Genomic DNA, 42,772 nt, shown 5'->3' on the forward strand with positions numbered 1-42,772 from the left:
AAGACAAAAACTTCACTTCTAATTTGTAAAATTTTATATAATTCTTGTATCTTTAATTCTTCAAATTTTTTCAATACCCAATTCATAAATTATCCTCCTCAATAATGCATAAACTGTTCCCCACGTTAAATATTAGCAAACATACATTTTTTATTCAATAGAACTAAATGTTCATTTTAAAATTTATCATATTTTCTGTCAAAAAGTAAATAATATGTATATGATATATTAACAAAAGAAGGTGATATTGTGAAAAATATAGGTTTAATACTACCAGGTGGAGGAATGAGAGGTGTTTATACATCAGGTGTTATAGATTTTTTTATAGAAAAAAGAATAAGATTTCCATATACTATAGGTGTTTCAGCTGGAGCTTGTAATGGCTCTGCTTATATTTCTAATCAACATGGATTTGGAAAAATATTTTACACTAAATATTTAAACGATAAAAGATATCTAAATTTTAAGAATTTATTTGTACAAAATAAATCAATTCTAGGTATGGATTTTATATTCGATGAAATTCCAAATAATCTAGAATTGTTCGATTTCGATTCTTTTAATAAGGCTCCCGAAAAATTAATTATAACTGCTACTAATTGTGTAAACGGTAAATCTGTATATATAGATAGGCACAATTGTGATGACTTATTAAAAGCTATAAGAGCTTCTTGTAGTTTGCCTTTTGTCAGTCCTATTGTAGAATATTCAAATATGCAGCTTTTAGATGGCGGACTTTCAGATCCAATACCTATAAAAAAATCTCAAAATGATGGAAATACTAAAAATATAGTAATTCTTACTAGTGAAGATGATTCAAGTAGAAAACCTAAATATATAAAAAAACTCGCTAAAAAATTTTATTCAGACAACAATGCTCTAATACAAGCTATAGATAATTGCTACGATATATATAACGATTCATTAAAATATGTTAATGAGCAAGAAAAAGATGGTAAAGCATTTGTTATATCTCCAAGCCAATCTATAAAATTGAATACAATAGATAAAAATCATAAAAATATAAATAATTTATATAATCTAGGATATAAAGATGCTTCAAGCTCATATAGCAAGATGATTAACTACATTAAAAACTAAAATTCGCTTAATGCTAAAGGGGGACTACAAATGTAGTCCCTATTTAATTACTTCTATAAGCTTTTCCTTTATGAAATCCTTTATATCCATATCTTCTATAGTCACTTTAGTTTCATCAAATAAATCAGGCTTTACTCTAAAAAAATTAACTATAAGCTTTTCACCTTCTATTTTATATACATCATGGTTCCAAGGTACGAATACTACTTCAAGCTCCTCGTAGTCAGAATTATTATTTTCATTCAATTCATCTATTATAGAATTTAGATTCAGTATCTTAACAGGCGCTACCATCATATTAGTATAATCTAAATCCTCCATCATCCACATATTATTATTCCAAAATTTTCTAGATTTTTTGCTTTTAGTATTTAATAACTCTACATTTGATATTGCACTTAAAACAGACCTAACTGCTTCATCATTAAATTCCTCATCATATATAAGCTTCATATCATCGTACTGCGATATATCATTTATATAATTTTCGCCAACCTTCTCTTTTTCACTTGTAGCCTGCCAAAAATAGAGCATACTCTCTATAACATCTAATTTAACCTTTATCCTTTTAATCACAATAAATCCCCCTTGACTCAAATTTTCTATATATTCATTATATTATATATACTAATTTTACACTATAGATTAATGGTAAAAACATGTAATTATATAGTATAATTGACCTATATAACTCTATTCTTTCAAAAGGGGGAAGACTTTTATGAAAAAAGTTGATGAAAGAGACACGATATTTGCAAGGGCAAATTATAAAAAGGGGTCATTCGCTTATGAGGATTATTATACTAAAAACCCAGATAAAAAATCTATAGATGATAGCATACGAAGTAGGCCCAATCTATGTGAAGAAGGAGGTATGACCTACAACCAACTCAATAGTGCTATACCTAAAGCTTCATTTCAATTCCTAGGAGATATAATTCACTTGTGTGAAGGCCATATAAATTCAGAAAAAGTTATATTTAGTAAAAAAGTAATAACAAAAAGAATAAAAGGACTTGCTAAAAAATACGGTGCGGATTTGATTGGAATAACTAAACTTCAAGATTATCATTTCTATACGCATAGAGGAAGACACGAAGAAGACTATGGAGAAAAAATAAATTGTAACCATAAATACGCAATAGTATTTGCATGTGAAATGGACAAGGATATGATAAATAGAGGTCCTATGATATCCGAAGTTATAGAAACATCTAAATGTTATGTTGACACAGCTATAGTAGGCATGATACTTAGTTACTATATAAGAAATTTAGGATATGACGCTCGTAATCATATGGATTCAAACTATTTATTAATGCCTGCTTTAGTTGCACAAGATGCGGGACTTGGCGAAATAGGAAGAAACACAATACTAACAACAAAACAATATGGTTCTAGAGTAAGACTTGGGGTTGTAAGCACAGACTTAGAGTTTGAAATAGATAAACCCATATCATTTGGACTTGAAGATTTTTGCTCTTTATGCAAAAACTGTTCCTTTACATGTCCATCTCAGTCACTATCTAATGAAACTCAAAAATTCAATGAGGATAAATTAAACTGGGTTATAAATCAAGAAACATGCTACATAAAGTGGAGATATATAGGAACTGATTGTGGTATGTGTATAGCAAGCTGCCCTTTCAGTCAAGAAATGGAATCAATTAAAAACATAGACACATTTAAAAATAATGAACAATTGATAGGAGAAGTACTAGGTGAATTCAGAAAAAAATACGGCAAAAGACCATTCGTCCCCGGAAACCCAGATTGGCTACGATAAAGCCAAACTTAATCCACATGAAGCCTTAGTACTTTCCTTATAAAAAAATGGAGCTTATTAAATTTAATAAGCCTCATTTTTTCATTAACAATATAATACCTACCGTTTTAAAATTACTTTTTATTCATAAGAATTAACCCTAATACACTTATACATATTCCTAATACATTAATCATCGATAATCTAGTTTTAAAAAAACATATACCTATAACTATCAATATAATAGACGTTATAATATTTACAAATAAAGGAACTACATTTATACTCCATCCATTTCTATAAGCTAGTAAAAAACCTATCTCTATACCAAATATTGCAATCCCCAGTATATAACTAGCCCAATTTAATTTCTTAAACTCCAATATAATATCTTTGTTTTTAAAAATAAATATAGATAATATAGATAATATAAGTGCAATAGAATAAGTTCCTACCATAGATACTGCAGGATTTATACTTTCATTTATGTATTTACAGCATATATGATACATAACACTTGTCAATATAACTAACATAATTGAAAAATAATACATTACTTATTTTCCTTTCCTCAAGTCCACATTATGGGCTACTAATCTATAATCATCTACAATAGATCTGTGAACGACATCACTTGTGTCAAACTTAAATAATTCAAATATCCACTGTATAGCATACCCTATTCCAAATACATAAATTACAGTACCTATGCCCACAGGCGCTCCAAGAATAATACCTATAATTAAAGCACACATCTCTATAAAATTTCTTATAAAGCTAACAGATTTTCCTGTTTTTTTAACCATAACCACCATAAGTCCATCTCTTGGCCCTGTTCCCAGCTGAACCTTCATATACAAATAAGTTCCAAATGCCATAAATATAATGCCTATAACCATCATAATAATGCCTTTAAACATATTGTCACTAACAGGTATTATATTAGAATCATTTATTACATCTGTAAATACGCCTATAAGGATCATATTAAGTATAGTTCCCCATCCTGGTATTTGTCCCTTAAACGTAGTAAATAATACTATTACAACACCTGTAAATATTTGTATACTTCCCAAACTCATTGGTATATGCTTTATGACTCCTATATGAAAAGCATCCCACGGCCCAAGCCCTATATTTGCATTAACTTCAAGTATGATTCCTATTGAACACACTATAAATCCAAATAATAAAGTACTAATTGTATTTATAAATTTTTTCATAGCTTATCTCTCCCGTGTCATTATGTTCAATAATTATATCATACCTTATATTTAATTTGTTAATTTAAGTACTATTTGGCTATATTTTTCTTCAAAATCAACTTCAAATCCTTCAAATATATCTTTAACCAAATTTAACATATAATCTTTTGACTTAGTTCTATATTTAAAACCAATTTTCTCTCCTATTTTTTCTTGTTTTTTATTTTTTACTGAAAAAGGTAATACAATATCAACTTTTCCTTTGAACTCTTTTGTGATTTTGTATATGCATTTGTAAAGTCTTGTTAAATTACTATCATCAAAAAATTCTGCAAATCCGTTGCACAGAACTATTAAATTATCAAAACCTTCAAAATCATTTTTGTATATGTACTCATCAAAATAATCAAATATAGACACATTGTATCTACTTATTTTAGATTCTTTACCAAACATTTTTGAAGCTAAATTTTCATTGTTTTTAAGCCATTCTCTATCTATATCTACATTAACTATTTTGTAATGTAAGTCACTATCTATACCTTTCATTATCCTTTCAATCTCAAGACTATCAAATCCTCCTCCACAACCTATATCTATAACTGCAAAATCTTCTTTAATATTAAATACATAATCATGTAAAACTTTATTTACAAACTCAATAACAATATCTCGTCTCCAATTAATAGGAGGTGCTATTTTTTCAAGCATTTTTTTATCTACTATTTTATTTAATCCACTTCCATGTGACTTGTTTAAATGACAATAAAAAGTAACCTCTTCTGTTCCAGGTCTTTTGCTCATTATGTTTGCACACGAACTAAGTTTTGTAATCATATTTCCTAAAGCTGTAAGTTTATATTGAGATTCTGGAAGATCTTTATCTTTAAAGCTACTTAAAAATATTTTTTCTCTTTCAAATTGATAGTAAAATTTATTATCGTCAATCGCAATGTTATCCCATACTTTTTTTTGATTATTTACCTCGTCCCATCTTTTTGTAAAATTATTCATATTCATTTATCCCCTTTTATTGTAATTTATACTAACATGTAGCATATTCTTATATTACTATATTTTTACTTAGCAAAGCAAAAAACCAATGGATTAATCCATTGGTTTTAATAATTTATATAATTATTTTATTTTTATGTAAGCATTTTAGGTTATTATATATAATACCTTGTTATTTACATATTATTTAAATATTTTAGCATTTAAAGTATTATTTACTAATAAAGCCACAGCTCCTCTATCAGCTTTTTCTGTTGCACTTGTAAACTTAACATCGGAAGTTATCTTTACATCAGTAGCTTTTGATATGTAGTTTTCTGGCCAACTTCCCTTTAATAACTCATCCTTATATCCCAATGCTCTAACTAACATTGTTATAGCTTCTGCATAAGATACCTCTGCTGCTGGTTTAAAAGTTCCATCTGGATATCCTTTGATTAATCCTCGCTCTACAGCTACATTTATGTATCCTGAAGACCATCTTGATGATTCAACATCATTGAAATTAGTAACTCCATTAGCTTTAGCTACTGAATTCCCAATGCCTAAAGTTTCAACTAATATTTTAGCAAATTGCTCTCTTGTAACTTTCATTTCTTCATGATACTTCCCATCATCCATACCATTTACTACTCCTAAAGCTGATAATCTTTCTACAGCCTGTACTACTTTTTCATCTGTATTTTGACCCATTTCTGGCATTGCTGCGTATGATGTTCCAATTAATCCAAGTGTAACTACTCCAGCTAATACTAAAGATTTAAATCTTTTAGTGTTTTTCATTATGTAACCCTCCTATAAACTAAATTTCAGTTATTTATATGGTAATTAAGATATTTTCTCAGAATATTATATTTTTTTATGCTTTTTTATAATATCCAAACTACTTCTATAGCATCAATTATACACATTTTTTGGCACAATTTAAATTGAAAATACTTTAATTGTATATTACAAATTGATTACAATAAAAAATGACAACAAATATTGTACATTATCAATCGAATATCCAATATACTTTTATATTAATATATTTTTATTATTTGTATTTTATAGCACTGTGTATTCCTCTGCTTAAGTTATATAGGTTATTAAATCCTGACTTGCTAAGTATGTTAGATGCTCTTTTACTTCTAACTCCTGATGCACAGTATACTAAAACAGGTTTATCTTGATATTTTTTTATAGAATTAATTTTTAGATTCAATTCATTAACAGGTATATTTTTTGCTTTTGGTATATGACCCGATTTATATTCATCCAATGTTCTAACATCTAATATGAGCATATCTTTATTTTCTTTTATTAATGCTTGTACTTCTTCTCCATTTATATTTTGAAAATTAGATTTTCTACCAAATAACCTTTGCATAAAATTCATAATTTCAACTCCCTGTTTTTATATTTTTAATAAAATAACTCATAATATCTTTTTATACTATAATCAATTTTTTCTAAGTTAATATATCTAGCTTCTCTTATTGATTCCTTTCCTTTAATGAATACAAGAATAGCTGGTATGGTGAAGATATTAAACTGAGCTGATGCTTCTAAATTTTTATCTACATTTATTTCTACTAATTTTATCTTAGGATATAACTTTAACAGTTCACTTACTTTAGGTTTAATTATATTGCATACACCACACCCTTCATTCCCAAAATAAGCTATAACTATATCATTTTCTTTTATTAAATTATTAATACTATCTTTTGTATATAATTTATCCATTAATTAATAACCTCTTTTATTTATATTTTATAATCCATCTATAAATTACAATATTACAATATTATAATTTACAAGTCAAGCTTTTTTATAGCAACTATAAAAAATATTATTTTTATTTACTTATTAATATTATCCATAAAATAAAACCTAATTCATATAGAATTTTCACCAAATAAAAAAAAGATAGAGAATAACCACTATCTTTCTTATATTTAAATTACATATTTCCATGAAAAGTTCTGTTTATAACATCTAGTTGCTGTTCTCTTGTTAATTTTATAAAGTTAACTGCATATCCAGATACACGGATTGTAAGCTGAGGATAGTTTTCTGGATGATCCATAGCATCAAGTAGTGTTTCTTTGTCAAATACGTTAACATTTATATGATGTCCTGATTGAATAAAATATCCATCAAGTAAATATTTTAAGTTGTTTACTCTTTCTTCTCTAGTTTTTCCTATAGCTTTAGGCACAACAGTGAATGTGTAAGAAATTCCATCTTGAGAATGTTCATATGGAAGTTTAGCAACAGAAGATATAGAAGCTAAGCATCCTTTTGTATCTCTTTTATGCATCGGATTTGCACCTGGAGCAAATGGTTCTCCAGCTTTTCTTCCATCTGGAGTACTTCCAGTTTTCTTACCATAGACTACATTTGAAGTTATAGTAAGTATTGATTGAGTAGGTACAGAATTTCTATAAGTCTTGTTTTTTCTTATCTTATTCATAAATCTTTCTACTAAATCATTAGCTATTAAATCAACTGCATCATCATTGTTTCCAAACTTAGGGAAATCACCTTCTGTTTCAAAATCAACAGCCATACCATTTTCATCTCTTATAACCTTAACTTTAGCATACTTTATAGCTGATAACGAGTCAGCACATACAGAAAGTCCAGCTATACCACAAGCCATAGTTCTGAATACATCTCTATCATGTAACGCCATTTGAGCTTTCTCATACGAATACTTATCATGCATATAGTGAATTACATTTAATGTATTTACATATAAATTAGCAAGCCAGTCTAACACCATATCGAATTTTTCCATAACCTCATCGTACTCAAGATATACAGAAGTAATAGGGACTAATTTAGGACCTACTTGAATTCCTTTCTTTTCATCCTTACCTCCATTTATACTATATAAAAGTGCCTTAGCAAGATTACATCTAGCTCCAAAGAACTGCATTTGTTCACCTATTTTCATTGCAGAAACACAACAAGCTATTCCGTAATCGTCTCCCCAATAAGATCTCATTAAATCATCATTTTCATATTGGATAGAGCTTGTATCTATAGAAACCTTAGCACAGAATTTTTTGAAGTTTTCTGGAAGATTTTTAGACCAAAGTACAGTTAAGTTTGGCTCTGGAGCAGCGCCTAAAGTATATAAAGTATTTAACATTCTAAATGAGTTTTTAGTAACAAGCGTTCTTCCATCAACACCCATACCACCTATCACTTCAGTTATCCAAGTTGGATCTCCAGAGAATAAATCATTATATTCAGGAGTTCTTAAGAATCTAACCATTCTAAGCTTCATAACGAAATGATCAATTATTTCTTGTGCTTCTTCTTCTGTCAAAACTCCATTTTTTATATCTCTTTCAAAATATATATCAAGAAAAGTTGAAACTCTACCTAAACTCATAGCAGCTCCATTTTGATCTTTAACTGCTGCAAGGTAACCAAAGTACGTCCATTGAACAGCTTCTTTAGCATTTTCAGCAGGTCTGCTTATATCAAAACCATATTCTATAGCCATTAATTTAAATTCTTTTAAAGCTTTTATCTGGTCAGATATTTCTTCTCTTAATCTTATAGTATCTTCATCCATTGACATAACATTTAAAGATTGTTTTTGATTTTCTTTGTCTTCTATCAATCTATTTATACCATAAAGAGCTACTCTTCTGTAGTCTCCTATTATTCTCCCTCTACCATAAGCATCTGGAAGACCAGTTATTATACCAGCACTTCTAGCTGCTTTCATTTCTGGAGTATAAGCATCGAATACTCCGTCGTTATGAGTTTTTCTGTATTTAGTAAAAGCTTCTTTTATAGAAGAATCTAGTTCATATCCATAAGCTTTACATGAATTTTCAACCATTCTTATTCCACCAAAAGGCATTACAGCTCTTTTAAGTGGAGCATCCGTTTGAAGCCCCACGATTATTTCTAACTCTTTATCTATATATCCTGCTTTATGGGAATTTACAGTCGAAACAGTTTTAGTATCAACATCAAGAGTTCCACCTTTTTCAATCTCTTGTTTAATCAAACCTGAGACCTTATCCCATAATTTTTTAGTTCTACCTGTAGCTTCAATTAAAAATGTTTCATCGCCCTCATAAGGATTATAATTTTTTTGAATAAAATCTCTTACATTAATTCTTTTAGTCCAACTTCCTTTATTAAATTCTTTCCATTCTTTTCTTAACATAAAAAATACCTCCTTGACATTAGTTACTTGTCCAGAGGTATACAAAAAGACCATCTGGACATAGTAGTGCCCAGGCGGTCGGCTTATTTAATTCAAAACCACATTCCCTCGTAGTTAATTCCACGTAATCCGCCAGTCATGTGATTTCCTTAATTTTTTATATCTAGTATATTTTTATATTATCATTATGCTTGTTTAACGTCAATATACAAAAAAAGAAAATAAAACTACAATAACAGGTGCACATTTGCATCTTTTCTTTGGTTTTATGTATATTATTGTAAATTTTTAGTTTTATTTATATAGTATTAGTGTTATTATAAAAACATACTAGAAAATAATGTTTCTGTATTTTTATATCGCATATTTTGTTAATATTATAACATATAATCAATCAAAGTCATCATTAGGTGTAATTTACAGTTTTATAATGTTAAATATAATCAAAATTAACCGTGTAGAGAAAAATATTACTTAAAAACCAGGAGGAGGAAAACGTATGCCACAAGAACTTAGAATAGAAAAACATGAGGTTTCATCAAAATCAGCTTCAAACAAAGGTATACTTATATTTTTTTTAATTGCTATAATTTCTATTGCTCTTGCTTTTATTCCTGCATTAAATGACAATGTTGCAACTGATATAGCTAATGTTAATGCTAACAGTAGTCATACATATAATTCTTCAACCGAATATGGAACAATCCTTAACATATTGAACTATGGACAATCTATACATATTCTTGCAATGTTATTAGTTGGTTTTGGATTTTTAATGGTTTTTATAAGAAAACATGGTTTCAGTTCTATTACAGCTACATTTTTAGCTGTTAGTATTGCAATCCCCTTATACATGTTAATTAAAAGTTTTGGCGGAGAGCATTTTGTAATGTCAACTATTGATATCAAAACTTTTTTATTTGCAGAATTCGCTGCAGCCAGTCTTTTAATCGCCATTGGAGCTCCCCTAGGTAGACTTAAAATGGATCAATATCTATTAATGGGCTTATTATTTATACCAGCATATATATTTAATGAGTGGTTAATTCTTGAAAGTGGCTATTTTCACGGATTTCTTGATACAGGTGGTTCAGTAGTCATACATGCATTCGGTGCATATTTCGGACTAGGTGTAGTCAGCAACACAATCTATAGGTTTAAAGATGAGCCAACTTGCGAAAGTGATTCTAAAAGTGATTCTATAAGCAATCAATTCTGCCTTTTAGGAAGTATGATTCTTTGGATATTTTGGCCATCATTTACCAGTGCAATTGTTGCCCCTGAAAGAGTTGTTCTTACTGTGATTAACACAGTCTTTGCTCTTTGCGGTGCAACTTTGGCAACTTATATTTTTTCAAAAATTATTCGCGGTAAAATAGAGATTGAAGATATTGCAAATGCTGCTTTAGCTGGTGGTGTAGCCATTGGTTCATTATGCGATACTACTACACCAGGTTATTCAATGCTAATAGGAGTTGCCGCAGGAGCACTTAGTACAATTGGATATAGCATACTTGCTCCAAAAGTAGAAAAACTAATCAAAGGTACAGATAGTTGTGGAATCAATAACCTACATGGAATGCCAGGTATCTTAGGTGGTCTTAGTGCAGTCTTTGTTACTGGAAATACAGCTATTCAACTAGGAGGAATTATAACTACAATTATAATTGCTTTTGTTACTGGTAAAATTACCGGTTCAATTATTCCGTTAATTGGTAATAAAGAGGTTATTTATAGCGATGAAGATGAGTTTATAACAAATCACTAAAAATATATTGTATTTTAAAATGCGAGTAAGATTTTATTATCTTACTCGTGTTTTTTTGATGAATAGTTACTGTAATTACAACATACTACTAAGTTTTTTAATTGTAACTTATTGATATACTATTTTATATATTTTGTATTTTTTATTATTTTTACTTGACAATCTTTAGGAATTGCCCTGCTGGTTAAATCTATTTTCACTTACTTTCATCTCCTTTCACTTTTGCTGACTCCTTTAAAAAGTTAGCAAAGTATAAAAAAGCCTAGGAAAAATTTATCTCTCCTAGACTAGTTCTATTTAATAATATATATTTTAGATTTTAGTTAGTTCAAATTTTATAATACTGATTTATTATCTGTCAATGCAGTTTTTGTACAATCAACACTTTCTCCTCCTGCATTTACTGAATAAACTCCTAATTGAGTTGCTCCTGCTGGAAGGTCTGTATCTGCTGCTATTGTTACTTTTAATTCTGTTTTATCTTTTGCTACTGTTCCTATTGCATCTCCTACTTTTACATTTGATGCATCTAAGTAGTATACTTTGTAGCTTTCTACATCTGAATCATCTGCTGCTTTTGTGATTGTTACATCTCCTGATATTTTATTCTCTTTATTGTCTCCATCTGTAAATGTTAATCCTGTTGCTAAGTTCGTTGGTAATACTACAAATGATTTATCATCTGTCAATACAGTTTTTGTACAATCAGCACTTTCTCCTCCTGCATTTACTGAATAAACTCCTAATTGAGTTGCTCCTGCTGGAAGGTCTGTATCTGCTACTATTGTTACTTTTAATTCTGTTTTATCTTTTGCTACTGTTCCTATTGCATCTCCTACTTTTGCATTTGATGCATCTAAGTAGTATACTTTGTAGCTTTCTACATCTGAATCATCTGCTGCTTTTGTGATTGTTACATCTCCTGATATTTTATTCTCTTTATTGTCTCCATCTGTAAATGTTAATCCTGTTGCTAAATTCGTTGGTACACTTTCGGCAACACCACTTGCTTGTACTGCTACTGTAGCACTACTTTGTCTAGCAGTTCCTGTTGTAGTTCCTGATGATGCTTTTGGAGTTACTTCAAACTTAATTGTTCTTCCCTCTAATGTTTTATCTACTACGTATGTCTTACTAGTTGCACCCGCTATAGCTACAAATGAATCTCCTACTCCATTATTTACTAACCATCTAAATGTTGATGTTCCTTCTGCATTACCCTCGGAATCTGTGAATGTATAGTTTCCCGTTAATATTTCTCCTACTCTTGCTGTACCAGTAATTGATACTGAGCTAGCTACTGGTGCTGAATTATGGCTTGAACTAGAACTACTACTTGATGAAGATGTTCTACTTACAGAACTAGATTTTGACCCTTCTATCTTTCTTACATCTCCACTTCCGCTTACCTTAGCTCTTTCATCAGCATCTATTGTATTAATTTTGGTATTTCTAGCTACATATATATAGGCATCCTCTGCATCATCTTTTATAGATACTTTAGATATTTCTCCTTCTTCTAAATAAAGATCGGCGTCTTCTACTTCTATATACACATCATCGAATTCACCTTTTAATGTAACTTTATGATCGTCTTCAACAGATACGTCATCAAATCCTGATTTTGTTAATTTATCACTTCCTGATGAATCCTCTTCAAGTATTGCTCCTGATTTCAATGTAACTGTATCTATAGTTGTACTTCCTTGTGCAACCAATCTTACCTTATCATCTTTTTTATCAACAACTACTTTTCCTAAATCACAATCTTCAAGATATATACTTTTTTCTCCACCACCATATATATATGTAGTTCCTTTTACTGTAACATCTTCAAGATATACTTCTCCGTCTCCTACATCTGATGATATTGTAAGATCTCCATCTATTGTTTTATTTTTTAGTCTATCACCTTTATCATCTATTACTACATCTTCATCTTTATTTTTTGATTTTTTGTCATCTTTAGAACTATAACTACTACTTGAAGATGAGGATGAAAATCCTGATCCTTTGAATTTTTTATAAATTACAGTCACAGCTTCTGCCCTAGTTATATATTTTTCTGGTCCAAATGTTCCATCTGGATATCCACTCATATTTTTAGAATCTACTAATGAACCTATAGATTTTTTGCTCCAATCTGCAATTTTATCTGAATCTTTAAAGTTCTCGCATACATATCCCTTATTATCATATTGTTTATTAAGTACTTTAGCCATAATTACAGCTACTTCTTGTCTTGTAATTTTATTATTAGGTCTTATAGTATTATCTTCATATCCTGATATATAGCCTTTTGCTTTTGCTTTTCTCAGATCTTCATAAAACCAATCTTTAGATGATACATCTTTGTAATTAATATCATAAACTAACTTTAAATTGAAAGCTTTGTTTATTAATGATATAAATTCTGCTCTTGTAATATGATTATCTGGCTTAAATGTACCATCACTATAACCACTTACAACTCCTTTATTTACTAATGATTTAATTTGATTTGCTGCCCAATGATTATTAACATCTGAAAAACTAGCAGCAAAAGAAATTCCCATAGATCCAACTACCATAGATGCACTTAATATGATAGCTATAGTACTTTTACTATTTCTTTTTAATAGTCCCATACTTATCCCCCTCTTTTATACTTAGGTATTAATACCTTTCCAAACCTAATTATACAATATTTTCCATGAAATACATACATATATTTATATATTATTTCTTATATATTTTATAGTTTTTTATAATGTATTATTGAAAGCCTATAATATTTTTATTCTTTATCATAATATGAATATTAAAAAATTTTTCTATTGATTTACTGATTAAAAATAATCGCTATTTCAGTTTTTCCATTAATTTTATTTATAGTTTAAAATTTATATAACTTCTTCATATATAAAAATGTAAGATTCTTTATCTAATATATAAACAAGACCAGTATAAAATAATCTTATACTGGTCTTTACTGTAAGTGTAAATTTTACTAATTTTACAATTCAAATTTTGGGATTTTTAGTTTTTTCACCAATTCTCTTCCTAGTTTAGCCGCTTTAGATGCTTCTCGGGCATAACCATCTGCTCCAATTTTTTTAGCATAACTTTGAGATATAGCCCCTCCGCCAACCATAACAATTATATCTTCGCGTATACTTTCTTCTTTTAACAACTCAATAACTTCTTCCATATTTTTCATAGTAGTTGTAATAAGTGTAGAAAGTCCAATTAAGCTTGCTCCTACTTCTTTTGCTTTATTTACAAATTCAATAGAAGGTACATCCCTTCCTAAATCATAAACTTCAAATCCCGCAGTTTCTAACATAATTTTAAATAAATTTTTCCCTATATCATGAGTATCCCCTTCAACAACCCCTACAACTGCTTTAAATTTTTCTTCACTAGAATCAGATTTTATATTTGATTTTAAAATATCTATTCCAGCATACATAGCATCCGAACATATCAGCAATTCTGGTATATAGTATTCTTCCTCTTCATACAGTTGCCCAGCTTCTTCCATACCAACAGCTAATCCATCCTTTATTCCTTCATATCCATCAAAATTGTTTTTTACATACTCTCTAGCAACATCTGCTACCCTTTCGTCTTCCATATCTACAACACAAGCGCATAATTCTTTTAATAATTTTTCTTTCAATTCTTCCATAATTTATCCTCCTTATCTAAACTATTTCTTTATGCAATATTTTCTGCTTCACTGTTTTTACTTTTTTTCAGTTTAGGAAAACCTAGATATATCGATATTATTCCAAATATACCTGTTAGTACTGGATAATATAAGTATTTCATAATTTCGATTGGTGTAATAGATGCAACTCCAGCCGCTACTAATAATTGAGCTCCATACGGTATAATACCTTGACAAGAGCAAGCAAAAATATCTAGTAAACTAGCTGTTCTTCTTGGGTCAATATCGTATTTTTGTGATATGTCTTTCGCTAAAGGTCCTGCCATTAATATAGAAATAGTATTATTAGCTGTACTTAAATTCACTAAACTAACTAATGCTGCTATTCCTAATTCTGCACCTTTTTTAGTTTTCATTTTGCTAGTTATTAGATTTAATAGGTAGTCAATTCCTCCGTTATACTTTATAAGTTCAACAGTTCCACCAATGATTATAATTGTTACTGATAAATCTTGTAAATTTCTCATACCTGTAGCCATGGCTTGAAATAGTTCATATATTCCAAAGTCACCACAAATAATTCCTATAGATCCCGAAAAAATAATTCCTCCAGCTAACACTAACATTACATTCATTCCTGATAAAGCTGCTATAAGAACGCCTATATATGGTAATACCTTCACGATTTCATATGGGTGAGATCCACTTATCTGAGTTTGTCCACTTGGTGTTAAAATCCATAGTAAAACTATTGTAATTACAGCTGGTAACAGTACAATAAAAAAGTTCATTTTAAACTTATCTGCCATTTTACACCCTTGGGTTCTAACAGCAGCAATTGTTGAATCTGAAATCATAGATAAATTATCTCCAAACATTCCTCCACCAACGACTGCTCCTAATGCTAGTGCAACAGGAATTCCTGTATTCTCTGATATTCCTACAGCAATTGGAGCTAACGCAACTATAGTTCCCATAGAAGTTCCCATTGATAATGATATTAAACAAGCTATGAAAAACACTCCAACTATTAATAAATTCTGAGGTAAAAATGATAACCCTAAATTAACTGTTGATTCTACTCCGCCTATTTCCTTTGCAACTTGTCCAAAAGCTCCTGCTAAAATCAAAATAATAATCATAAGTATAACATTTGTTTCTCCTGCTCCTTTGCAGAAAATCTCAACTTTTTTTTCTATATTTTCTTGTCTATTCATTAACAAAGCAACTGCTGCTGATATAGTGAATGCAACTATAACAGGCATCTTGTAAAAATCTTTTGTAATAATCCCAGTTCCTATAAAAAGAAGTAGAAATACTCCTAGAGGTAGTAATGCTAAAGGATTTCCCTTTTTAAAATTATTATTTGTCATTAAAATTTCTCCTTTTTAATATAATATTTTTCACTTTATAATTGCTTAATATTAATAGGATACCTACCAAATATTCTGGCTGCATCCATAAGAGCCAATATTTTATCTGGATCTGTTCCTATAGGCACATCGCATCCAGTACTTAAAATAAATCCTTTAGGACTATCATACGCTTTACGTATACATTCTTTAGCTTCATTATATATATCTTCTCTTGTTCCTCTCATTATCGCTTCTATAGGATCTACATTCCCTATTAAACATACTTTATCTCCAAATTGTTCCTTAAGTTCACCTATATCTTCTATGTTATCTAAACTTAAGTTACTTATTCCTACATCAACCATATCTCCCCAAACTTTTTTTGTTTTTCCACAAATATGAAGAGTAGTTCCACTTCCTCTTCTTTCTATAATTCGATCCATACATTTTTTTAAATACGGCTTTGCAAATTCTCTAAATTTCTTAGAACTAATCATAGTACAAGATGCAATTGGTTCTGCAAGACTTGGACTTAATCCTAAGTCACACACTGCATCAATATAATTTATAATACTTTGTGTTGAAATTTCTAAAAGTTTATGTGCCATTTCAGGATTTTTAGTTAAGTCTTTTAAAAATACTTCTGTCCCTCTTAAGAAAGCTGCAGTTGTAAAAGGTCCTCCTACAGAACTTCCTACACCCACCTCATGACTAATCTTTTCATTAGTTATTTTAAGTGCTTCTAAAAAATATGATATTCTTCCATCCTTATAAGGCTCTATAGGTTTCAATTTATGAATATCGTTGTAATCACTTATAGCAGGTTTACTTATGTATGGTGTGCTATCCTTAGGAAAAACAACCCCACTACCCATAGCTTCTGGTACTCCTTGAAGTCCTGGCCCAAATCCAATACTATCAGGTCTAAACTTTTCGAAACTTCCAACAGCAACATTTACAAGTGCTTCTATTGAATGATTGTACTCTCTAATTGAATGTCCGAACATAGAAGAACAGCTTTCTCCTAAAAATGGACAACAAGGAATCCTGTCAACTTCTTTTCCTTCAGAAAACGCTTGCATCCTTTCTAAGGGAGTCATTTCATCAGGTTTTATAATATAACTCATTTAAAGTCCTCCTTATAATATATAATCTACTTTATCTACTACCGATTTAAATGTTTTTCAAAACTATCTCCAAGTAAAGATTCTACATTGTATGCCTTATTTTTACAAATCGATTATTCTTATACCATTTTATTCCTGTATAAAATTTTTTTATAATCTAATTTATATTTTACTTTTTAACCAAAATAAAACGGTACCCAAAGATTGGATACCGCAAAAGTTTTTACGTATTTCATATAAAAATCTCTATTTTAAAATTCTCAAATTAGCTATAAACCTTAAGAATAACCCTACAGAGAATATTCCTAAACTTATAATCCATGCTCTTAACCCAAAAGGGGAAATCAATAAATTAAACCCACATATACAGTAAATAACATAATGAAATAATATAACTAATGAGTTCTTTGAAATACCTTTTATTTTTATTATTCTCAAACATAAATAAGTCATTCTTAAATTAATAAAAACAAGAAGAACCCCAATAATATCCTGAATTATATAATAATAATGAAATTCCATATCTATTCATTATTTTCTAAGCAAGATGCGCTCATATTTTGAACTTCTAATTCATCATCAAATGTAGTCATTGTAATTCCTGTTGCTCCATAGAAAAATGAAATAATAGGTGTAATCCAGTTTAAAAAGCAATATGGGATAAACTCATATGGACTTACACCAAGTGTTTGACTTGCAAATATAGCATTTGAATTCCAAGGAATTAATGGTGCTCCAAGCGTGGCTGTATCCTCTATAATTCTCGATAAATTTTCTGGTTTAAGTTTAAATTCCTTATAAAGAGGCGTCATTAAAGTTCCTACAAGTACAGATGTAAACATCATTGAAGAACTAAAAGCATTCGTGAAATAACTTACAATAAATGTACAACCAACAAGTTTGACTCTTGAATTCCCTATTTTTGAAATCATTGGATGTAAAAGAGCTTCTAGAAATCCAACTTTTTGTAAAATTCCAGCTATTAAAAATACTATAAATACTAGTAATACAGTTTCAGCCATACTCATAATTCCACCACGATTTAATAATTTATTAGCATAAACCATACCTGTATCAATCGAATATCCTGATAAAAGATAATTTAAAATATCAGAGATAGTTTCCCCTTGTCTAAATACCGCAAGGACACAACCGACAACAGCCGAACTAAGAATAGAAACAATTGCTGGTTTTTGCATAAGTAACAGAACAAATAAAAATATAATAGGTATAAATTCAATAAATCCTATTTTAAAATTTGAATCTAAAATACTTAAAACTTGATTTATTTGATTATAATCAATAGTTTTGTCTGCATATTTAAATCCAATTACCGTATAAAGAACTGCTGAAATAACATATGCAGGTCCTGTCGTATATATCATGTGCTTAATATGGGTAATTAAATCTCCTCCACAAACTGCTGGAGCAAGATTCGTAGAATCAGACAATGGTGACATCTTATCTCCAAAGAAAGCTCCTGAAATAATTGCACCTGCTGTTAATCCTGCTGGTACTCCTAGGCTAGAACCAATACTAATCATAGCTAGACCAGCAGTTCCAAGCGTTCCCCAAGAAGTACCAGTTGCAAGCGAAGTAAGAGAGCATAAAAGCAAAGTTGTAAGTAAAAAATATTTAGGAGTAATAATCTTTAGTCCACCATAAACTATAGAAGGAATAGTCCCAGATGCAATCCAAGCACCAATCAATACTCCTACAGATAATATTATAATATTCGACTGAAATGCATCCTTTCCCACATCATATGCAAACTCTTCTAATTCGGAATTTTTATACCCCAACCTCATAGAAGCAGGAATAACAATTAACCAAGATAATAAAAACATAGTGATAATAGATGCCCCAAATCCAATCATACCTACCATTACTAACGTTATAATTGCAAGTATAAGAGTTAGCGAATATCCAAAGGTTGGTTTTTGCTTTACATTTTCTTTCATTTCAACGTCCTCCTTAGACTTTATTATTTTTAATCAAATTATTATTATAGTTTTTTTATACAGAAACACTTTTATTTAATGAATCAACAGCGCTTTTAATTCTTTCTAATGATTCTTTAACCATAGATCTTGGACATGCTAAATTAATTCTTTGATAACCTTTTCCTTCAGGTCCAAAAGCTAATCCTCCATTAAGTGCAACTTTTGCTTTTTCCTTAATTAAATTGGATAAATCATTATCATCTAATCCTAAATCACTAAAATCTAACCATACTAGATAAGTACCTTCTGGTTTTACTACCTTTATCTGAGGAATATTTGTTTTGATATAATCAATTAAAAAATCAATGTTTCCTTCAAGATATTCTAATAATTCTTCTAACCACTCTTCTCCATGATTATAAGCAGCTTCATTAGCCACAAGACTAAAACAATTGTTTCTTTTTATGTCTATTGTAGTAAAAGCTTTATCTAACATTTTATAGTCATCTTCATTTGGTAAAACTACTACTGAAGTTTGAAGTCCTGCTATATTAAATGTTTTAGTTGGTGCAATACAAGTTATACTATTTTTAGCAAACTCATCACTAATAGAAGCAAATGGTATATGTCTATAGCCTTTAAAAATAATATCACTGTGTATTTCATCAGAAATAACCTTTATGTTATTCTTCAAGCAGATTTCTCCTAATTTTATAAGTTCTTCTTTTTCCCATACTCTTCCAACAGGGTTGTGCGGATTACACAAAATAAATAATTTAACATTTTCATCTATTTTACTCTCTAAATCTTCATAATCCATGATATATCTTCCACTTTCATCTTGTTTCAATGGATTTACAACTAACTCTCTATTGTTATCCTTGACAACATTAGCAAAAGGACTATACACAGGCTGTTGAATTATTATTTTATCACCTTCATTTGTGAGCTGTTGTATCAAAAGACTTATTGAAGGTATAACTCCAGGGCTGTAGATAAGCCATTCACTTTTAATATCCCAATTATGTCTTTTTTTAACCCAGTTAACTATAGATTCGTTATAAGAATCAGGTCTAGTTGTGTAACCATAAATCCCCTGATCAAGCCTTTCCCTAATAGCATCTACTATGCAAGGAGCTGTTTTAAAATCCATATCCGCTACCCACATAGGAAGTAAATCGTTACTTCCATATTTTTTATCCATTTCAGACCACTTGGCTGAAAAGTTATTGCTTCTATCAACTATACAATCAAAATCATACTTCATATTAAAAACTCCTCCTAATTAAAAATAAATATTTTTCATATAAATATAATTAGCAAATATGATGCCAAAACTACAAAAACTTTTATATTTTATTGAACCTATTTGTTTTTCAATATTCATTAATAATAATTTTTTAAATTTTCTTAATCCCACACTAATTTAAATTATTTTAAATGACAAATGGGTTAAACAGCAAAACCCAATTCACCATTTAACCCATTTTATTATTTTCTAAAAATTTTAGACCACATTCATTTATTACACTTCCGCCTCTGCCTTTCAACACTTGAATTAATCCTAACTCATTCAATTCCAATAGAATAGCTCTTATTTCTTGTTCTGATAAAAATATATCCTTTTTCAAAGCAATATTATATATTTTTTTTCTTCCGATTCTTTCTTTTTTTTCATAAGATTTTTTAAGCTCATTTAAAACAAATAAATAATCTTTTTTATCTCGATTAAACTCATATTCTTTAACATCACTATGTTGAAAACAATCAATATCTTCTATCATATATTTAGGAAGGTGATGTAGTTGTATCCTCTTTTCATTTAGATTTGCTAAATATTCTATTACATTTCCAAGTTCCCTTACATTTCCCTCCCAATTATAATTTAAAACTAACTTTTCAACTTCATCACTCAACGAAAATATTGATTGTAATCCTTTTTTTATGTCCTCAATTATAGGAATAATATCTTCTTTTCTTTCTCTTAGAGGGGTAATGTTTAGTGGTAGCACATTTAATCTAAAATATAAATCCTTTCTAAACTTTTTTTCTTTTACTAGTTCTTTTAATTCCCTATTTGTAGCAGCAATAATCCTAACATCTATATCTAACAATCCATCAGAACCTAGTCTCCTCACTTGTTTTTCTTGTATTACCCTTAATAGCTTAGCTTGTAAATTCAAATCCATTTCTCCTATTTCATCTAAAAACAAAGTGCCGTTATGTGCAATTTCAAATAAACCTACTTTTCCTCCTTTCTTGGCTCCCGTAAACGCTCCTTCTTCATAGCCAAACAACTCACTTTGCAATAAACTCTCTTGAAAAGTCCCACAATTTATAGCCACAAAAGGACCTTTTTTTCTATAAGATTCGTTGTGTATAGCTTGAGCAAATAGTTCTTTTCCCGTTCCAGTTTCACCTATTATTAAAATAGAAGAATTAGATTTAGCCATTCTTTTCGCAATTTCCTTAGTCTTATTCATTTCTTCACTAACACTTATAATATTATCAAAAGTATATTTACTCACATGACCCTTTTTAAGAAGCTGAGCTCTTAATTTTGTCTGTTTTTTTTCTAAATAACTAAACGTTTTTAATTTAATTATAAATCCATCAAAATTATTGAATTTAACGTATTTCACTTCAAAAGAGACATCACATCCATTTACTGTAATAAGTTTTTCATTCAAAGACTGCTTTTTATCAATAATTTCATCAAAATTTATTCCAGTTATATATTCACCTATATATCTACCAATCATTTCATTTTCATCTATATTTATGATTTTTCTAGCTATATGACTATAAAAATACACTATACCTTTAGTATTAGTGCAAACAATTCCATCATCTAAAACTTTCATAAGTATGTCAAATTGATTTTCAAGTTTATTCGTTTCTCCTAATAATTTTTCTAATCCATAACTGTTAGTTATAGTATTTTTAAAATACCTTTGTATCTTTTCATCACCCATTAAATGATCTAAATTTAGTTTTACTGCAACATCGACTATAGTACTCAAATCAAGCACTCTATGCCCTATATCTATAACTTCTTCAACCTTATCTTTAATTAGCCCTGTTTCTCCTGGGGTTATAGCAATATTAACTTCAGGTAGTTTTTTCATTTCAGGGTAACATGGTATTAGATTTATATGGTCAATACCTAATTGATATATTAATGAAATAGTTTCTAACGACATATCTAAAGTTAAATTGAATAATAACACATCTTTTCCTTTTTCAATGTCCTTGACCTTATCAATACTCGATTTTGTAAGAGTAATTCGAGGTATTATTATTTGTGCATCCTTATGTGTATGTTTTTTTACTTCATCGTACTTTAAGTATGTTGATAATAAAACTAATTTTTCTTTTATAAATTCAATTTTCTCATTTTCAAATGCATATAATTTTATTTTTATATTATCACCTAAAAAATCTTTTATTTGTCTAGAATAAATTTTTGCAGCTTCATTTTTGAACGTTACAATAGCTAATTCTTTATTCTCCATATCCGACCTCTTTCTTTTGTTTTTTGACTTTTTAAATTTATATTTTTCCACTCATACAATACTGTATCGGAAGAATTTCCTTAGTGACCTTCAAAAAAGTCTGTAAGGCAGGCGACATCCATTTATCCTCATGGTAAATTACCTGTGTCAAAAACTCAAAAGAAGGACCAGACCAGTTTAATTCAACAAGCTTCCCTTTTGATAACTCTTCTTCAACTGTAATCTTTGGTAAAAGTATTATACCCAATCCACTCATCGCAAGCTGCTTCATAGCTTGAATATTTCCTATTTCCATAATTGCTTTAGGAGTCACTCCATAATCACTCAATATAGAAATCATAGTTCTGCGATAACTACAATCTTCCTCTGCTAAAATAAGAGGATACTTAACAATATTTTGCGGATATACATCTGAATATTTTACAAGAGAGTGACTCGGTTCTGCTAGTAATACTAACGGTTCAGGTACAGCTAATTCAACAATAAATTCAGAATTTGTCATCATATTATCTAGGCAAAAAGCTACATCAATCTGATTATCTATTAAAAGTTGTTTATGCTCATTAGATTTTATAGTTCTTAATATTATTTCAATATCAGGAAATTTATGGTGAAATACTTTTAGCAGGGTATGTAATCGTGTTGTACATATTGATTCCAATGCACCAATTTTTACAACCCCTTTTGTCATAGATCTATCTGTGACTATATTTTTTGCTTGTTCACAAAGATTAATAATCTCTCTTGCATAAATAAGGAATTTCTCCCCCTCATGAGTAAGAGAAATATTCTTTCTAATTCTTTCAAACAAGCAAACTCCAAGCTCAATCTCTAACAACTGTATTTGTGATGTAATAGTAGGTTGAGTATATCCTAATACATCCGCTGCTCTAGTAAACCCGTTGAGATCAGCTACCGTAATGAAGGTTTTTAGTTGACGAAATTCCATATACTTCTCCTTTCTACATCCATAAATTTTTTATATGATTATGATTTATTATATCAATTTTTCTTTTTTTATACTATGAGTTATTATTTAGTTAAACGCATACAAAATTATAAACTAGGAGGAATTTATTATGGCACTAAACGCAGTAGTAAAATGGATGGGGGAAGGAATTGTATTTGAAGGTACTACTCCAGAAGGGGCAAAATTAGTTATGGCTGGCCCATCAGAAATGAATGACGGAAAGGTATTAGGACCTAAACCAATCGAAGTACTTCTTCATGCCGTTGCAGCATGTACAAGTGTAGATACAATTGCAATGTTAAAGAGTAAAGGAGCTGAAATTTCCGAATACGAAGTAATCGTTACCGGAGAAAGAGGTTGTGTAGCTCCAAAGCCAATCAATAAAATGCATCTTATTTACAATATCAAAGGTAAAAAAATGAATTCAGATATGCTAAAAGAAATACTAGAAACTGCTTTTTCAGTAGAAAGTGGTGTAGCAAATACATATAAATCAAATATAACTTGGTCTTTTAATCTTATTGAAGAATAGTATTATATCTCTTTTATTTGTATAATAAATTTAATTTATCTCTTAATATAAAAGTAAAAGGTATTAAAATATAAATATTTTAATACCTTTTACTTTGCAAATATAGTTCATTCACTTTAATCAGATCAAAAGGTCTACTACTTCAAAATCAAAATATCGAATTAACACTTTCTATTTCCCTAATTATTTATTAGTTTTTTGTAAATTCAAAAAATTCTTCAACAAGATTCTGTGGGGAAAAAGATATAAAAACATAATCTAGCTCTGTATTATTTATAAAATTCAAAGTATCGCCTTTATAATATCTCGGATCCATTAAATACACATCAGAACATACTGAAGAAAAAAAGGATACCAAAGGAACAGCTAGGGAATCTTTCACAAATAATACCTTCAATCCATTTGGATTTTCTTTATTTTTAATATGAGCAAATGGCTGATTTCCATAAAGATAAGAAAAATATTTGTCTGATACAATACCATATGTATCATGCTTTCTAATGGGATTTATGGCTATCAGTGCTTCTTCAAATCTTCCAGTTAAAGTACCTCTTGTAAATTTATTTTCAAAATAAAAGTCATAATTCGTTTTGAATTTAGGATAAATCAAAGAAAAATCATCTACCTGTGCATAATATTTTCCTGTTTTTCTTCCCATAGAACCAATAAATGAATCCTTATATTTAATTATATTATAATTATTAATGTCAGTATACAAATTTATATTATCAATATTCGGACTGTATTTATCGTTAATATTCATCACTAACTGCTTAAATCCCCAAAAAGCGGTTTCGATTTTCCAATGATGGTCAGTATTAAAAAATAAATCATTACCTTTTATTCCACTTTCTAAAATACCCTTACGTAAATCTATACTATCAATGCCTACTAAGTTTAGATTACTTAAAAATTGATCTGCCGTTTCATTATTATAGTGATAAGGTATACCTTTTGGGAATTCAGTATGACCTTTAATATACTTATCTGGTGTCATCAGATAGACAAGCTTAGTTTGAGGGTTTTTTATATTATCATCAAATCTACTTAACTTTTCTGTAAGAGATTTAGTAGGATTTGGTTTATCTGTAAAATAAGTAAAATGTAGCTTACCTTCTGTATCTTTTACAACTTCAAAATTAGCTACCTCATTTTTATCCATAAGTTTTTGTATATATCCATAAGCTTCAATTAGTTTGTATTTCCCATAAATATTTTCATTAATTGTATTCTCAACACCAATAATGTATTCTTTTAAAGGTACACCTTCTTTTTTTTCGACTGCTGATTTAATAACATTGTAGTTTGTAAATATATTTATAAATGAAAAACCAAACAAAATCACTAAAAAAAATATAGTTGTTATAAGTTTTTTTATTAATAGCCTCTTCATATTCATTACCACTTTCCTTTTTAAAAATTAAAGTAAATGAATGGATTATAAGTCCCTTTTGTTAAATATGAAACACATATTAGAAACAGCGATATAATTACAAACGTGTATCCAAAATCAAGGATTTTGCTACCTGGTTCACCATCCACAATAAACTTATTCATTCTTTTTGCTATTGGAGTCGAAAATACTATTCCTGCTGTGAAAAAAACGATATATTCTTTTAAAAACATAGCTGTATAGTCACTCCAAAAACCATTTTTATAAAACTTAAACATACTTGAAACAAATCTACCTGCCTCCACTAAGTTGTCAGCTCTAAAAATTACCCAACCTAAATTAACAACAAATAAAACATACAAATTACGCGTTATTTTATTTGATACTCTTTTATCAATGGCAAAGAACTTTTCTACTGCTATAAAAGTAAAGTTCCAAAGCCCCCATAGTACAAAAGTCCATTCAGCCCCATGCCATATACCCGTAAGTAGCCAAACTATAAATAAATTACGTATGACTTTATCTTTATTTTTAATTCGAGAACCTCCTAATGGAAAATAAACATATTCCTTAAACCATGATCCTAATGACATATGCCATCTACGCCAAAATTCTGTGATAGATTTTGATATATATGGGTAATTAAAGTTTTCTTCAAATTTAAATCCAAACATCAAACCTATACCAATAGCCATATCGGAATACCCAGAAAAATCAAAAAATATTTGTAGCGTATACGCAACAGAACCAAGCCAAGCAAGACTTGAAGGTACCCCAGCAACTATATTCATTTCAAAAATACGATCTGCAACAACTGCCATATTGTTAGCAATCAATACTTTTTTCGAAAGACCTGTAATAAATCTGCAAGTTCCTATAGAAAATTTCTGCCAAGTTTCTTTTCTATTAATTATTTGATTAGCAATTGTACTATAGCGTACAATTGGCCCTGCTATTAGCTGTGGAAAAAATGAAATATATAAAGCAACATAAAATGGATTTTTTTGTACATTTCCATTTTTTCTATAAACATCTACTACATAAGACATTGCTTGAAATGTAAAAAATGAAATTCCTATCGGCAGCGCTATATTTGGTATATGTATTTTAAAATTAGTAATTTGAGTAATTGTTCTAACAGCAAATCCAAGATATTTAAAAAAGAAAAGCAAACCTAAATTAACAAAACACATCAAAACAAGAATAATTTTTGAAATCGATTTTTTATGTCGATATCGATCAACTAATAGTGCAAATACATAATTGCATATAATAGATACAATCATAATTAAAACAAACCACGGCTCACCCCAAGCATAGAAAAACAGACTTGCAAATAATAAAAATATATTTTTAAGTGTATTTGAAAATCTTAGAATATAATAAATCAATAATACCGCCGGAAAAAAATAAAATAAAAAAACTATACTCGAAAAAAGCATAAAATACCACCTCTCTCATTACCTACTGCTTATCTATAAGAGCATTTAAAAGAAATTCATTCCAGGAAGATGTTTTAGTATCATAAATACCAAATTCAGAACACAGCTCCCAATATCCCCAAGCAAAGCCCATTTCTTCAGCAGTTTTTCTTACCTGTTTGATCCATAGTTCACGATCTTTTTCAGGAGCGTTATTATTAGCTCCAAATTCTCCTAAAAAAACTCTTATTTTATTTTTATCTGCCCATGTCTTTACAGTAGAAAATCTTTCTTTAATATACTTAACTTCTGAATCAGTACCACTCCATGGGATGTTTTTTAAATCTTCAAACCCTTTATGGTATACATTTCCCTGAAATGTAAATTCATTTGGTTCATAAAAATGAAACGTTGCTATAAGATTTTTATCTTCAGGCAATTTTAAATATTTCAAACTATCTAAAGAGGAAAATTCAGTTGCTCCAACAATTATAAGTCTACTTTTATTACTCTTACGAACTATATTTATTGCTTCATTTAAATACTCATTCCATATATTAGATTTAAGATTTTTATTTGGCTCATTAAGTATTTCAAAAACAAGTTTATCTGGATAATTTTGATATCTTTGTGCAAGTTGTTCCCATATTCGTAAAAAACAATCTTTATACTTATCTGGTTCCTCCATTAACTCTAGAAAATGATGTAAATCTAAAATAACTACTAAGTCATTGCTTAAAGCATAATCAACATACTCATCAACTTCTTTCATAAAACTCTCTTCAATGATATAGTTTGGTTGATCCTTTGCATAATCCGAAAATCTTATAGGGATTCGTACACTATCAAATCCTGCATTTTTTATTAAGTCAAAGTACTCATTCTTAATTTGTACATCCCATTCAATGTTTTTAGGAGAATCTAAAGCATTTCCTATATTCATGCACTTATGAAAAGGTAATGTCCTTTTGTCTTGGTTTTGATATTTGATAAATATAAAGCAAAATATAATTATAACTATAAATACCACCATTATTCTCGTTGATTTATATTTTCTTTTTTCCATTTTATCCTCCATACAAAATAAGTAGTTAATATTATAATAGCTATTAAAGCAATAATTAACCTAAATAAAACAATAACATCTTCACGACTAAAAATATCCTGTGAACTTATTACTTTTCTCACTTCGTAATCTTTTGGGATTGTAAGACTAAATCCTTCCATGTCTTTCAAATTCAATATCAACGAGTCTGACAAAATAACTTCTAATATTAGATTGAATTTATTATTGATTACAGCTTTAATATTAATTTTGTCAACAACAGCATTTGGTAATACTGTTAATCTACCATTTTCTGTAATCGATACACCTTCAACTTCTTCCTCTAAGTAAAAAGTTACTTTATTTTCTTGTTTATGCTTAGTTACTAATTCATATTGTACAATGGATTCTCCCATTATAGGTTTTATTATATTTTTATCACCAACTATTTTTAAATTTAAAATTTCTTCTGGTAACGTTGAACTATTTGAAGAAATTAATTTCAAATTATCGATTTCCATTTTTTGAATAATATTTTCTTTAGTGGTAGTCTGGATACCGAAGAAAATAATATTTTCAAGCTTTTTTTTAGAAATCTCAAAATTTTCTAAGGGTATATGAACTATTCCTTCAAAATCATTGTTTACTTCAAAGCCATCTGTTTGAATATTTGTAACTTTTATATTATTGTTTTTTCCTTTTTGTAAAAATACAGATTTACCTTCTTCTAGCATAATGTATGTTCCATCGTTTAGAACAACAAATAAATTTATCTTAATCGGTGAGTCTGACAAGTTATTTATATGAAAAGCTAGCTCTTTGTAAGGTGACCAATCAACTTTAGAATTAATATAAAATTGAGATGTGTAATAACCTTTTTCTAACTTCATTGTATTTGTATTTATCTTTATCTTTTTATTTCCAGTTACTTGGCATTTATTGTTGCCTCCATTATCTTTTAAAGTCAAACTGTTAGGTTCAAGATCCAAGTTAGAATCCATGGCATATGATGGTAAAACGAAGCAAAATAATAACATAATAGATAAAGAATATAAAATTTTCATGTGTTTTTTTCTATATGGCATACTTACCTCCATCTTATATATAATGCATTTCATCAAATTCATCAGAATGGTTATTTTCAATTCCTGTATTTCCTTCCATCTTTTCTTTCGTTTTTTTACTAAAATTATTAATCCATTTTTTCAAGATAACTTCAAAGTTTTTATTCTGTGCAATATCTTCATAGTTTACAATTCGATAAAGCCTTTCATGTGATTTATTAATATTTTGAATAAATGTACAATTTAATGTAATTCCATGTTCTAATGGTATAATTAAATGTTCCGACTCTCTAAGTCCCATTCTAATTCTCATATATTCATAATTAAAATCTTTTAGTTTTACAATTCCATAGCCCACAGCTTCAATTGACTCATCTATAACAAAACGTGCCAATTTCCTATTTGACATTTTTTCTTTTTTTATTCTTTTAAATGTATTTATTTTTAAATCTTCAAATGTACTTCCGTCTGTATCTAAAACTTGAGGTAAAGATGGCTTCCTATCATAAATAATTTGTAAAAGTTGTTTTTTTTCTAATTCTTTAATTTCACAAATATAAAAAGAAAATTTCCACTGTTTTTTTATTCTATCTACGTGAACTATTTTAGCTTTAAAGTGACTTAAATACCTATCCGTTTTTAAAACTATTTCACATTCTTCTTTATAATCAATATATTTTGGAAAGTCTAATATAATTGAAAATCCACTTTCAGAAATATCTCTAGTTAAGCAATTAATTTTAAAATTGCTATTTTCGATTATACATTGCACTTTTGCCATAGTTCGTTCATATTTTCGATAAACATTTCTTCCTATCATAAAAAAAATAGACATTAGAATATTGTATAAATTTATTAACAACCAAAATAAAACCACTATCATTCCAATTGAACCAGTTGTAAAAGTCCATCTTATACAGTTTATAATTCCAACAGAAGATAAAATAGCAAAAAAAACATGAGGTAAAACTTGCATCAATTTGTATTTTTTATCATCTTCAACCTTCTCTTTTCTTGTTACTAAAAATTTTCTTTGTGATATACAAAGTGTTTCTAAAATAACAGGAATGAATAAAGATGGAAATAAAATATTTTCATATACATTTGTCCATTTGTTGCTACGAATATTACCTGATAATTTCCTAATACATGTATTCGTAAGTAAGTACATAGGTAACCAGAATATAAGAACCTCAAACAATGTGCACTTGACAACAATAACATTAAAGACAGTAAATAAAATCGGTGCCATTATGTATATTAGTCTTTTTAACGGAAAAAACCAATACAGTACAGATGCAATATAATTTAACCTTTGAGCTATACTAAGACCTTTTTTGAAAAGTATGTTATGCTTTCGCCCTGTTTGGATACAGCCTCTTGCCCATCGTTCTCTTTGCTTAATCAAACTTTTTAAGTCTGAAGGAGATAGACCTGATGCATGGACATCTTTTAATGCATAGCACTTATATTTTTTACTTTGAATTTCTATGCCAGTTGCAAAGTCTTCAGTTATCACTTCGGTGCAAAATCCTCCAATTTCATTTAAGGCCTCCCTAGAAATAATCGTATTAGAACCTCCATATATAACCGAATTAGATTTATTTCTCCCTACCTGGATATCTCGATAAAAATAATCCTGCTCATTTGGAATTCTAGATTCTGAATGCAAATTAAATTGAAATAAATCAGGATTATAAAAACTTTGAGGAGTCTGAACGAACCCAACCTTTTCACCTGTAAAAAAATATGGCACACATGCAGTTAAAAAATCATGCATCGGGATCATATCTGCATCCATTGTAACAATAAGAGGGGATGAGGTAAGAGACATTGCATTATTTAAATTTCCTGCTTTTGCATGTGTTCTTTCTATCCTCGTTATATATTTTATTTTCATTTTTTCACATAGAGCTTCCATTTCTTGACGGTTACCATCATCACATAAATATATGTGAACTTTAGATTTATCTGGATAATCCATATTTGAACATCCGTTAATTGTCTTATATAATAGTTCCACAGGTTCGTTGTATGTAGCTATAAATACATCCACTTCCGGATATTCCTTATTTTTAATTTCAGGGCATTTTGGAAATTGAATATTCGTCATATTGTAAAAATGTATTCCAGCTTCAAACATACCTATAATTTCTATAATTAAAAGATAAAACCCAGATACAATTGCAATTACTCCATATTCAAACGGTATTGTAAAAAAAATTCTCCATCCTAAATATATCAAGGACATAATTACGGTAACAACAACTAATATTTTATTTTTAACAGTCATCAAGTTCACAAGAGTCACCTTCCTTTTTTCCAGAATTGTATATAATTAATTCAATAAATCAATATACTTAAAACCCTTAATATTGCTAGTTTCACTATTACAAACCAGTATAAAATAGTATTCTTACTACTCTAACTTAATTTAATTATCTTAAATCATACATATTAAACTACAAAAAAAAGCTAATTATAACAAAGTTATAATTAGCCGGTTACGCTACTACATCAATATGGGATAAAGCGTCCAAGTCTACCCATACATCATCTGTTCTAATGCATATTATATATTTTTTTAAAATCAAAATAATAAATTTCAATTTATGCCCTTACGTCATTTCATAATAACATATATTTTGACAAATATACAACATTTTTTTGCAAATAATACCATAAAATGTTAATAAATGAACTTTTTTTTATTTTTTATACTTTTTATTTAAGCACAATTACCTTTTCAACTTTAAGCGTATAAATTTACCCCTATTTATACATATCTCTTTGCCTAACATTTAATTTATATCTTTAGATTTATATACTATTTTTGCTATTTATTTATAAAATAATTTTTATAAATAATATCAATGCATTAGATTTTAGATTTAAAATCAGGTATTTTAATTTCTAATTATTAATCTACAATTTTAAATATACCTGCTTTCTTAATATTGCTATCATTAACTTATATATCTATTATCTAGGTACAAAATTCTTCATATTTTAATAATATAAATTATATGACATAGATTTTTTCTTCTAGGAGGTGCATATATGAACCCTATTGTTCAAATAAACAATCTTTCTATGAATTACTACACATTAGAGGGAGAACTTGAAGTTTTAAAAGATATTAATTTAACTTTAGAAGAAGGAGAAATTTTGGCACTAGTAGGTCCTTCTGGTTGCGGTAAATCCACAATTATGAATATATTATCTAACCTTATAATTCCTACCAAAGGAAAAGTCATTATGAATGGCAAAATAGGATATATGTTTCAAAGAGATCATCTACTTGAATGGAGGACTATAATAGATAATATAAAAATAGGACTAGAGATACAAAAGAAATTAACTTATGAAGCTTTACAAAAGATAGAAAGACTTCTTAAGCTTTACGGTATTTGGGAATTTAGAAATAACTACCCAAAAGAGCTTTCGGGCGGCATGAGGCAAAGGGTTGCTTTGATTAGAACACTAGCTGTTAACCCCGATATACTTCTTTTAGATGAGCCTTTTTCAGCGCTTGATTATCAAACTAGACTTTTGGTTTGTAATGATATCGCTCAGATTATAAAGAATGAGAATAAGACTACTATAATGGTTACACATGATATAGCAGAAGCTATATCCCCCAAATGGCAACCCAATTTCCTACAGCTATCCCATAACCTTCACACAGCTATATTGTGGATTGCAATTATATAAAATTAAAAAAATTTAATTAGACATAAATTAAATTCAGTCTAGAAGAAAACATCCAGTATAAGATATTGTTCCCGCTCCATAATAATAAGGTATATTATTATCACTACAAACCTTACTAACTAATATTCCATAGGCTTCCATGGATGAAATAGCTTTCTGCGGAAATCTACATACACTATTAGGATATGTGCATTCTTCACATTGAAGGCAACAACCTGCTCCAAGTGCTATTAAATTAGGATATTCTTCTCTTAGTTCTTCTGTCATACTCTTAAACATTTGGTTGTGCTTTCCTTGTATTTTCATCATAGATTCATAATCCAAGGAATCTTCTAGTTCTCCTACAGTCTGAACAATTATACCATATTTATAATTACTTATATTCCTAGTACACTCTTCTAGAGTTCCACATCCCGGAGGACACGCCCAGTTTTTACCATACTTATTACATTTATTTGATGAACACATTTCTCTTACTTCCTTCATTGGCTTTATTGTCGTACAGTCTAAATTAGCTGATACAGTGAAACCTACCTCTAGTGCTCTCATTTTGATATATTCTATATTTTCCATTCTTTTCACCTTATCTCTCTATATTTGGGGAAATTCTAATTCATCAATAAAGTATTCTTGGAAATTAGGATTTGTAGCTAGTTCTAAAAACTCTATATCCCTAGCTATTTTTAAACTTGTCTTGTATTCATACTTATTAAGGGCACAAATCTTAGATCCTTGACCTGCCGCATTCCCTATAGGCTTTATTTTATTTCTTAGACAGGATGGTATTAATCCTATATCACATGCACTTTGTGGTGACATATAGTTTCCAAAAGCCCCTGCAATAAATACTTGCTGTATATCACTTAACTCAATCTCTAGCTTCTCTGCCATAAGATTTATTCCAGCTGATATTGCCCCTTTTGCTAGTTGTACTTCTCTAATATCCTTTTGACTTAAAAATATTTTTTCCCCATTTCCAGACTCGTTTTCAAAGACTATAACAAAGCATTTCATCCCATCTATTTCTACAATTCGATTACAATTATCTATCTTGCTACTTCCCTCAATCTCTCTTGCTGAGCATAATTTTCCACTATCATCTATAATACCAACCTTAAAAAGATTTGCTATAATATCTATAAGCCCGGATCCACAAATACCTATCGGCTTTGCTCCTTTTATTGTGGTGTATTCTAACTTATCTGCATTAAATCCTACATGATCTATTGCTCCCTCTGCTCCCCTCATTCCACACTGTATTTTAGCACCTTCAAAAGCAGGTCCTGCCGCAGTGGAACAGGTAATCATTCTGTCTTTATTTCCCATAACTAATTCTCCATTTGTGCCAATATCAATAACTAGTGTTAAAGCATCTAGCTTATGAAACTCTGTTGCTATTAATACCCCCACAGTATCTGCTCCTACAAATCCTGCAATATTTGGAAGCATAATAAGTTTTCCATTATTATTTATTGTAATGTCATAATCTCTTGCATTTAATATTAATCCTTCACTAAGAGAAGCATTATAAGGAGAATGAACTAAAGATTGTGGTGAAATTCCCAAAAGTAGATGGTGCATACAAGTATTTCCTACAATAGATATAAGGTATATTTTACTTTTACTTATTCCTGATTTATTAACTGATTCCTCTATTAAATCATTTAAGGCTTTTCTAATTAAACTGCTTAAATTATGAACACCATGTTCTATAGCATAATGTGATCTCATAATTACATCTGCACCAAATTTAGATTGGGGGTTTAGCATACTTACTACACATAATTCTTCGCCTGTTTTCCCATCTAGTAAATAGCCCACAATAGTAGTAGTTCCGATGTCAAATGCTACTGTATACCAAGACTCTTCTATTAATCTCAAATCTATTATTTCATTTTCACTCATTACTACATTTACTTCATAGTTATTTTTATTTAGGAATTTTGATAAATTTAATACCGTTGAAACATTCACAGGAATTGAACTTTCATCAATATTAGTATTTATAGCTACTGCATCTTTTAGTCTTTTCCAATCTGAGCTATTATCTCCTACCTTACACTTTTCAACCTTTACATCAATAGTCTTAATAATAGGGTCTACTTCAAATTTTCTCTCAATACCTTGAATTAAAATTTTATGATTATTAAATTTAGAAGCTGTATCTATTACCATATCTGCATCTACATAGGTAGCGCACGATTTTACAGTCTCTCTAGTTTCTCCTTTGATTATTTCAACAAGGCACTTACCACATTTACCCTGTCCACCACAAGGTGCATCTGGTTTAAGACCTGCTTTACTTTGTGCTTCTAATATGGATATTCCTTGACTTACTTTAATCTCTATATCTTGAGGTTTGAATAATAACCTAAATTCACTCACACTATACACTCCCGATCATTAATTTATTGCTATTGGCTTTCAAAAACATAATAAGGAGTATCTAGAGATATACAATCATATATAATCCAAATACTCCTTATTATTTTAATTAATCATAGGTTCTTAAGCTGATGCGAATGTAACAAATGACTTAGCTACTTGAGCCGCAGATGCTGCATCTTCTGTGTATGCATCTGCTCCTATTTCATTTGCAAACTCTTGGGTTATAGGAGCTCCCCCTACCATAATTTTTATTCTGTCTCTACATTCACATTCTAAAAGTGCTTTAACAGTATCCCTCATGGCAGGCATTGTAGTTGTCAGCAGTGCAGAAACACCAACTATAACTACATCTGGATTTTCTTTTACAGATGTTACAAACTTTTCAACTGCCACATCTACTCCAAGATCTATTACTTCAAATCCAGCACTTTCCATCATCATAATAACTAGATTTTTACCTATATCATGTAAATCTCCTGATACAGTCCCCATAACCATTTTACCTACAGATGATGACCCATCTCCTGCAAGATGTGGCTTAAGAACCTCTACTCCCTTTTTCATAGCACGGGCTGCAACAAGCATTTCTGGTACAAATATTTCATTTTTCGTAAATTTTTCTCCAACTATACTCATAGCATCAATCATACCAATATTTAGTATTTCTGATGGATTAACCCCTTGATCTAGTGCTTCTTGAACTAATCCACCAACTATTTTAGATTTACCACTTTGAACAGCATTTGATATTTCTTGTATCTTTGACATAATATTAATCCCCCCTTAACATTATTTTGATTAGATTTATTATCCACCCTATATTTCTACTTACTAAACATTTCACGTGATGTTGAATATAGTATTTCATATCCTTTGGCCATACGCTCTAAATTAGGCTCACGGAACCACATAATATAACGTCCACTTGCTCCTAAAGTAAGAATTCTTTCTTTTAAAGCTTTTTCAAATTCCTCATCTGATAAAGTTTGCTCTAATGCAAAGGCTCCTATTTGACCGAGTTTATCTCCATACTTATCCATTATTGCATTTTTATCATTACAAGAATCTTGGCCTTCCCAGAAATCAAACCCAACTTTACAGTAATTCTCAATTTGATTCGAAACTGATCCACATGAATGGAAGTTTACATAAAGCCCTATTTCATGAGCTGCATCAACTATTTTCTTATAATGTGGAAGCATTACTTCTTCAAATATTGCTGGAGAGAAGAAAGAACTTTTTTGAGTACCCATATCATCATGGAAAGTGATTATATCCGCACCATAAACTTCTTTTGCTATTTTTATTAATTCTATATGCCAATCAGCTAACTTAGTATAAAAAGCTTCAAGAGCTTCTGGTTCTTCTAGTAAATAGCAGAAAGCATCTTCAAAACTTGTTAAATCTGCAGTACGCTCAAACAATCCATTTACAATTATAAATATTGTTGGTCTATTTTTATCTAACACTGACTTGTAGTTTTCTTCATAATCCTTTTTCCAATCTATTTCTTTTAAATCAGGAAATACTAACTCATCTTCCCAATTTGTAATATCACTAAGTCTTCTAGTCCCCGGCTTTACCATGGCAGCATTAGTTAATGGCTCATATTCCCACTCTATTCCGAACCAGTCAAATCCACCTTCTACTCTTGCTTTTGCGTCTGGCATTACTATAGGTTGGATACAGTTAAAATCAGTTGTCATAGTTGGTAACCAAACTGGTTTTTCATTATTACATATTCTTAAAAAGTTCTCTCTTGCTGTTATAGGAGTATCAAATTTTCTAGTTGGGTGCGATGGCATACCATAAAATGACGGAATTGCAGGTATTGTTCCTATATCTCTTAATTCTTTTTCTTTGTTAAAAGGATATTTTCTCATTATAAAGCCCCCCCATAAATATATTTATACATTTATATTTTTAGCCCTTTGTGCAATCTCTCTTTCCATTATCGCAATATCACTATCTTTGATTTTAAACCAAATTAATGGTATTAAAGATGATGCAAGGAAAGCTATCGGTACTAAGAAAAATAGTGTTTTTATTCCATTTTGAGTTGATGCTGTAATTGCAAGATCTGGGCTATAATTGATGAATCCTAATACAGATGTTATAACAACACCTCTTACTGCAATAGAAATTTTTATAGCCAAAGAGCAAAATGACATTATTACACCTTTTGTATTTTTTCCTGTTTTGTGTTCACTATATGTTCCACACATAGAATATAAGCTTGTTGTATTTCCATAAGCTATTCCAAAGAATACTTGCCCTAAACCTAATAAAACTAGAAATGTAAATGTACTATTTGGTAGTATGTAGCATATTCCATGACATACTATAAAACCAATCATCCCAACAAAATTTGTATTCTTACTGCCTAATTTTTTAACTGTTTTTTGTGAAAATAAAGTACCTATTAATGTTGCCATATTAAATACTACTAGTATAAATGACATACTATTTGGAGCTCCTAGAACTACTTTTGCGTAATATGCAATAGATGCTACTATGGTATAGTAGGCTATTAATTTTAGGAAATCATATATTAGAACTAGTATTAATTGTGGATTTGATGCAACACCTCTCAACATATCACCAAAGGAAATCATATTTGCACTAGATAAAGCAGTTGATTTTTCTTCTTCAGTCAAAGGCTCATCATAGCCTTTTGTGATTATAAAGTGAATTACATAACATATAGAGAAAGTCAATGCTGCAACTAATACGGTCATTGTATACCCAACAACTTCACTATTTGAACTAGAGAAAAGGCCCAGGAAAAATACACTAAGTACTGGAACAAAATATGATGCTATAATCTTTCCTGCACTTGAACCTGAAGATAGTCTTGCTGAAAGAAATGCTCTCTCTTCAGCATCATCTGTAAGTGCTCCAACTAAGGCTCTATTTGCTGTCCAGCATATATTCCATACACCATGACTTATAATATATCCTGATCCACATATTAGAGCAGCGGTCGCATCTCCACCTATTTTTGTAAACATAAGGATAAAGAACACAACTACAACTGGAGGACAGTAGATTAGCCATGGACGGTATTTACCACTCTTGAAATTTACTTTATCTATAATGACACCTGCAAGCATTGTTGTTACTGCATCAGCTATTCCTGAAACTGAAGCAATTGCTGCAGACATTACTAAAGGAAGTTTTGCTACGTCGGTTAAAAAAATCATAAAAAATGCAGTTTCAACCGTACTCATAAAAGAAAAACCAACTTCACTTATTCCCCAAAACCTTTTTATCTTACTATTAATTTTTTTCATATATTGGATACCTCTCTTAATTTAAATTATGATAAAACTTTTATAATTACTTAATAAAAAGCTCGTAATCATTTGATTAATTAAAAGTACTAAGATTGTTTAACTTTAGCAAGAGGCCCTATAAGTCCTTCTCTATATGCTCCAATATATTCTAAACAAAACTCATCATTTTCTAGTAATGCATCTGTTGCATAAATCATGCCTAACATATCTCTGTTAGTTGGGTCAACAATAGCACTATCCATACCAGCATTCATAGCTAATACCATAAAAGCTTGATTTATATTTTTTCTAGCAGGCAGACCAAATGAAATGTTACTTAATCCACTAGTTATATGTATTGTTGGGTACTGTGCTTTGATTTGTCTGCAGCACTCTACAAATGTTGTTAATGCTTCCCCATCAGTGCCAAGAGTAACTACAAGTGGGTCTATGTGTATATGAGAAGGATCTATATTATATTCTTTTGCTTTTTTCATAATTCCCTCAAATACTTCCATTCTTCTTTCCACTGAATTAGGAATGCCTTTGTCATCACAAAGTAGAGCAATACATTCCCACTTTGAATCTGCAATAGCAGGGAATATTAAATCTATTTTATCTCCTTCTAATGAAACTGAATTTATCAGACCTGGCTTTTTACAGAAAGGAATTGCAGCTACACAGGCCTGTGGACTTGGGCTATCTATACAGATTGGTACATCAGTAACTTCTTGAACTAAGTCTATCAACCATTTTAAAGTTTCTACTTCAATAGTTTCTTCAACAGATGCACATACATCTATATATGTTGAATTTGCTTCTGCCTGTATTCTTACTCTGTTTCTAATAAAGTCTGCATCTTTTTCTGATATAGCTTTCGCCACCGCTGGAATTGATCCATTAATTTTTTCTCCTATTATAATCATTTCTTACCCCCCTAAAGTTATACAATATTAAATATTTCTTTGTTAATATAATTATAAATGATAGAATATTCTGAAAAAATACTACAATTATATTGATATTTTGGTTATTTTTTCCTACAATATGTACTAAGATTACTATGGGGGTGTATTATGAAAATTAGTATAGCAATTTTGATTAGAAAACTGCAGAATTTATATTCCTTTACTTATAAAGGATGTTTATCTCACGAATTGTGCCTAGAACGTCCTCTATATTACAACAATGGTGATGATATTCTTAGTAATAAAGTTTATATTTGTCAGAATTCAATATTAGACAATATACCTAAATCCACACTTATAATAAGTCTTGGACGTACTTTAAGGGATAGTGAGCTTTCATCTGATAATATATTGGAATTAGGAGAAGATATTTCTCCATTTGAGATTTTTAACACAGTTCAAAGCATTTTTGATATTTATGATAAATGGAATTCTTCACTTCAGAAGATTCTTAATGAAGATGGAACGCTACAATCTATGATAGACTGTAGCTTTGATGTATTTAATAATCCTATTCTCCTACAAACTGCAGATTTTACTATGTTTGCTTATTCTGATATAGTAAATAAACTTCCTGATGTTGCTCAATTAATAAATTCGGATAGTTTTTTTGAGTATATAAATTTATTTAAATTAGATCCTAAGTATAATGCTGCTAAAGATTTAATTGACCCTTTTATATTTCCTAGCCATGTGACAGGTAGACGTTCTTTATGTATTAATCTCTTTAACCACGGAAAGTATTCTCATCGCATTATCGTTTCAGAAAGTCTATCTAAATTACATGAAGAAGATGCTGCTCTTTTAGAACATTTTTCAAAGTATATTAAATTAGCACTTTCAAGACTTAATCTATTGAAATCTGATAAACTCTATAACCTAGATAATATTATTTTAGGAATACTTTCAAAGGAGATATCAGATGTCAGATTTATAGAGCAAAGCTTTTCTGAATTTGATTGGTTGCCTAATCATGAATACTTTTGTATAAATATAAAAGTAAGTCCATTCGATGTTAATAACCTAACAATAAATTCTATTTGCAATCGTATTGAATCACTACTTAAAGACTCCTGTGCTTGCTCATATAATAATGAAATTGTAGTTTTTGTTAATCTTACAAAATTTAATACTACTATTGATGATGTAAGTAATAGATTTATTTATTTTTTACGTGATTGTTACCTTAAAGCAGGTATTAGTAATAGCTTTACTGGATTTAGTGAGATTCTTCAATATCATACTCAATCGCATATCGCCCTGAATTTTGGTATAAATCACCATCCTTTTAACTGGATTCATCGATTTGACGACATAGCTTATTCTTATTTACTTGAATGCTGTACAAGTCATCTTCCCGCTAATTTAATTTGCTCAAAGAAAATAATTACTTTGAAAACTTATGATAAAAAAAATAAAACACAGTATTACCACACTCTACGCACCTATTTAGAAAACCATCTTAATGCAGCTAAATCTGCTAAACTTCTATTCATCCATCGTAGTACCTTCTTATATAGATTGGAGAGAATAAAGGAACTTATAAATATAGATTTTAATAATACAGATATGCTTCTGTACATTTTAATATCTTTTAGACTACTTGACAAAGAACAACTTATCATATCTATTGAATAATAAAAAAACCTTGAGTTAACAAGACTTTGCTTATAACAAATTTTTGAATTTTGATATCCATTTATAGTACTTATTAATTTTATTTAGACAAATCTAGTTCTAAATTTTAAAATACATTTTTTACCATTTAAAAAGATGTAGAAGAGGCTCTATCTACTTAACCGCAAACTTTATTTTATATTGGTGTATATTTCATGTCACCAATAAATTCTTCTATCTGAATATAAACTTAGTATTTCTATCATAATAGTAATTCTTTCTATATTTCAAAAACTTGATAATTTTTATTATTTCATCACTAAAAGTAATTTGATTTTCAAAGAGGGATTATTTTTTATGACACCTAAGAAAATCTGTAAAAATCGAATTTTTAATAGGAACAAGTATGCTAATTGATCGAGAAGGTGTTCTAGTAGAAGTCGGAATAAGTTATGTTGTTATCAGAGAATCTAGAACAAATGATTTGCTTATGTGTGATATATATTCTATTAAATTTGTAAGAGTTTTTGATGATCCAAGCAACCTTAGATTATAAAATAAAGGGGTATCTTAAAATAAGATTCCCCTTTTTATGATTTTCCATTATAGAACTAACGTAATATTACTTATACCAATCCGATTGTAGTGCATATTGTTCTACCATATTTATATTTTTAATAAAATCATTTTTATTAAAAATTTTATTTAAATTTAAAAAATATATACCTATTGCAGTCACTATTATTATCATTAATATAATTGTAATAATAGTATTTTTCATAACCTTATCCTTTACAAAAATTTTGTTACTAGTAAATTAATATTCAAATTTTTTATCCATACTAATATTAAATAAAAATAAATAATTATATTGTATATTATTATGGATAAACTTATTTTATTTCATTAAATTTTAATTTCTTCTAGGATTATCAAAACTTGGTGGAGTAGGGTTAGGAGGCATAAAATGCGTACCAGGTGTTGATAAATCAAAATAAAGTTTAGAATCTTCTGTAACTCCAAAGTCTTTATTAGATGCAGTATCTTTTACTTTATTCAACGCTTCTCTGAAAAGTGCATTATGTGCCTCTTCTCTATTTAATAAAAAATCTATCGTTTCCTTTACATACTTATCGTTTATTTGACGATACAAATATTCATATACTACTTTGGCTCTTTGTTCAGCAGCTATATTTGATAATAAATCAGCGGCTATATCTCCTGTTACATTTATATAATTTCCTGTAAAGGGTTCTCCCGATGCATTAGTAAGCATTGGCGCTAATCCTCCTAGTACATGACTTTCAATTGATCCTGATGTTACTTGTTCTACAGCTAAATCATGTCCATTTAATAAATTAATAGTTTGTGCAACCATTTCCATATGCCCTAATTCTTCAGCACCTATATCCAAATATAAATCTTTAAGTGTAGGGTCTTTTACTCGAAAACTTTGAGATAAATATTGAAGTGCTGCTTTTAATTCTCCATTAGGACCCCCTAATTGTTCTTGTAATAATGCTGCATATTGAGGATTTACTTTTTCTACTTTTACTTCTCTTAATAATTTTTTATCATGTTTAAACATATTTTCCCTCCTAATACTATTTATTTCAATTACTAGTATTACCTATGAAAGTGCAAAAACACTTCAATAATTTTCCATTAAAATAAAACAAAAAAACATTTATGCAAAACCTTGTTATAATTAAGTTCCTACACAAAAACATAACAGGTGGTGTTGCATAAATGTTTCA

General features: G+C 29.3%; 37 protein-coding genes and 2 riboswitches (1 of these 39 running past the window's edge). Of the genes, 7 read left to right on the top strand and 30 right to left on the bottom strand.

Annotated elements, in window-relative coordinates; all coding sequences use genetic code 11:
• Positions 1-86 carry the beginning of a GNAT family N-acetyltransferase gene (locus Tmeso_RS05485; protein ID WP_099189031.1) on the bottom strand. Its footprint begins 358 nt before the window's first position, so the window shows 86 of its 444 coding nt (coding positions 1-86); the start codon lies at positions 84-86; its stop codon lies off the left edge, out of view.
• Between the two features lie 163 nt (positions 87-249).
• On the opposite strand from Tmeso_RS05485, the gene Tmeso_RS05490 reads away from it, so the two are divergent.
• Positions 250-1,101 carry a patatin-like phospholipase family protein gene (locus Tmeso_RS05490; RefSeq protein ID WP_099189033.1) on the top strand — a complete coding sequence of 284 codons (852 nt, stop codon included), beginning with the start codon at positions 250-252 and terminating at the stop codon, positions 1,099-1,101.
• Positions 1,102-1,140: 39 nt separating this feature from the next.
• On the opposite strand, the gene Tmeso_RS05495 is transcribed toward Tmeso_RS05490, so the two are convergent.
• Positions 1,141-1,677 carry a TDE2712 family protein gene (locus Tmeso_RS05495; RefSeq protein WP_099189035.1) on the bottom strand — a complete coding sequence of 179 codons (537 nt, stop codon included), beginning with the start codon at positions 1,675-1,677 and terminating at the stop codon, positions 1,141-1,143.
• Positions 1,678-1,822: 145 nt separating this feature from the next.
• Here Tmeso_RS05495 and Tmeso_RS05500 point away from each other — a divergent pair, with 145 nt between their 5' ends.
• Complete coding sequence (locus Tmeso_RS05500; protein ID WP_099189037.1) at positions 1,823-2,887, top strand: reductive dehalogenase domain-containing protein; 1,065 nt, start codon at positions 1,823-1,825, stop codon at positions 2,885-2,887.
• A 113-nt stretch (positions 2,888-3,000) separates the two neighbouring features.
• Here the strand turns inward: Tmeso_RS05500 and Tmeso_RS05505 are convergent, their stop codons facing one another.
• From Tmeso_RS05505 to pflB, 7 genes are all read right to left on the bottom strand, one after another.
• Complete coding sequence (locus Tmeso_RS05505; RefSeq protein WP_099189039.1) at positions 3,001-3,420, bottom strand: EamA family transporter; 420 nt, start codon at positions 3,418-3,420, stop codon at positions 3,001-3,003.
• A 3-nt stretch (positions 3,421-3,423) separates the two neighbouring features.
• Complete coding sequence (locus tag Tmeso_RS05510) at positions 3,424-4,089, bottom strand: YczE/YyaS/YitT family protein (RefSeq protein WP_099189041.1); 666 nt, start codon at positions 4,087-4,089, stop codon at positions 3,424-3,426.
• 51 nt (positions 4,090-4,140) lie between these two features.
• A complete protein-coding gene (locus Tmeso_RS05515; protein WP_242967877.1) occupies positions 4,141-5,085 on the bottom strand; it encodes a class I SAM-dependent methyltransferase in 945 nt (314 codons plus the stop codon).
• A 183-nt stretch (positions 5,086-5,268) separates the two neighbouring features.
• Complete coding sequence (locus tag Tmeso_RS05520; protein ID WP_099189045.1) at positions 5,269-5,868, bottom strand: S-layer homology domain-containing protein; 600 nt, start codon at positions 5,866-5,868, stop codon at positions 5,269-5,271.
• A 256-nt stretch (positions 5,869-6,124) separates the two neighbouring features.
• Positions 6,125-6,466 (bottom strand): rhodanese-like domain-containing protein, encoded by a 342-nt coding sequence (locus Tmeso_RS05525; protein ID WP_099189047.1) that lies wholly within the window; start codon positions 6,464-6,466, stop codon positions 6,125-6,127.
• 26 nt (positions 6,467-6,492) lie between these two features.
• Complete coding sequence (locus Tmeso_RS05530; RefSeq protein ID WP_099189049.1) at positions 6,493-6,816, bottom strand: thioredoxin family protein; 324 nt, start codon at positions 6,814-6,816, stop codon at positions 6,493-6,495.
• 217 nt (positions 6,817-7,033) lie between these two features.
• Positions 7,034-9,268: a formate C-acetyltransferase gene (pflB, locus tag Tmeso_RS05535; RefSeq protein ID WP_099189051.1), complete on the bottom strand. Its 2,235-nt coding sequence runs from the start codon at positions 9,266-9,268 to the stop codon at positions 7,034-7,036.
• Between the two features lie 61 nt (positions 9,269-9,329).
• Positions 9,330-9,418, bottom strand: a riboswitch (ZMP/ZTP riboswitch).
• A gap of 349 nt (positions 9,419-9,767) precedes the next feature.
• Between pflB and Tmeso_RS05540 the strand changes: the two genes are divergently transcribed.
• Entirely contained in the window at positions 9,768-11,036 is a 1,269-nt protein-coding gene (locus Tmeso_RS05540; protein WP_099189053.1) for an ammonium transporter family protein, read from the top strand.
• Positions 11,037-11,371: 335 nt separating this feature from the next.
• Here Tmeso_RS05540 and Tmeso_RS05545 read toward each other — a convergent pair whose 3' ends face one another.
• The 8 genes from Tmeso_RS05545 to Tmeso_RS05585 form a co-directional block, all read right to left on the bottom strand.
• Complete coding sequence (locus Tmeso_RS05545; RefSeq protein WP_099189055.1) at positions 11,372-13,663, bottom strand: S-layer homology domain-containing protein; 2,292 nt, start codon at positions 13,661-13,663, stop codon at positions 11,372-11,374.
• Positions 13,664-14,031: 368 nt separating this feature from the next.
• Positions 14,032-14,706, bottom strand: a complete 675-nt coding sequence (locus tag Tmeso_RS05550) for a corrinoid protein (RefSeq protein WP_099189057.1) — start codon at positions 14,704-14,706, stop codon at positions 14,032-14,034.
• Positions 14,707-14,735: 29 nt separating this feature from the next.
• Positions 14,736-16,061 carry a Na+/H+ antiporter NhaC family protein gene (locus tag Tmeso_RS05555; protein WP_099189059.1) on the bottom strand — a complete coding sequence of 442 codons (1,326 nt, stop codon included), beginning with the start codon at positions 16,059-16,061 and terminating at the stop codon, positions 14,736-14,738.
• A 35-nt stretch (positions 16,062-16,096) separates the two neighbouring features.
• Complete coding sequence (locus Tmeso_RS05560; protein ID WP_242967878.1) at positions 16,097-17,170, bottom strand: uroporphyrinogen decarboxylase family protein; 1,074 nt, start codon at positions 17,168-17,170, stop codon at positions 16,097-16,099.
• 524 nt (positions 17,171-17,694) lie between these two features.
• Positions 17,695-19,131, bottom strand: a complete 1,437-nt coding sequence (gene nhaC / locus Tmeso_RS05570; protein WP_099189063.1) for a Na+/H+ antiporter NhaC — start codon at positions 19,129-19,131, stop codon at positions 17,695-17,697.
• Between the two features lie 55 nt (positions 19,132-19,186).
• Positions 19,187-20,380: a MalY/PatB family protein gene (locus tag Tmeso_RS05575; protein ID WP_099189064.1), complete on the bottom strand. Its 1,194-nt coding sequence runs from the start codon at positions 20,378-20,380 to the stop codon at positions 19,187-19,189.
• Between the two features lie 211 nt (positions 20,381-20,591).
• Positions 20,592-22,628, bottom strand: coding sequence for a sigma-54 interaction domain-containing protein (locus Tmeso_RS05580; RefSeq protein ID WP_099189066.1), 2,037 nt, complete (start codon positions 22,626-22,628; stop codon positions 20,592-20,594).
• Between the two features lie 37 nt (positions 22,629-22,665).
• On the bottom strand, positions 22,666-23,577 hold the full coding sequence (locus Tmeso_RS05585) for a LysR family transcriptional regulator (RefSeq protein WP_099189068.1): 912 nt from the start codon (positions 23,575-23,577) through the stop codon (positions 22,666-22,668).
• 130 nt (positions 23,578-23,707) lie between these two features.
• Here Tmeso_RS05585 and Tmeso_RS05590 point away from each other — a divergent pair, with 130 nt between their 5' ends.
• Positions 23,708-24,130: an OsmC family protein gene (locus Tmeso_RS05590; protein WP_099189070.1), complete on the top strand. Its 423-nt coding sequence runs from the start codon at positions 23,708-23,710 to the stop codon at positions 24,128-24,130.
• A 190-nt stretch (positions 24,131-24,320) separates the two neighbouring features.
• On the opposite strand, the gene Tmeso_RS05595 is transcribed toward Tmeso_RS05590, so the two are convergent.
• From Tmeso_RS05595 to Tmeso_RS05615, 5 genes are read right to left on the bottom strand one after another with little or no spacing between them, the layout of a single operon-like run.
• Positions 24,321-25,523, bottom strand: a complete 1,203-nt coding sequence (locus Tmeso_RS05595; RefSeq protein ID WP_099189072.1) for an alginate O-acetyltransferase AlgX-related protein — start codon at positions 25,521-25,523, stop codon at positions 24,321-24,323.
• Between the two features lie 20 nt (positions 25,524-25,543).
• A complete protein-coding gene (locus Tmeso_RS05600) occupies positions 25,544-26,965 on the bottom strand; it encodes an MBOAT family O-acyltransferase (protein WP_099189074.1) in 1,422 nt (473 codons plus the stop codon).
• A gap of 22 nt (positions 26,966-26,987) precedes the next feature.
• Positions 26,988-28,010: a glycoside hydrolase family 5 protein gene (locus tag Tmeso_RS05605; RefSeq protein WP_099189076.1), complete on the bottom strand. Its 1,023-nt coding sequence runs from the start codon at positions 28,008-28,010 to the stop codon at positions 26,988-26,990.
• Positions 27,977-29,074: a hypothetical protein gene (locus Tmeso_RS05610; RefSeq protein ID WP_099189078.1), complete on the bottom strand. Its 1,098-nt coding sequence runs from the start codon at positions 29,072-29,074 to the stop codon at positions 27,977-27,979. The genes Tmeso_RS05605 and Tmeso_RS05610 overlap by 34 nt, the downstream gene beginning before the upstream one ends.
• A gap of 13 nt (positions 29,075-29,087) precedes the next feature.
• Entirely contained in the window at positions 29,088-31,346 is a 2,259-nt protein-coding gene (locus tag Tmeso_RS05615) for a glycosyltransferase (RefSeq protein WP_242967881.1), read from the bottom strand.
• A gap of 196 nt (positions 31,347-31,542) precedes the next feature.
• Positions 31,543-31,626: riboswitch (cyclic di-GMP riboswitch) on the bottom strand.
• 487 nt (positions 31,627-32,113) lie between these two features.
• Here Tmeso_RS05615 and Tmeso_RS05620 point away from each other — a divergent pair.
• On the top strand, positions 32,114-32,767 hold the full coding sequence (locus Tmeso_RS05620) for an ABC transporter ATP-binding protein (RefSeq protein ID WP_099189082.1): 654 nt from the start codon (positions 32,114-32,116) through the stop codon (positions 32,765-32,767).
• A 33-nt stretch (positions 32,768-32,800) separates the two neighbouring features.
• Here Tmeso_RS05620 and Tmeso_RS05625 read toward each other — a convergent pair whose 3' ends face one another.
• The 6 genes from Tmeso_RS05625 to Tmeso_RS05650 all read right to left on the bottom strand — a co-directional run bounded on the left by Tmeso_RS05625 (position 32,801) and on the right by Tmeso_RS05650 (position 39,356).
• Positions 32,801-33,340, bottom strand: coding sequence for a DUF2284 domain-containing protein (locus Tmeso_RS05625; protein ID WP_099189084.1), 540 nt, complete (start codon positions 33,338-33,340; stop codon positions 32,801-32,803).
• Between the two features lie 18 nt (positions 33,341-33,358).
• Positions 33,359-35,152, bottom strand: a complete 1,794-nt coding sequence (locus tag Tmeso_RS05630; protein ID WP_099189086.1) for an ASKHA domain-containing protein — start codon at positions 35,150-35,152, stop codon at positions 33,359-33,361.
• A 123-nt stretch (positions 35,153-35,275) separates the two neighbouring features.
• The gene (locus tag Tmeso_RS05635) at positions 35,276-35,923 is read right to left on the bottom strand and encodes a corrinoid protein (protein ID WP_099189088.1); all 648 of its coding nucleotides are present in this window, start codon (positions 35,921-35,923) and stop codon (positions 35,276-35,278) included.
• A 56-nt stretch (positions 35,924-35,979) separates the two neighbouring features.
• The gene (locus Tmeso_RS05640; RefSeq protein ID WP_099189090.1) at positions 35,980-37,038 is read right to left on the bottom strand and encodes a uroporphyrinogen decarboxylase family protein; all 1,059 of its coding nucleotides are present in this window, start codon (positions 37,036-37,038) and stop codon (positions 35,980-35,982) included.
• A gap of 24 nt (positions 37,039-37,062) precedes the next feature.
• A complete protein-coding gene (locus Tmeso_RS05645) occupies positions 37,063-38,448 on the bottom strand; it encodes an MFS transporter (RefSeq protein WP_099189092.1) in 1,386 nt (461 codons plus the stop codon).
• Positions 38,449-38,537: 89 nt separating this feature from the next.
• Positions 38,538-39,356, bottom strand: a complete 819-nt coding sequence (locus tag Tmeso_RS05650; RefSeq protein ID WP_099189094.1) for a methyltetrahydrofolate cobalamin methyltransferase — start codon at positions 39,354-39,356, stop codon at positions 38,538-38,540.
• A 231-nt stretch (positions 39,357-39,587) separates the two neighbouring features.
• Between Tmeso_RS05650 and Tmeso_RS05655 the strand changes: the two genes are divergently transcribed.
• Positions 39,588-41,036 (top strand): PucR family transcriptional regulator, encoded by a 1,449-nt coding sequence (locus Tmeso_RS05655; protein WP_187296241.1) that lies wholly within the window; start codon positions 39,588-39,590, stop codon positions 41,034-41,036.
• 385 nt (positions 41,037-41,421) lie between these two features.
• A complete protein-coding gene (locus Tmeso_RS05660) occupies positions 41,422-41,571 on the top strand; it encodes a hypothetical protein (protein ID WP_330400304.1) in 150 nt (49 codons plus the stop codon).
• Between the two features lie 66 nt (positions 41,572-41,637).
• Here the strand turns inward: Tmeso_RS05660 and Tmeso_RS16360 are convergent, their stop codons facing one another.
• Entirely contained in the window at positions 41,638-41,796 is a 159-nt protein-coding gene (locus Tmeso_RS16360; protein ID WP_187296242.1) for a hypothetical protein, read from the bottom strand.
• Positions 41,797-41,928: 132 nt separating this feature from the next.
• Complete coding sequence (locus Tmeso_RS05665) at positions 41,929-42,603, bottom strand: manganese catalase family protein (RefSeq protein WP_099189098.1); 675 nt, start codon at positions 42,601-42,603, stop codon at positions 41,929-41,931.
• Between the last annotated feature and the right edge of the window lie 169 nt (positions 42,604-42,772).

The sequence above is a fragment of the Tepidibacter mesophilus genome, assembly GCF_002724055.1.
GTDB classification, from domain to species: Bacteria; Bacillota; Clostridia; order Peptostreptococcales; family Peptostreptococcaceae; genus Tepidibacter_A; species Tepidibacter_A mesophilus.

What these genes read in the sequence shown, in the direction of transcription:
- Tmeso_RS05645 (WP_099189092.1), bottom strand. Translation starts at nt 38,448, where the DNA reads ATGAAAAAAATTAATAGTAAGATAAAAAGGTTTTGGGGAATAAGTGAA.
- Tmeso_RS05660 (WP_330400304.1), top strand. Translation starts at nt 41,422, where the DNA reads ATGCTAATTGATCGAGAAGGTGTTCTAGTAGAAGTCGGAATAAGTTAT.
- Tmeso_RS05585 (WP_099189068.1), bottom strand. Translation starts at nt 23,577, where the DNA reads ATGGAATTTCGTCAACTAAAAACCTTCATTACGGTAGCTGATCTCAAC.
- Tmeso_RS05620 (WP_099189082.1), top strand. Translation starts at nt 32,114, where the DNA reads ATGAACCCTATTGTTCAAATAAACAATCTTTCTATGAATTACTACACA.
- Tmeso_RS05625 (WP_099189084.1), bottom strand. Translation starts at nt 33,340, where the DNA reads ATGGAAAATATAGAATATATCAAAATGAGAGCACTAGAGGTAGGTTTC.
- Tmeso_RS05540 (WP_099189053.1), top strand. Translation starts at nt 9,768, where the DNA reads ATGCCACAAGAACTTAGAATAGAAAAACATGAGGTTTCATCAAAATCA.
- Tmeso_RS05560 (WP_242967878.1), bottom strand. Translation starts at nt 17,170, where the DNA reads ATGAGTTATATTATAAAACCTGATGAAATGACTCCCTTAGAAAGGATG.
- Tmeso_RS05640 (WP_099189090.1), bottom strand. Translation starts at nt 37,038, where the DNA reads ATGAGAAAATATCCTTTTAACAAAGAAAAAGAATTAAGAGATATAGGA.
- Tmeso_RS05615 (WP_242967881.1), bottom strand. Translation starts at nt 31,346, where the DNA reads ATGACTGTTAAAAATAAAATATTAGTTGTTGTTACCGTAATTATGTCC.
- Tmeso_RS05530 (WP_099189049.1), bottom strand. Translation starts at nt 6,816, where the DNA reads ATGGATAAATTATATACAAAAGATAGTATTAATAATTTAATAAAAGAA.
- nhaC (WP_099189063.1), bottom strand. Translation starts at nt 19,131, where the DNA reads ATGAAAGAAAATGTAAAGCAAAAACCAACCTTTGGATATTCGCTAACT.
- Tmeso_RS05555 (WP_099189059.1), bottom strand. Translation starts at nt 16,061, where the DNA reads ATGACAAATAATAATTTTAAAAAGGGAAATCCTTTAGCATTACTACCT.
- Tmeso_RS05580 (WP_099189066.1), bottom strand. Translation starts at nt 22,628, where the DNA reads ATGGAGAATAAAGAATTAGCTATTGTAACGTTCAAAAATGAAGCTGCA.
- Tmeso_RS05525 (WP_099189047.1), bottom strand. Translation starts at nt 6,466, where the DNA reads ATGAATTTTATGCAAAGGTTATTTGGTAGAAAATCTAATTTTCAAAAT.
- Tmeso_RS05505 (WP_099189039.1), bottom strand. Translation starts at nt 3,420, where the DNA reads ATGTATTATTTTTCAATTATGTTAGTTATATTGACAAGTGTTATGTAT.
- pflB (WP_099189051.1), bottom strand. Translation starts at nt 9,268, where the DNA reads ATGTTAAGAAAAGAATGGAAAGAATTTAATAAAGGAAGTTGGACTAAA.
- Tmeso_RS05545 (WP_099189055.1), bottom strand. Translation starts at nt 13,663, where the DNA reads ATGGGACTATTAAAAAGAAATAGTAAAAGTACTATAGCTATCATATTA.
- Tmeso_RS05550 (WP_099189057.1), bottom strand. Translation starts at nt 14,706, where the DNA reads ATGGAAGAATTGAAAGAAAAATTATTAAAAGAATTATGCGCTTGTGTT.
- Tmeso_RS05590 (WP_099189070.1), top strand. Translation starts at nt 23,708, where the DNA reads ATGGCACTAAACGCAGTAGTAAAATGGATGGGGGAAGGAATTGTATTT.
- Tmeso_RS05595 (WP_099189072.1), bottom strand. Translation starts at nt 25,523, where the DNA reads ATGAAGAGGCTATTAATAAAAAAACTTATAACAACTATATTTTTTTTA.
- Tmeso_RS05605 (WP_099189076.1), bottom strand. Translation starts at nt 28,010, where the DNA reads ATGGAAAAAAGAAAATATAAATCAACGAGAATAATGGTGGTATTTATA.
- Tmeso_RS05600 (WP_099189074.1), bottom strand. Translation starts at nt 26,965, where the DNA reads ATGCTTTTTTCGAGTATAGTTTTTTTATTTTATTTTTTTCCGGCGGTA.
- Tmeso_RS05635 (WP_099189088.1), bottom strand. Translation starts at nt 35,923, where the DNA reads ATGTCAAAGATACAAGAAATATCAAATGCTGTTCAAAGTGGTAAATCT.
- Tmeso_RS05500 (WP_099189037.1), top strand. Translation starts at nt 1,823, where the DNA reads ATGAAAAAAGTTGATGAAAGAGACACGATATTTGCAAGGGCAAATTAT.
- Tmeso_RS05510 (WP_099189041.1), bottom strand. Translation starts at nt 4,089, where the DNA reads ATGAAAAAATTTATAAATACAATTAGTACTTTATTATTTGGATTTATA.
- Tmeso_RS05575 (WP_099189064.1), bottom strand. Translation starts at nt 20,380, where the DNA reads ATGAAGTATGATTTTGATTGTATAGTTGATAGAAGCAATAACTTTTCA.
- Tmeso_RS05650 (WP_099189094.1), bottom strand. Translation starts at nt 39,356, where the DNA reads ATGATTATAATAGGAGAAAAAATTAATGGATCAATTCCAGCGGTGGCG.
- Tmeso_RS05665 (WP_099189098.1), bottom strand. Translation starts at nt 42,603, where the DNA reads ATGTTTAAACATGATAAAAAATTATTAAGAGAAGTAAAAGTAGAAAAA.
- Tmeso_RS05610 (WP_099189078.1), bottom strand. Translation starts at nt 29,074, where the DNA reads ATGCCATATAGAAAAAAACACATGAAAATTTTATATTCTTTATCTATT.
- Tmeso_RS05520 (WP_099189045.1), bottom strand. Translation starts at nt 5,868, where the DNA reads ATGAAAAACACTAAAAGATTTAAATCTTTAGTATTAGCTGGAGTAGTT.
- Tmeso_RS05515 (WP_242967877.1), bottom strand. Translation starts at nt 5,085, where the DNA reads ATGAATAATTTTACAAAAAGATGGGACGAGGTAAATAATCAAAAAAAA.
- Tmeso_RS16360 (WP_187296242.1), bottom strand. Translation starts at nt 41,796, where the DNA reads ATGAAAAATACTATTATTACAATTATATTAATGATAATAATAGTGACT.